The 54956-nt window shown below is 67.2% G+C and carries 57 protein-coding genes and 1 riboswitch (2 of these 58 running past the window's edge); of the genes, 23 read left to right on the forward strand and 34 right to left on the reverse strand.

Translation table 11 applies throughout. The features are described from left to right. The 3 genes from BMX96_RS01680 to BMX96_RS01690 form a co-directional block, all read left to right on the forward strand. Nucleotides 1–1304, forward strand: the 3' portion of a protein-coding gene (locus BMX96_RS01680) for a sugar ABC transporter permease (protein ID WP_091843570.1). The gene continues 4 nt to the left of window position 1, outside the view; 1304 of the gene's 1308 nt are visible here — the last part of the coding sequence; its start codon lies off the left edge, out of view; it ends in the stop codon at nt 1302–1304. A gap of 4 nt (nt 1305–1308) precedes the next feature. Further along, complete coding sequence (locus BMX96_RS01685; protein ID WP_091843573.1) at nt 1309–2091, forward strand: ATP-binding cassette domain-containing protein; 783 nt, start codon at nt 1309–1311, stop codon at nt 2089–2091. 392 nt (nt 2092–2483) lie between these two features. Then, the gene (locus BMX96_RS01690) at nt 2484–3431 is read left to right on the forward strand and encodes a metallophosphoesterase (protein ID WP_236736920.1); all 948 of its coding nucleotides are present in this window, start codon (nt 2484–2486) and stop codon (nt 3429–3431) included. A gap of 139 nt (nt 3432–3570) precedes the next feature. Here BMX96_RS01690 and BMX96_RS01695 read toward each other — a convergent pair whose 3' ends face one another. From BMX96_RS01695 to BMX96_RS01705, 4 genes are all read right to left on the reverse strand, one after another. Further along, on the reverse strand, nt 3571–4584 hold the full coding sequence (locus BMX96_RS01695; protein ID WP_091843578.1) for a TRAP transporter substrate-binding protein: 1014 nt from the start codon (nt 4582–4584) through the stop codon (nt 3571–3573). A gap of 169 nt (nt 4585–4753) precedes the next feature. Then, nucleotides 4754–4924 (reverse strand): hypothetical protein, encoded by a 171-nt coding sequence (locus BMX96_RS19510; RefSeq protein WP_175481628.1) that lies wholly within the window; start codon nt 4922–4924, stop codon nt 4754–4756. Continuing rightward, nucleotides 4921–6054, reverse strand: coding sequence for a YeeE/YedE family protein (locus tag BMX96_RS01700; protein WP_091843581.1), 1134 nt, complete (start codon nt 6052–6054; stop codon nt 4921–4923). Before BMX96_RS01700 ends, BMX96_RS19510 begins: the two co-directional genes overlap by 4 nt. A gap of 12 nt (nt 6055–6066) precedes the next feature. After that, entirely contained in the window at nt 6067–7005 is a 939-nt protein-coding gene (locus BMX96_RS01705) for a sulfurtransferase (protein WP_091843583.1), read from the reverse strand. A gap of 352 nt (nt 7006–7357) precedes the next feature. Between BMX96_RS01705 and BMX96_RS19515 the strand changes: the two genes are divergently transcribed. From BMX96_RS19515 to thiD, 5 genes are all read left to right on the forward strand, one after another. Then, a complete protein-coding gene (locus BMX96_RS19515; RefSeq protein WP_175481629.1) occupies nt 7358–7534 on the forward strand; it encodes a hypothetical protein in 177 nt (58 codons plus the stop codon). Then, nucleotides 7531–8172: an NAD(P)-dependent oxidoreductase gene (locus BMX96_RS01710; RefSeq protein ID WP_236736921.1), complete on the forward strand. Its 642-nt coding sequence runs from the start codon at nt 7531–7533 to the stop codon at nt 8170–8172. The genes BMX96_RS19515 and BMX96_RS01710 overlap by 4 nt, the downstream gene beginning before the upstream one ends. A gap of 44 nt (nt 8173–8216) precedes the next feature. Further along, nucleotides 8217–8305, forward strand: a riboswitch (TPP riboswitch). A gap of 11 nt (nt 8306–8316) precedes the next feature. After that, complete coding sequence (thiM, locus tag BMX96_RS01715) at nt 8317–9144, forward strand: hydroxyethylthiazole kinase (RefSeq protein ID WP_407944644.1); 828 nt, start codon at nt 8317–8319, stop codon at nt 9142–9144. Next, a complete protein-coding gene (thiE, locus tag BMX96_RS01720; protein ID WP_091843589.1) occupies nt 9135–9782 on the forward strand; it encodes a thiamine phosphate synthase in 648 nt (215 codons plus the stop codon). Before thiM ends, thiE begins: the two co-directional genes overlap by 10 nt. Then, nucleotides 9779–10600 carry a bifunctional hydroxymethylpyrimidine kinase/phosphomethylpyrimidine kinase gene (gene thiD, locus BMX96_RS01725; protein WP_091843592.1) on the forward strand — a complete coding sequence of 274 codons (822 nt, stop codon included), beginning with the start codon at nt 9779–9781 and terminating at the stop codon, nt 10598–10600. The genes thiE and thiD overlap by 4 nt, the downstream gene beginning before the upstream one ends. A 109-nt stretch (nt 10601–10709) precedes the next feature. Here the strand turns inward: thiD and BMX96_RS01730 are convergent, their stop codons facing one another. From BMX96_RS01730 to BMX96_RS01740, 3 genes are read right to left on the reverse strand one after another with little or no spacing between them, the layout of a single operon-like run. Further along, nucleotides 10710–11750, reverse strand: a complete 1041-nt coding sequence (locus tag BMX96_RS01730; protein ID WP_091843594.1) for a substrate-binding domain-containing protein — start codon at nt 11748–11750, stop codon at nt 10710–10712. Between the two features lie 25 nt (nt 11751–11775). Continuing rightward, nucleotides 11776–12786 (reverse strand): ABC transporter permease, encoded by a 1011-nt coding sequence (locus tag BMX96_RS01735; RefSeq protein ID WP_091843597.1) that lies wholly within the window; start codon nt 12784–12786, stop codon nt 11776–11778. Next, a complete protein-coding gene (locus BMX96_RS01740; protein WP_236736922.1) occupies nt 12783–14282 on the reverse strand; it encodes a sugar ABC transporter ATP-binding protein in 1500 nt (499 codons plus the stop codon). Before BMX96_RS01740 ends, BMX96_RS01735 begins: the two co-directional genes overlap by 4 nt. A gap of 135 nt (nt 14283–14417) precedes the next feature. On the opposite strand from BMX96_RS01740, the gene mtnK reads away from it, so the two are divergent. Genes mtnK through BMX96_RS01760 form a run of 4 tightly spaced genes read left to right on the forward strand, consistent with a single transcriptional unit; the run spans nt 14418 to nt 18447 of the window. Further along, nucleotides 14418–15677 carry an S-methyl-5-thioribose kinase gene (gene mtnK, locus BMX96_RS01745; RefSeq protein WP_091843602.1) on the forward strand — a complete coding sequence of 420 codons (1260 nt, stop codon included), beginning with the start codon at nt 14418–14420 and terminating at the stop codon, nt 15675–15677. Continuing rightward, nucleotides 15674–16777: an S-methyl-5-thioribose-1-phosphate isomerase gene (gene mtnA, locus BMX96_RS01750; protein ID WP_091843605.1), complete on the forward strand. Its 1104-nt coding sequence runs from the start codon at nt 15674–15676 to the stop codon at nt 16775–16777. Before mtnK ends, mtnA begins: the two co-directional genes overlap by 4 nt. A 36-nt stretch (nt 16778–16813) precedes the next feature. Beyond that, nucleotides 16814–17773: a sugar-binding transcriptional regulator gene (locus BMX96_RS01755; protein ID WP_091843608.1), complete on the forward strand. Its 960-nt coding sequence runs from the start codon at nt 16814–16816 to the stop codon at nt 17771–17773. After that, nucleotides 17770–18447 carry a class II aldolase/adducin family protein gene (locus BMX96_RS01760; RefSeq protein ID WP_091843611.1) on the forward strand — a complete coding sequence of 226 codons (678 nt, stop codon included), beginning with the start codon at nt 17770–17772 and terminating at the stop codon, nt 18445–18447. Before BMX96_RS01755 ends, BMX96_RS01760 begins: the two co-directional genes overlap by 4 nt. 233 nt (nt 18448–18680) lie before the next feature. Here the strand turns inward: BMX96_RS01760 and BMX96_RS01765 are convergent, their stop codons facing one another. From BMX96_RS01765 to BMX96_RS01810, 10 genes are all read right to left on the reverse strand, one after another. Then, the gene (locus BMX96_RS01765; RefSeq protein ID WP_091843613.1) at nt 18681–19028 is read right to left on the reverse strand and encodes a hypothetical protein; all 348 of its coding nucleotides are present in this window, start codon (nt 19026–19028) and stop codon (nt 18681–18683) included. Continuing rightward, a complete protein-coding gene (locus BMX96_RS01770) occupies nt 19025–19411 on the reverse strand; it encodes a response regulator (RefSeq protein WP_091843616.1) in 387 nt (128 codons plus the stop codon). Before BMX96_RS01770 ends, BMX96_RS01765 begins: the two co-directional genes overlap by 4 nt. Nucleotides 19412–19442: 31 nt before the next feature. After that, the gene (locus BMX96_RS01775; protein WP_091843618.1) at nt 19443–20303 is read right to left on the reverse strand and encodes a CheR family methyltransferase; all 861 of its coding nucleotides are present in this window, start codon (nt 20301–20303) and stop codon (nt 19443–19445) included. Further along, a complete protein-coding gene (locus BMX96_RS01780) occupies nt 20300–20773 on the reverse strand; it encodes a chemotaxis protein CheW (RefSeq protein WP_091843621.1) in 474 nt (157 codons plus the stop codon). Before BMX96_RS01780 ends, BMX96_RS01775 begins: the two co-directional genes overlap by 4 nt. Beyond that, nucleotides 20770–22947, reverse strand: a complete 2178-nt coding sequence (locus tag BMX96_RS01785; RefSeq protein ID WP_091843624.1) for a chemotaxis protein CheA — start codon at nt 22945–22947, stop codon at nt 20770–20772. The genes BMX96_RS01780 and BMX96_RS01785 overlap by 4 nt, the downstream gene beginning before the upstream one ends. A 3-nt stretch (nt 22948–22950) precedes the next feature. Continuing rightward, complete coding sequence (locus tag BMX96_RS01790; RefSeq protein WP_091843627.1) at nt 22951–23319, reverse strand: response regulator; 369 nt, start codon at nt 23317–23319, stop codon at nt 22951–22953. A 1-nt stretch (nt 23320) separates the two neighbouring features. Next, nucleotides 23321–23605 (reverse strand): hypothetical protein, encoded by a 285-nt coding sequence (locus tag BMX96_RS01795; protein ID WP_091843630.1) that lies wholly within the window; start codon nt 23603–23605, stop codon nt 23321–23323. A gap of 7 nt (nt 23606–23612) precedes the next feature. Next, entirely contained in the window at nt 23613–23999 is a 387-nt protein-coding gene (locus BMX96_RS01800) for a chemotaxis protein CheD (RefSeq protein ID WP_236736923.1), read from the reverse strand. Nucleotides 24000–24213: 214 nt separating this feature from the next. Continuing rightward, complete coding sequence (locus tag BMX96_RS01805; protein WP_091843639.1) at nt 24214–26730, reverse strand: methyl-accepting chemotaxis protein; 2517 nt, start codon at nt 26728–26730, stop codon at nt 24214–24216. Nucleotides 26731–26758: 28 nt separating this feature from the next. Next, nucleotides 26759–27334: a hypothetical protein gene (locus tag BMX96_RS01810; protein WP_091843642.1), complete on the reverse strand. Its 576-nt coding sequence runs from the start codon at nt 27332–27334 to the stop codon at nt 26759–26761. Nucleotides 27335–27534: 200 nt separating this feature from the next. Between BMX96_RS01810 and BMX96_RS01815 the strand changes: the two genes are divergently transcribed. Both BMX96_RS01815 and BMX96_RS01820 read left to right on the forward strand, forming a co-directional pair. Next, nucleotides 27535–28434 (forward strand): MBL fold metallo-hydrolase, encoded by a 900-nt coding sequence (locus tag BMX96_RS01815; RefSeq protein ID WP_091843645.1) that lies wholly within the window; start codon nt 27535–27537, stop codon nt 28432–28434. Between the two features lie 116 nt (nt 28435–28550). Beyond that, nucleotides 28551–29387, forward strand: coding sequence for a sulfite exporter TauE/SafE family protein (locus BMX96_RS01820; protein ID WP_091843648.1), 837 nt, complete (start codon nt 28551–28553; stop codon nt 29385–29387). Nucleotides 29388–29456: 69 nt separating this feature from the next. On the opposite strand, the gene BMX96_RS01825 is transcribed toward BMX96_RS01820, so the two are convergent. Together BMX96_RS01825 and mazG are read right to left on the reverse strand one after the other, a co-directional pair. After that, nucleotides 29457–30458, reverse strand: a complete 1002-nt coding sequence (locus BMX96_RS01825) for a Fe(3+) ABC transporter substrate-binding protein (RefSeq protein WP_073128779.1) — start codon at nt 30456–30458, stop codon at nt 29457–29459. Between the two features lie 92 nt (nt 30459–30550). Next, entirely contained in the window at nt 30551–31354 is an 804-nt protein-coding gene (mazG, locus tag BMX96_RS01830) for a nucleoside triphosphate pyrophosphohydrolase (protein ID WP_091843652.1), read from the reverse strand. Between the two features lie 66 nt (nt 31355–31420). Between mazG and BMX96_RS01835 the strand changes: the two genes are divergently transcribed. Both BMX96_RS01835 and BMX96_RS01840 read left to right on the forward strand, forming a co-directional pair. Continuing rightward, nucleotides 31421–32608, forward strand: a complete 1188-nt coding sequence (locus tag BMX96_RS01835; RefSeq protein ID WP_073128781.1) for a M20 aminoacylase family protein — start codon at nt 31421–31423, stop codon at nt 32606–32608. Beyond that, complete coding sequence (locus BMX96_RS01840) at nt 32605–33024, forward strand: DUF1499 domain-containing protein (RefSeq protein WP_091843655.1); 420 nt, start codon at nt 32605–32607, stop codon at nt 33022–33024. The genes BMX96_RS01835 and BMX96_RS01840 overlap by 4 nt, the downstream gene beginning before the upstream one ends. Here the strand turns inward: BMX96_RS01840 and BMX96_RS01845 are convergent. Continuing rightward, complete coding sequence (locus tag BMX96_RS01845) at nt 33021–33239, reverse strand: hypothetical protein (protein WP_073128783.1); 219 nt, start codon at nt 33237–33239, stop codon at nt 33021–33023. The two genes, BMX96_RS01840 and BMX96_RS01845, sit on opposite strands and share 4 nt — an antisense overlap. Before the next feature lie 66 nt (nt 33240–33305). On the opposite strand from BMX96_RS01845, the gene prfA reads away from it, so the two are divergent. The 3 genes from prfA to BMX96_RS01860 all read left to right on the forward strand — a co-directional run bounded on the left by prfA (nt 33306) and on the right by BMX96_RS01860 (nt 36036). Beyond that, the gene (gene prfA, locus BMX96_RS01850; RefSeq protein WP_091843659.1) at nt 33306–34355 is read left to right on the forward strand and encodes a peptide chain release factor 1; all 1050 of its coding nucleotides are present in this window, start codon (nt 33306–33308) and stop codon (nt 34353–34355) included. Further along, nucleotides 34352–35146, forward strand: coding sequence for a peptide chain release factor N(5)-glutamine methyltransferase (prmC, locus tag BMX96_RS01855; protein ID WP_091843662.1), 795 nt, complete (start codon nt 34352–34354; stop codon nt 35144–35146). Before prfA ends, prmC begins: the two co-directional genes overlap by 4 nt. Nucleotides 35147–35358: 212 nt before the next feature. Beyond that, nucleotides 35359–36036, forward strand: coding sequence for a DUF4167 domain-containing protein (locus BMX96_RS01860; RefSeq protein ID WP_091843665.1), 678 nt, complete (start codon nt 35359–35361; stop codon nt 36034–36036). Between the two features lie 3 nt (nt 36037–36039). Here the strand turns inward: BMX96_RS01860 and rsmA are convergent, their stop codons facing one another. From rsmA to lptF, 6 genes are all read right to left on the reverse strand, one after another. Beyond that, nucleotides 36040–36891 carry a 16S rRNA (adenine(1518)-N(6)/adenine(1519)-N(6))-dimethyltransferase RsmA gene (gene rsmA / locus BMX96_RS01865; protein WP_091843667.1) on the reverse strand — a complete coding sequence of 284 codons (852 nt, stop codon included), beginning with the start codon at nt 36889–36891 and terminating at the stop codon, nt 36040–36042. 76 nt (nt 36892–36967) lie between these two features. Next, nucleotides 36968–37957 carry a 4-hydroxythreonine-4-phosphate dehydrogenase PdxA gene (gene pdxA, locus BMX96_RS01870; protein ID WP_091843670.1) on the reverse strand — a complete coding sequence of 330 codons (990 nt, stop codon included), beginning with the start codon at nt 37955–37957 and terminating at the stop codon, nt 36968–36970. Then, complete coding sequence (locus tag BMX96_RS01875; protein ID WP_175481630.1) at nt 37954–39171, reverse strand: peptidylprolyl isomerase; 1218 nt, start codon at nt 39169–39171, stop codon at nt 37954–37956. Before BMX96_RS01875 ends, pdxA begins: the two co-directional genes overlap by 4 nt. Nucleotides 39172–39215: 44 nt before the next feature. Continuing rightward, entirely contained in the window at nt 39216–41372 is a 2157-nt protein-coding gene (locus tag BMX96_RS01880) for an LPS-assembly protein LptD (protein WP_091843675.1), read from the reverse strand. After that, entirely contained in the window at nt 41372–42466 is a 1095-nt protein-coding gene (gene lptG, locus BMX96_RS01885) for an LPS export ABC transporter permease LptG (RefSeq protein WP_091844376.1), read from the reverse strand. The genes BMX96_RS01880 and lptG overlap by 1 nt, the downstream gene beginning before the upstream one ends. Continuing rightward, entirely contained in the window at nt 42463–43581 is a 1119-nt protein-coding gene (lptF, locus tag BMX96_RS01890; protein WP_091843678.1) for an LPS export ABC transporter permease LptF, read from the reverse strand. Before lptF ends, lptG begins: the two co-directional genes overlap by 4 nt. Nucleotides 43582–43712: 131 nt before the next feature. Between lptF and BMX96_RS01895 the strand changes: the two genes are divergently transcribed. Both BMX96_RS01895 and BMX96_RS01900 read left to right on the forward strand, forming a co-directional pair. Then, nucleotides 43713–45182, forward strand: coding sequence for a leucyl aminopeptidase (locus tag BMX96_RS01895; protein ID WP_091843680.1), 1470 nt, complete (start codon nt 43713–43715; stop codon nt 45180–45182). A gap of 8 nt (nt 45183–45190) precedes the next feature. After that, complete coding sequence (locus BMX96_RS01900) at nt 45191–45649, forward strand: DNA polymerase III subunit chi (RefSeq protein ID WP_073128793.1); 459 nt, start codon at nt 45191–45193, stop codon at nt 45647–45649. 6 nt (nt 45650–45655) lie between these two features. Here the strand turns inward: BMX96_RS01900 and BMX96_RS01905 are convergent, their stop codons facing one another. From BMX96_RS01905 to BMX96_RS01915, 3 genes are read right to left on the reverse strand one after another with little or no spacing between them, the layout of a single operon-like run. Further along, the gene (locus BMX96_RS01905) at nt 45656–46234 is read right to left on the reverse strand and encodes a retropepsin-like aspartic protease family protein (RefSeq protein WP_091843683.1); all 579 of its coding nucleotides are present in this window, start codon (nt 46232–46234) and stop codon (nt 45656–45658) included. A gap of 36 nt (nt 46235–46270) precedes the next feature. Beyond that, nucleotides 46271–46903, reverse strand: a complete 633-nt coding sequence (locus BMX96_RS01910) for a MarC family protein (protein ID WP_073128795.1) — start codon at nt 46901–46903, stop codon at nt 46271–46273. Nucleotides 46904–46958: 55 nt separating this feature from the next. Next, nucleotides 46959–48809 (reverse strand): ABC-F family ATP-binding cassette domain-containing protein, encoded by a 1851-nt coding sequence (locus tag BMX96_RS01915; protein WP_091843687.1) that lies wholly within the window; start codon nt 48807–48809, stop codon nt 46959–46961. A gap of 96 nt (nt 48810–48905) precedes the next feature. Here BMX96_RS01915 and BMX96_RS01920 point away from each other — a divergent pair, with 96 nt between their 5' ends. Beyond that, nucleotides 48906–49520, forward strand: coding sequence for a glutathione S-transferase family protein (locus BMX96_RS01920; RefSeq protein WP_175481631.1), 615 nt, complete (start codon nt 48906–48908; stop codon nt 49518–49520). Between the two features lie 61 nt (nt 49521–49581). Here the strand turns inward: BMX96_RS01920 and BMX96_RS01925 are convergent, their stop codons facing one another. Continuing rightward, the gene (locus BMX96_RS01925) at nt 49582–51036 is read right to left on the reverse strand and encodes an alanine/glycine:cation symporter family protein (RefSeq protein ID WP_091843692.1); all 1455 of its coding nucleotides are present in this window, start codon (nt 51034–51036) and stop codon (nt 49582–49584) included. A 174-nt stretch (nt 51037–51210) separates the two neighbouring features. On the opposite strand from BMX96_RS01925, the gene ndk reads away from it, so the two are divergent. Beyond that, complete coding sequence (ndk, locus tag BMX96_RS01930) at nt 51211–51633, forward strand: nucleoside-diphosphate kinase (protein ID WP_091843695.1); 423 nt, start codon at nt 51211–51213, stop codon at nt 51631–51633. Here the strand turns inward: ndk and BMX96_RS01935 are convergent. The 4 genes from BMX96_RS01935 to BMX96_RS01950 form a co-directional block, all read right to left on the reverse strand. Continuing rightward, nucleotides 51630–52064 carry a DUF4112 domain-containing protein gene (locus BMX96_RS01935; RefSeq protein WP_091843698.1) on the reverse strand — a complete coding sequence of 145 codons (435 nt, stop codon included), beginning with the start codon at nt 52062–52064 and terminating at the stop codon, nt 51630–51632. The two genes, ndk and BMX96_RS01935, sit on opposite strands and share 4 nt — an antisense overlap. A 21-nt stretch (nt 52065–52085) precedes the next feature. After that, entirely contained in the window at nt 52086–52424 is a 339-nt protein-coding gene (locus BMX96_RS01940; RefSeq protein ID WP_091844377.1) for a TfoX/Sxy family protein, read from the reverse strand. Nucleotides 52425–52680: 256 nt separating this feature from the next. Then, the gene (locus tag BMX96_RS01945) at nt 52681–54900 is read right to left on the reverse strand and encodes a hybrid sensor histidine kinase/response regulator (RefSeq protein ID WP_091843701.1); all 2220 of its coding nucleotides are present in this window, start codon (nt 54898–54900) and stop codon (nt 52681–52683) included. After that, nucleotides 54897–54956: the final stretch of an FIST N-terminal domain-containing protein gene (locus BMX96_RS01950; RefSeq protein ID WP_236736924.1), read on the reverse strand. It continues 1023 nt past the right edge of the window; the window shows 60 of its 1083 coding nt (coding positions 1024–1083); its start codon lies beyond the right edge, outside the window; the stop codon is at nt 54897–54899. Before BMX96_RS01950 ends, BMX96_RS01945 begins: the two co-directional genes overlap by 4 nt.

Genomic DNA, 54956 nt, shown 5'->3' on the forward strand with positions numbered 1-54956 from the left:
GCGATTCCACCTCGGGGCAGGCGTCCTCCGCCGGACGCAGCGGCCCCAATCGAAGCTTCTTTTCACAGCTCGAGCTCGATCTGCGCCTTCTGGGCATGATCGGTGCCTTCCTGCTGATCTGCATCCTGTTCAACATCATGACCGGCGGGCAATTCCTGACGCCGCGCAACCTGTTCAACCTGACGATCCAGACCGTGTCGGTCGCGATCATGGCCACCGGGATGGTGTTCATCATCGTCACCCGCCATATCGATCTGGCCGTGGGCTCGCTCCTCGCGACCTGCTCGGCCGTGATGGCGATGATGCAGACGGCCTGGCTACCCGACATTCTGGGCATCCCGCTGGGCAGCCCGTGGCTGGCCATCCTCGCCATTATTTTCGGCATCCTTGTCGGCGGCATCATCGGCGGCTTTCAGGGCTACCTGGTGGGCTTTCTCGGCATCCCGGCCTTCATCGTGACCCTGGGCGGCCTGCTGGTGTGGCGCAACGTGGCCTGGTACCTGACCAACGGCCAGACCATCGGCCCGCTCAACGAGACCTTTCAGCTGTTTGGCGGGATCAACGGCACGCTGGGCGCGTCGTCGTCCTGGATCGTGGGCCTGATCGCGGCGGCCGCGGCGGTCCTGGCGCTGGTTTCAGGGCGCCGGTCCAAGCTGCGCCATGATTTCCCGGTGAAGCCGATCTGGGCCGAATTCGTGGTGGGCGGCATCTTCGTCGCCGCCATCCTGGGCTTCATCGCCATCCTGAACGCCTACGAGGTGCCGTCGCGCGTGCTGGAGCGTCAGTTCGAGGCGCGGGGCGAAACCGTGCCCGAGGGCTTCACCGCCTCCTACGGCCTGCCGATCTCGGTCCTGCTGCTGATCGCCGTCGCCATCGTGATGACGGTCGTCGCGCGCAAGACGCGGTTCGGACGCTACATTTTCGCCACCGGGGGCAACCCCGACGCGGCCGAGCTGTCTGGCATCAACACCCGTATGCTCACCGTGAAGGTCTTCGCGCTGATGGGCGTGCTGGTCGCCATCGCGGGCCTCGTCGCCTCGTCGCGCCTGACCTTTCATTCCAACGATATCGGCACGCTGGACGAGCTACGCGTGATCGCCGCCGCCGTCATCGGGGGCACCGCGCTCGCCGGCGGGGTCGGCACGATCTACGGCGCCATCCTCGGCGCGCTGATCATGCAGTCGCTGCAATCGGGCATGGCGATGGTGGGCGTGGACGCGCCCCTGCAGAACATCGTCGTCGGCAGCGTTCTGGTCGCCGCCGTCCTGATCGACATCATCTATCGCCGCCGCGTGGAGGGCTGAGACCATGGCCGAGACCAAGCAAAAGATCGATCGCAGCGGCACGCCGCTGGTCGCGATGAAGAACATCTCGATCGCCTTCGGCGGCGTGCAGGCCGTGGATGACGTCAGCATCGACGTCTACCCGGGCGAGGTGGTGGGCCTGCTGGGGCACAACGGCGCGGGCAAGTCCACGCTGATCAAGATCCTTGCCGGCGCCTACCGGATGGATTCGGGCGAGATCTGGATCAACGGCGAAAAGGCCGACATCCGCAGCCCGGCCGGCGCGCGCGACTACAACATCGAGACGATCTACCAGACGCTGGCCCTGGCCGATAACCTGGACGCCTCGGCCAACCTGTTCCTGGGGCGCGAGATCACCACGTCGCTGGGCCTTGTCGACGACAGCGCGATGGAGGCCGAGACGCGCAAGATCATGCACCGGCTGAACCCCAACTTCAAAAAGTTCAGCGTCCCGGTGTCGGCCCTGTCGGGCGGGCAGCGGCAGTCGGTGGCCATTGCCCGGGCGGTCTATTTCGACGCGAAGATCGTCATCATGGACGAGCCGACCGCCGCCTTGGGTGTGCACGAGACCGAGATGGTGGCCGAGATCATCAAGGAGCTGAAGGCCCAGGGCCTGGGCATCGTCCTGATCAGTCACGACACGCGCGAGATGATGGCCCTGTGCGACCGGGTGTCGGTGATGAAGAACGGCGCGCTGGTGGGCACCGAGCATGTCGAGGACGTCACCGAGGACGACATCCTGTCGATGATCATCCTGGGCAAGAACCCCAAGCGCGAAGCGGCGTAAGGGGGGCGGGTCGATCCCGGAGAGTCTCCGGCGAGCTACTTAGGCTGGTCGGCTGATACAGGATCGCACCCCTTGCCAGCGGGGTCGCACAGGCAGGCGCGCCAAGCCGGCGCAGACGGTTTTGATCGGCGGACGCCCCCGCAAAAGAGTGCGGGGGCAGCTTCCGGGTCCGGGATGGCGGCTTCTTCAGCAAGGCCCCCATCTATCGAATTCGACCTAAAGGCTTGTAATTTAGACCGCATTCGCCAAGCTCAGCGAGCTTCAGGGACCTAATAAACCCCCGCTGTCACACCATGGCGATGACACTTCGATCCGGGCGTCGATCGTCTGCGTGACTCGTGATAGGCGGTCACCTGGTCCGCCCATCCCCGAGCGAGAAGAGTCGCCGAACCATGCCCGAGCGTCGAATGTTCAGCCGCCGCCGCTTTCTCCAGGCCATCGGTCTCGGGGCGATATCCTCTGCCGCTTTGGGGTCATACGCGTTCGCCATCGAGCCGCTCTTGCGCCTGCAGACGACACGCCATGCCTTCACGCCCGCCGGCTGGACGCCCGGATTGAAGCTCAAGGTGGCGCTGGTTGCGGATATCCATGCCTGCAATCCGTGGATGAGCACCGATCGCATCGCGCGCATCGTCGAGCGGACCAATGCGCTCAAGCCCGACGTCATCCTTCTTCTCGGGGACTACTCGGCGGGCATCTCCTCGCGGTTCGTGACCTCCTACGTCCATTCGAGCGAATGGGCCCCGATCCTGGCGGGTCTCCAGGCGCCCCTCGGCAGGTATGCGATCCTAGGCAATCACGACTGGTGGGAGGACAAGACGGCCCAGCGGCGTGGGCATGGACCGACCTTCGGACAGCTCGCCCTCGAAAAGGCGGGACTGCCGGTCCTGCAGAACGAGGCGATCCGCCTGACACAGGGCAACCATCCGTTCTGGATCGCCGGGCTCGGCGACCAGCTCGCTCTCTTGCCGGGGCGCAAATACGGGCGGACGACATGGCGCGGCGTGCATGATGTCGGGGCGACCCTGCGCGCGGTCACCGATGACGCGCCCGTCATTCTCATGGCCCACGAACCCGACATCTTTCCGGACATCAAATCGGCCGAGCGTCCCGTCGCCCTGACGGTATCGGGACATACCCATGGCGGACAATTCCGGGTTTTCGGACATTCGCCGGTCGTGCCGTCCCGTTACGGCAATCGATACGCCTATGGACACGTCGTCGAGCCGCGCCCCGACGGAACACCGGCGGACCTTGTCGTCTCGGGGGGGCTGGGATGCTCCATCGCACCCGTCCGCTTCGGTGTCCCGCCCGAGATCGTGCTGCTCGAGCTGGGGTGAAGGGGCGGGGCCGGTGCGTGTCGAGCTTTCCCGCAAGATGCTTGCGGCAGGCGAAGATCGGGCCGTTCGAGATCATAGCGGATGAAAAAAGGGGCGCCCTCGGGGCGCCCCTTCGTTTTTCTCTCAGGTCAGGTGCGGATCACTCGGAGGTGCCGAGGCCGATCCGCTCCTGGAAGGCCTTGTGGCTTTCGACCAGGGCCTGGGTTTCGGGCGTCTTCTCGGCCCAGCTGTCCCACTGCTTCACGGCCGCCGCGCGGAAGGTGGCGCGGTCCTCGTCCGACCAGTCGTAGAGCGTCACGCCCTGCTTGGGCAGCTCGGTCGCGGCCTCGCCGTTGGCCACCAGCGTGTTCAGCATCAGCTTGAGCGAGATCTGGTCCATCGCGGTTTCCAAAATCGCCTTGTGCTGGTCGCTGAGCGTCTCCCACACGGCGGTCGAGCAGGCCAGGTGGTCCGCCGACATCGAGTGGAAGCCCGGATAGGTCGCGTGGCTGACCACGTCGTAGATCCCCAGGCCCACGTTGTTGGCCAGGGTCGAGGCGTCGGCCCCGTCGATGATGCCCGTCTCGAGCGCGGTGAAGATCTCGGTGAAGTCCATCACGATGGGCGAGGCGCCGAGCTCGGCGAAGATCTCGGTCTCCATGCCCGGGGGCGAACGGAACTTCCAGCCTTCCAGGTCGTACGGGCCTGCGATCGGGGTCGACGAGTTCATGGATTCCTGGCCGCCGGTATAGGCGCCGATGAAGTGCATCCCGTTCGCCTCGTACAGTTCCTGGATGGCGTCTTCGCCGCCGCCGTACTGGACCCATGCGAGGAATTGCAGCGGCGTGTCGTAGCCGCCCATGGGGTCGGACACGAACTGAAACGCCGGGTTCAGGCCGGTCTGGTAGCTGCCGTTCGTCATGTCGCAATCCAGGATGCCCTGGGCCGCGGCGGTGAAGGTCTCGGTCGTGGCGACCACGGGCGAGCTGTAGAACATCTCGATGGTCAGGTCGCCGCCCGACATCCGCTCCACGTTCTCGACGAATTCGCCGATGAGCTCACCCCAGACGGACTCGGCCGACTGGTGGGTCTGGATGCGCAGGTTGGTCTGGGCGCTGGCGGCACCGGCGGTCAAAAGCGCGGCGGCACAGGCCGTGACAAGCGTCTTTTTCATCTCTCTCTCCCTGTTGGCAATTTGGTATACCATTCTAGAAAATAGAGAGAGACGCTGCGACAGCAACCCCGCCCCGGCGGATTTAGCGATCACAAGCGGGCAATTTTTCGTCCACTTTGTTTAGGAAAGGCGGCTATCGCGGGCCCGGCCCGGCCCGCGAGGTGCGGTCTCAGTCCGAGGGCAGGGCCGCGCAATGGGCGCCTGACGCGGCCGCGCCGGACCCCAGCGCGATCAGCGGGGGCGCGCGATATATGTTGGGCGGCTCGCTTGCGGCGAGATCCCACGCCATGAAGGCGGTGAGCCCCAGAAGGGCGATCCCGGCGGTGACCCAGCGGCTCATTTCCGGCCCTCCAGACCCAGGACGGGCCGCAGCTTGATCCCGTAATACGTCCCGGCGAAGGCGCTTGCAAACCAGACCCAGCCATGCAGCGACCCGGTCGAGATCCCCGAGAAGAACGCGCCCACGTTGCAGCCGAAGGCCAGCCGCGAACTGTAGCCCAGCAGGAAGCCCGCCACGATGGTGGCGACCCAGGCGCGCGCGGGCAGGTCGGGCATGCCCGCCGACAGCCCGCCGCGCCACGCCGCCACAAGGAAGGCGCCCGCGATGATGCCGAGATTGGTCAGCGAGGTCACATCGGTGAGCGCCGAATTGTTGAGCCGGTCGATATTGCCGGGCGTGCCCCAGAAGGGCGATGCCGTCACGTCCGCGCCCAGTGCGGCGGCGCCCTTCGCGGCCCAGAGGCCCAGGCCGTAGACCACGCCCCAGGGCTGCCCCGCCACGGCGAAATTGGCCAGCGCCAGGGCGGCCAGCAGCACGGCGGCCACGATGTAGCGGCGCGGGATCGCCCGCTTGCCCGGCGCGCCGATGGCCAGCAGGAACACCGCGACCACGGCCAGCGCCACCAGCGTCAGGAGCGTGCCGGTCGTGCCTTCCAGCGCGATCACGGGGAGCGCGCCGAGATTCGTCCACCACAGCAGGTGGTAGGCGCCCGCGAAGCTGCCGATGGCGAAGAAGGGCAGCGCAACAAGGCTGACCGGGTTGCCGCTGCCCGCGTTGACCAGCGTGCCCGAGCCGCAGCCCATGACCAGCTGCATGCACAGCCCGAAGACGAAGGCGCCGGCGATCATGGCGAAACCCACCGGCGCGCGCGCGCCAAGCAGTTCGCCCCCGTTCGAGGCCAGGAGCGGGATGGCGAAGATCGCCACGATCCCGATGGACAGCAGGTGCGCCAGGACGCCGCCGGGATCGCGGTCGGTGATCATGCGGCGCCACGGGCCGGCAAAGCCGAAGCGATAGCCCTCCAGCACGATGCCGAAGCCCAGCCCGATCAGCAGCAGCAGGCCATAGCGCGCGCCAACGAACAGGGCGACGGCCAGCGAAACAGCCAAGGCCGCCCCGATCAGGGCGGCCTTTCCGAAGGTCGAGGCACCGGCGGGGGCCGCCGATGCGTTTGCGGTGGTGGTGGCCATGCTGACCCCTTCTTAGAAGACGTTCTTGATCTGGTTCCAAAGCGTCCGGATCGGGCCGGGCACGTTGGCCATGTCATAGCCCGCGTTGGACCAGCCGACCATGCTTTCGGGGAACAGCTTCACGTTGTCGATGCCCGCCAGCTCGCTCAGCGCGAACCAGTTGGTCGCCGCCCAGTGGCCGGTGTTGCAGAACGAGATCAGCTGGTCGGCCTCGCTGAAGCCCTGCTCGGCGGCCAGGCTCTGGGCCGCGCTCGCGTCGATGATGGCGGGGCCGTCCGAGAACCAGCCGGCATGTTCGAAATACTCGGACTGGGGCAGGGTGCCGGGGCGCGCCGCGGCCGGGTGCGACTGCTCGCCCGACCAGAAGCTTTCGGGGCGCGCGTCCAGAAGCAGCGCGTCGTCGTTGCCGTCCAGCACCGCCTGGACGTCCTCGGCGGTGGCGAGCCATTCGTCCGAGAAGGTCACTTCGATCTGGCTGGGCGAGACCTCGGGCGTGCCGGTGCCCAGCGACTTGCCGGTCTCGGTCCACGCGTTGATGCCGCCGTTGAGGATGGCGAGCTCGCTCACGCCGCTGGATTTCAGCGTCCAGTAGACCCGGGCCGCGGCGCCGAAATCGGTGATGCTGCCGCCCTGGTAGGTGATGACCGTGGGCCGGTCGGTGGTGGCGCCGATGTCGCGCAGGATCTCGGTCAGGCGATCCTCGGTGGGCAACTGGCCGGGGTTGTCGGACGGGCCGCGGAACAGGCCGTAGGGCGCGTTCACCGCGCCGTCCACGTGGCCGGCCTCGAAGGCGTCGCTGTCGCGGATGTCGACGATCAGCAGGTCGTCGACGTTCGACTGCGCTTGCTCCAGTCCGCCCGGGGTCAGCAGCGGGCCGAAGTCCTCCTGCGCCAGCGCGGGCGCGGCGGTGAGCGTGACGGCGAATGCCGCCGAGACGATCGCGTGTTTCATGGCAGGGCCTTTCGTGACGTGGCGTTCAATTCTGACCCTCATTTGGGCCATGGGACGGGGAAAACAACTGCATTAAGCGGCAAAATGCGGCCTGTGGGCGGAACGCTGTTTCGCGGCCTGCCTGGCTGCCGGAACAGATGTTTTCCGTCGTCGGTGATGGGCGGATAGGCTTGGACGGGCATCCGCCTGTCCGGCGCCCCTGGTTCTTATTTCACGCGGGCCGGCCCTGTCGCCAGGCGGGGACCGGATGCGACATTTCGCGCGCGGGCCGTCCGGACCCACGCGGCGCGACGGGATTTGAGACTGTGTGTTCACCCGGTCCGACAGGGCCGACCAGACGAGGAGCTTTGCCATGCCCAGCACGGATCGCGACACGGCCCGGCTCGACCGGCCCAGCGAAAGCATCGACAACAACCGCCTGCAACAGACACCCTGGAGCGTGACCGACCAACGCGGCGCGCTGTACCTGGGTCGGGACGGCGCGCAGCATCGCCGCTTTCACGGCCTGTTCGAGGACATGTTGAATTGAGTGTTCACCTGACAATCTTCGGCGCCACCTCGGGCATCGGCAAGATCGCCATGGAAACGGCGTTGGCCAAGGGGCACCGCGTGCGGGCCTTCGCCCGAAGTGCGGATGATCTGGCGGCCCGCGAAGGATTGGAGACCATGGACGGCGACGCGCTTGATTCCGGTGACGTGGGCGCGGCGCTCGAAGGGACGGACGCGGTGATCTATGCGCTGGGGATCAAGGAAAGCGTGTCGATGCTCTGGACCCCGGTGACGCTGTTCTCGGACAGCACGCGCCTCCTGCTGGACTGCATGGCCGAGCGGGGGCCGCGCCGCCTGGTCGCCGTCACCGGCTTCGGGGCCGGGCGGTCGCGCAAGGCCATGAGCGCGGTGGAACGGGCGGGTCACTGGGCGTTGCTGGGCCGACCGTACGCCGACAAGGACCGGCAGGAAGAGCTGATCCGTAACACCGCGATCGACTGGACCATCGTGCTGCCCGTCATCCTGACCAATGGCGGGGCCAGCGGCCGCTACCGCGTGCTGCGCGAACCGTCCGAGTGGCGCAACGGCCTGATCTCGCGGACCGACGTGGCCGACTACCTGGTCGAGGCGGCGACCTCGGATCTCGACATCCGCCGCGACGTGGTGCTGGCGCGCTGACACCGGCCGGGGTTGACGCCCGCACAACGCGGCACACAATACCAACCACACGCCAGGGGCGCCTTCGGGCTGAGATGTACCCTTCGAACCTGAACCGGGTCATGCCGGCGGAGGAAGGCGAGCGCCACTGGCGCCCCATCCCGCATGGCCCGACCCCAAGACGAGGACGCCATGCCGGACGACTTCACCCCACCCGATACCGCCCTGACACGCCTGCGCGAAAGCGTGCCTCTGGTCCATTGCATCACGAACTACGTGGCCATGGACCTGGCCGCCAACGTGCTGCTGGCCGCCGGCGGCTCGCCCGCCATGGTCCACGCCGAGGAGGAGGTCGCCGATTTCGCGCCCATCGCCGGGGCGTTGACGATCAATACCGGCACATTGTCCCCCCCATGGCTGCGCGCGATGGAGGCGGCGGCGGATGCCGCCAACGGCGCGGGCGTGCCCTGGGTGCTGGATCCGGTAGCGAATTTCGCGACGCCCTACCGCCGGGATGCGTCCCAGCGGTTGCTTCAGCGCAAGCCCGCAATCCTGCGCGGCAACGCGTCCGAGATCCTTGCGCTGGCCGGGCAGTCCGGGGCGGGCAAGGGCGCCGATAGCGGCGACACCGTCGAGGCGGCCGAGGACGCGGCGCGCGCGCTGGCGCGGCAGACCGGCGCCGTCGTCGCGGTGACCGGGCCGGTGGATTTCGTGACCGATGACACCCGCGCCGCGCGCGTGGCGGGCGGATCGGACCGGATGCCAAAGGTGACGGCCATGGGCTGTTCGCAGGCCGGGCTGATGGGCGGGTTCGCCGCCGTGGTGCCGCCGCTCGACGCGGCGGTCGCGGCGCTCGTGCTGTTCGCCGAGGCGGGCACGCAGGGCGAACGCGCCTCCCAGGGGCCCGGCAGCTTCCGCGTGGCTTTTCTCGATGCGCTGGCGGGGATCACGCCCGAGGAATTGAGCAACGCCGCGCATCTCACATGGCTGTAAGGGCCGATCAACTGCGGCGATGCCTGCGGCTCTACCTCGTCACCGATCCGGGGTTGTGCCCGGCGTCCGAACTGCCCGCCCGGGTGCGTGCGGCGGTGGATGGCGGCGTGACGATGGTGCAGTTGCGCGACAAGGACGCCGACACCGCCAGCCGCGTGCGGACGGCCAGCGCCATACGCGCCGCGCTCAAGGGGACCGGCGTTCCGCTGATCGTCAACGACGATCCTGCGGCGGCGATCGCCGCCGGGGCGGACGGCGTGCATATCGGGCAGGGGGACGGCGACCCGGTCGCGGTGCGGCGCCGGATCGGCCCGGACCGGCTGCTGGGCCTGTCCTGCGAAACGCCCGCACACGTGGCGTCCGTGGCCGATAGCGGTGCCGATCACCTCGGGCTCGGGCCCGTCATGGCAACGTCAACCAAGCCGAAACACGCCGCGCCGCTGGGCTTCGACGGCCTTGCCGCCATGGCCCGCGCCACGGGCTTGCCCAAGGTCGCCATCGGCGGGTTGAAGGCACCCCATGCGGGCCTTGTGCGCGACGCGGGATGCGACGGCATGGCGGTTGTGTCCGCCATCCTTGGCGCGCCCGATCCCCGCGCCGCCGCACGCGACATCATCCGAAACTGGAGAGAAGCATGACCCGAAAGATCCCCAACGTCCTGTCCATCGCCGGATCGGACCCGTCCGGGGGGGCCGGGATACAGGCGGACCTGAAGGCGATTTCGGCCAATGGCGCCTATGCCATGGCCGCGCTGACAGCGCTGACGGCCCAGAACACCCAAGGGGTCAGCGGCATCCATCCGGTGCCGCCGGAGTTCGTGGCGGCACAGATCGACGCGGTGTTCGACGATATCGCCGTCGACGCGGTGAAGGTGGGCATGATCTGCAACGCCGGCATCGCCGCGCGGGTGGCCGACCGGCTGCGCGCGCGGGCGGCGGAGCGGATCGTGCTCGACCCCGTCATGATCGCCAAGGGAGGCGCCCCGCTGCTCGAACCCGACGCGGTGCGCGTGGTGCGTGACGACCTGTTGCCGCTGGCACTGATGCTGACGCCGAACCTGCCCGAGGCGGCGCATCTGCTGGACCGGGGCGTGGCGCGAACCGAGTCCGAGGTCGAGGCGCAGGGTCGCGCGCTGCTGGCGCTGGGGCCACGATACGTACTGATGAAGGGCGGTCACGGTCAGGGGGCGGACAGCGCCGACTGCCTGGTCTCGGCCGACGGGGCCGTCTGGTCCCGCGCGCCGCGCATCGACACCGCCAATACCCACGGCACGGGGTGTTCGTTGTCCTCTGCGTTGGCCGCGCAGCTCGCGCGGGGCCTGTCACCCGCCGAGGCCTTTCGCGCGGCGAAGGATTTCGTGACGGCAGCGATCCGCGCCGCGGACCGGCTGGACGTGGGGCAGGGGCACGGGCCAACCCACCACTTCGCAACGCTCTGGGATGCGGCGGGAGCTTGAATGCATTTGCACGCCGCACGGGATGCCGGACGGCGCGCAATTCACTGAAACCGCTAACGAAAGCTTCGCGCAGCGCAACCGGTGTCTGTGGCGCCCGAGGGCTGGCGCCTCAGCGTTGCGGCAGCGGGATCCAGTCCGCCGTGGCCACGTCCGCATGTTGGAACTGGGGCATTTTCGCGCCCAGGTCCTCCATGTTGCGGATGTCCTCGTCGTTGAGAAAGCTCTGGGTGATCAGGGTCGGCGGCACGATGACCGATGCGCCTGGATCCTCGCCCGCCAGCATCAGGGCGAGCGCCCGTACCGAAACTTCGCCGACCACGGCCGGGTTGGTCGCCACCGTGGCTTTCCAGGCGCTGCCGGACTCGCGCATGAGCGCGATGTCGGCAGTCGAGATGTCGGCGGAATAGATGCTCATGTCGCCGCTCAGGCCCAGCTCGTCCGTGGCGATCTTCACGCCCTTCGCGAACTCGTTATAGGGTGCGAAAAAGACCGTGATGCCGGGATTGGCCTGCAACGCCGCGCGGGCCTGGTTCGCGTTCGAGTTGGCAATGGGGTTGTCCAGCGTGCCGATGCGCGCAGCTTCGGTGATGCCGCTATTGGCTTCTTTCACCTCTTCCCACGCGACATGGCGGCGGTCGAGCGGCGCGATCCCCGGAACGTAGACATAGCCGGCGGTGAAGCTGTCGCCGTTGTCCTCGATGGCCTGTTCCAAGGCCAGCTTGCCCAAAAGGTAATCCGACTGCTCGATCTGCGGGATGGCATCGTTTTCCACGTCCACGTCGAAGGCCACGACCTTGATGCCGGCGTCGACCGCGCGCTGGGCGGCCTCGCGCATGGATTCGGTGAGGCCGTGCTGGATGATGATACCGTCCACGCCCAGCGCGATGGCCTGGTCCACCATGTCGGCCTGCAACGCCGCATCCTGGCGGCTGTCCAGCACCCGCAGGTTCACGCCAAGTGCCTCGGCCTGTGTCTCGACGCCCGAAAGGTATGCCTGGAAGAAATCGCCGGTCGACAGGTATCGCACCAGCGCGATGGTCACGTCCTCCGGGGTGTCGAAGGGTGCGGGCGCGTCCTGTGCCAGGGCGGTGCCCCCGCCCAGCCCCAGGCTGGCGGCCCCGGCAAGGGCCAGAAGATGACGTCTCAGCATGTTGGTTCCTCCCTGTCGCTGATGGTCACTGCCCGGCACGCCCCCGGCGCGCGGACAGGTAGAAGGTGAAGACGAGGGCCGCGACCAGCACGGCGCCCTTGACGAAATCCTGCGTATAGTAGGGGGCGTTCATCATCGTCATGCCCTGCAAGAGGATTCCGACGAAGAGCGCGCCCATGGCCGTCCCGAACGCGTTGGGGCGCGCCGCACCCAGCACGGCAAATCCGATGAGCGCGGCGGCCACGCTGTCGAGCAGAAGGTTGTTGCCGCTGGCGATGTCGCCTCGTCCCAGCCGCGCGGCAAGAAGAATGCCTCCCACCGATGCGGTGACGCCCGAGATCATGTAGGCGGCGATCCTGTAGCGCTCGACCGGCGTCCCCACCAGCGCCGCGGCCCGCGCGTTCGACCCGATTGCGTACATGAGCCGACCGTGCCGGGTGAAACCGAGAAACAGCCAGATCAGCACCGCGATGACCACGAAGACCACCACCGGCATCGGCAGCAGCCGGTCGATGAACAGATCGAAGCGGTGCCGGCCCAACCACAAGAAAGCGGGCGAGAAGGTGCCTTCGGCTACCCGCCCGTCCGAGAGGGTCATACCCGTGGCGATGGAGTTGCCCTGCGTCGGGATCCGCTGCAGCCCGATCAACAGGAACATCATGCCCAGCGTGGCGAGCAGGTCCGGGACGCGGCATTTCACGATCAGGATCCCGTTTATGAAGCCCACGCCCGCACCCATGAGCAGGCACAGGGCCACGGCGACGATGGCGGGATGTTCGAGGATTACCATCGAATAGGCCGACAGCATCAGCGCCGAGGTTGCGACCGCCCCGATGGAGAGGTCGAACCCGCCCACTACCAGCGTGCAGGTGACCCCCAGCGCGAGGATGCCGGTTATCGCCACCGATTGCAGCACGAAGGCGGCTGAGAGCGGTCCGAAGAAGCCGGGGGCCGCCACGCTGAAATAGACGAGCAGCCCGGCCAGCAACGCGAGAAAGCCGTAGCGGATTGCGAGGTCCAGCAGCCGGTCGGTCATGCGCGCACCTCGGCACCCGAGATGTCTGAAACCAGCGCCGATAGGTCGATTTGCCCGGCACGATGCTCGGACACCATTCTGCCCTCGTGCAGCACGACGACGCGGTCGGCGATTTCCAGCGCCTCGTCGATCTCGGCCAGAAAGACGAGCGTCGCGCGCCCCTTGGCCGTATCGCGGATATGACGGCCGATATCGCGGCGCGCGCCGATATCGACGCCCTGGAAAGGCTCGTCCAGCAGCAAAACCCTCGCGTCGCGTAGCAGCCAGCGCGCGATCATCACCTTCTGCTGGTTGCCGCCTGACAGGGTATCGATCCCATCGCGCGCGGATTGGCAGACGATGCCCAGCCGGTCGATCATGTCGTCGGCACTGGCGACTTGGGCGCGGCCGCTCAGGAGCGGCCCGGCTCCGAAAGCGCCAAGGAACGGCAGGGTCATGTTGTCGGCGATGTCGAAGGCCGGGATGACGGCGTTCGATCCGCGATCCTTGGGGGACAGGTGCACGCCACGGGCCTTCGCCTCGCCGGCACCGTCCGGGCGGTATGCCGCGCCGTCTATGCGCATGCGACCGGCCACGGGGGTGCGCAGGCCGAACAGAATCTCGGCCAGACGGCTTTTCCCGCTGCCCAGCAGTCCGACCATCGCCACGACTTCGCCGTCATGTGCGACCAGGTCGAACGCGGGCGCATGGTGCCATAATCGCAGGCCATTCAGTTCCAGGACCGGCGCACCCGGCGCCGCGGGGGCGATATCCACATCCGTCATGCGGTGACCCAGCATCGCCGTCACGGCCGCCTCGTAATCCAGCGGTGTGGTGTCGAACCGGCCCGAGATTGCCCCGTCGCGCATGACCACGATGCGGTCGGCAATGCGGCGGATATCGGACATTCGGTGCGAGATATACAGGATCGCGACGCCTTGGTCGCGCAGCCGGTCGATCAGGGCGAACAGGCGGTCGGCCTCGGTCGCCGACAATGAAGATGTGGGTTCATCGAGGATCAAGACTTCGGGCGCCCGGGCCATGGCGCGGGCGATCGCGATCATCTGGCGATCGGCCACCGACAGTTCGGAGACGCGCGCGCGCAGGTCGATCTCCAACCCCATGCGTGCCGCGACCTCGGCCGCGGCGGCACGAAGACGCCTCTCGCGCACGAACAGGGCGCCCCCACCCACGAGGCGGTCCAGCATCAGGTTATTCGCCACATCCAGGTCAGAGATCACACCGTCATCGATGGACTGGTGCACCGTGACAACGCCGCGCTTGATCGCGTCGGCCGCGTCCGCCGGGGCAAAGGGCCGACCGTCCAGCCGCATTGTGCCGCCGTCCGAACCGTGGTGGCCGCAGATCACTTTGACCAGCGTCGACTTGCCTGCGCCATTGGCGCCCATCAGCACCGTGACGGTGCCGGGCGCCAGCGCGATGTCGATGCCCCTGAGCACGTGGTTCCTTCCGAACGATTTCTGCAAACCGTTCACGTCCAGTACGTTGGCCTCCAAACCGGTCCTCCCAACCGAAGCAAGGGCGACGGTAGGCGCAGCCTGATACATCTGTCAAATGATTTGACATAAGTATATTTCGGCGGCTACTCCGAAGATGGTGACATTGGTCCGCGCGCATCTTGGGAGGATACGATGACCGCTGACACGGCCTACAAGGCATTGGATGCGAGTAGCCTGCCGTCCCGGCTGGGCACGCTGCCTGAGCTGTCGGAACGGGTTGGCCCGGACCCCGATGAGTGGGAGGTTGTCGAGGTCGGGGATGGAAACCTGAACCTAGTTTTCATCGTGTCCGGCCCGGCGGGACGCGTGATCGTCAAGCAGGCGCTTCCCTATGTCCGGCTGGTGGGCGACAGCTGGCCGCTGCCTCTCTATCGCGCGTATTTCGAGCATCATGCCCTCACGCGGCAGGCCGGGCGCGATGCCGGCGCGGTGCCGGAGATCTTCCATTTCGACCGCGAACAGGCGCTGATCGTCATGGAGTTCCTGTCGCCCCACGTGATCCTGCGACACAAGCTGATCGCGGGCGAACGGGTGACGGGGCTCGCGCAGACACTGGGCCGATTCTGCTCGCGCACCGCGTTTCGCGGATCGGAGCTGTCCATGGCCAGCAGTGACAAGAAGGCGGACGTGGCGCTCTTCGCGGGCAACGTGGCAATCCCCGCCATCACCGAGGCTCTGGTGTTCACCGATCCCTATTTCGACGCGGAGATGAACAATCACACGCCGGGGCTTGAGCCGGTGATCGCCGGCCTGCGGGACGATGTGGCGCTGAAGGTGAGGGTACAACAGGCGCTTCAGCGTTTCGTGTCAAACACCGAGACGATGCTGCACGGCGATCTGCATTCGGGCTCGATCATGGCAACCGGGGACGAGGCGCGGATCATCGACCCGGAATTCGCGCAATACGGCCCCATGGGCTTCGATATCGGCATGCTGTTCGCCAACTTCCTCATGGCCTATTTCAGTCAGCCTGCCCACCGGGGCGAAGATCTCGAGGAATATCAGGACTGGATCCTTGACGTGATCGAGACCACGGCGGCGGTTTTCGAGGAAGAGTTCCGCAACCTCTGGAAGACCGAGCGCACCGGAATCCTCTATCCCGCTTCGCTTTTCGAAGATCAGGGTCAGGACAGCACGCCCGCCTGTGACGCGGTGCTGACCGGGCTTTGGCGAGACGCCTGGGCCGTGTGCGGGATCGAGATGCACCGCCGGTGCCTGTCCTTGGCGCATAACGCCGATTTCGAAGGCATCGAGGATCCCGCCCGGCGCGCGCCGCTTGAGGCGCGCAACCTGGCCATGGGCGCGCGGTTGATCCATACGGCAGAAGATATCGGATCGGTGGCCGAGGTGACGGCCATGGCGCGCGGGTTCAACGGAAAGGATGTCATATGAAGATCGACGGCACGCATTACCGATCGCTGTGGTGGGACGCTGACGCCCGGACCCTCAAGATAATCGACCAGCGTTGGCTGCCCCATGATTTCCGCGTCGCCGATGTGACGACGATGCAGGATTTCGCCGATGCCATTTACCAGATGCGGGTCCGCGGCGCGCCGTTGATCGGGGCGACGGCGGCCTATGGCATGGCCCGTGCCATGGACGAGGATCCCGGCGACGCGAACATGGACGCGGCCTGGACGTTCCTGGAAAAGACCCGGCCGACGGCGATCAATCTGCGCTGGGCGCTGGATCGCTGCCGCGCGGCGCTGCGCCCGCTGGCGCCCGCCGATCGGGCCGCGGCCGCCCTGAGGCTGGCGCACGAGATCGCCGACGAGGATGTGGAGATCAATCGCCGCATCGGTGCCCACGGGCTCGAAATCATCCGCGAGATCGCGGCGCGCAAGCCTGCGGGCGAGCCGGTGCGCCTGCTGACCCATTGCAACGCCGGCTGGATAGCCACGGTGGATTGGGGCACGGCCACCAGCCCGATGTATCAGGCCCATGACGCCGGCATCCCGCTGCATGTCTGGGTGGACGAGACCCGGCCCCGCAACCAGGGTGCGCTGACGGCGTGGGAGCTGGGCAGCCACGGCGTGGCCCACAACTACATCACCGATAACGCCGGTGGTCACCTGATGCAGCACGGAATGGTGGACATGGTCATCACCGGCACCGACCGCACCACGCGGCGCGGCGACGTGTGCAACAAGATCGGAACCTACCTCAAGGCGCTCGCGGCCCATGACAACGGGGTGCCGTTCTACGTTGCGCTGCCGTCGCCGACCATCGACTGGACGGTCAGCGACGGTGTCGCCGAGATCCCTATCGAGGAGCGCGATGGCGCGGAGGTCAGCGATATCCAGGGGCGGACCGAGGATGGCGGTATCGGCACGGTCCGTGTCACCCCCGACGGTACCGGGGCGGGCAACCCGGCGTTTGATGTGACGCCCAGCCGGTTGGTGACCGGTCTGATCACCGAGCGCGGCGTCTGCGCGGCCACCGAGGAGGGCTTGGCCGAGTTGTTCCCCGATCTCGCGCGGAAAGCGGGCTAGGTGGCGCCGGGGACGACGGCTCGGCCGCGACAGGCGATGTCGGATACCGCCCGCCCCATGCCCCGCGACGATGCCGCGCTGATCGAGGCAGCCTGGCTGTATTACCACGACGGACTGAACCAGAACGAAATTGCCGCGCGGCTGGGGATCAGTCGGGCGTCGGTCGTGAACTACCTGGCCGAGGCCCGGTCCCGGGGATGGGTACGTCTGCACCTGGACAGCGACGTGTTTCGCGGCCACCGGCTGGCGCGGGCGTTGTGCACCGCGTACGGGCTGGCGGACGCGCTGGTGGTTCCGGATGCCGAGAGCTCCAAGGGTGACACGGCGCGCGTGACGCAGGCGGCGGCCGATTGGTTGCCTCGCCTCCTGGCGCCCGGCGACCGGCTGGGCGTCTCGTGGGGGGCGACGGTCTACCAGATGGCAAACCGTGTTCCGCAGACCCCGATCCCCGACTTGACGGTGGTTCAACTCCTGGGATCGCGCCCCGCGGCCTTCGGGTTCGCCGCCGAGGCTTGCACCGCGGTGCTGGCGCAAAGGCTGAGCGGCGACTGCATCAACTTGCACGTGCCCTTGATCCTGTCGAGCAAGGGCCTGCGCGATGCGCTCTGCGCCGAGCCGGCCGTGAAACGCCAGCTCGACGCGTTGGCCACTTGCAACAAGACGGTTCTCGCTTGCGGGACCTGCGATGCGGACGCCCATGTGGTCCAGAGCGGCATCCTGGACCCGGCCGGGATGGAGGCGCAGCGCGCCCGAGGCGCCGTGGGCGTGATCTGCGGCCGGCTTATCGACGCGCGAGGGCAGGCCGTCGAATGCGAGGTCGAGGAGCGGATGATCGGTGTTTCACTGGAGCAGATGAAAGGGAAGGACATGGCCCTTTTGGTGGCAGCGGGTCCGCGCCGCGCGGCGCCGGCCGCCGCCGCGCTGAAAGGTGGTTTCGCGACGCACCTTGTCACCGGCACCGCTCTTGCCGAAACCCTTCTTGAGTCCGCCGAATGAGCAATGCACCTTTGCCCGATACCACGGCCACCCGGCAGGCCCTGATCGACGCCTGCCGCGCCATGAACGCGCGTCGCCTGAACCAGGGAACGTCGGGCAACATATCGGCCCGGGTCGCGGAGGGCGTGCTCATAACGCCATCGGGCGTGGCCTATGACGCCCTGGCGCCCGACATGATGGTGACGATTCCCTTGGCGGGACCACCGGATGAAACCGGGCCGAAGCCCTCCTCGGAATGGCCATTCCACCAGGCGCTGCACAACGCACGTCCCGACATGCCAGTGGTTTTGCACGCCCATCCGCCCTATTGCAGTGTCCTGGCGGCGCAACGGCGGTCGATCCCGGCCTGTCACTACATGGTCGCGGCCTTCGGAGGCGATGACGTGCCCTTGGTCGACTACGCGCTCTTTGGAAGCCAAGCCTTGTGCGACAACATGGCGGCGGTCATGACCGATCGACATGGCTGCCTCATGGCCAATCACGGCGCGACCGTCTTGGGCGAAACCGTCGATAAGGCCCTGTGGCGGCTGGAAGAGCTCGAGGCTTTGGCGCGGACCTTCCTGTTCACCAGCATTGGTGGTGCGCCGCAAATCCTGACCGCCGACGAGATGGCCGAGGTGCATGTCGCCTTCCGAAGCTACGGGCCGCGCACGGACCCTCCTACCGAGGCGTAGGCAAAAGGCCTCTCGGCCATGGGCAGTTCGGCTCGCCGGGTCTTTTTCAACCGCCTTTGTCAGTGTTCAACGCGAACCGCGGCAATGACCGCGATTCATCATGATCCATTGTCCTGCGGCCATTGTAGCCAACACGACCGTCTCACCGTCTCACCGTCTCACCGTGCCGCTGCTCTCGGCAATGCTCAGGGCCACCGGCGAAAGACTGGAGCAGTGCGCCGCGGGATCGGCCGTTAGAAGAAGCTGGGCTCCGATGACGGGGTGGGCGCCGTCGAGCTGCCGGTCAGCGCAGCGCGCACCTGCTCGAGCCGCAGGTCACGGGTGACCGGGTTGAGCGCGACCGGAGGCGCCGCGCCGCACTGCGTGGCCAACCCGGCAACCGCGCGGCGCAGATCGGCCGCGGTCTGGGTCAGGCGATCCAGCTCCTGCCATGATGCTCGGTCGCCTGTCGTGGCGATTGCATGGCCGAGGATTGCTGCCGCGGCCACGTCTTCCAACCCCCGCGACATGGTTTCCACGCGCGACAATTCGGTTTCGAGCCGCGACAGGATCTCGACCAGCGGCACGGTGGCATCGCTCATAGCTTGCCCGTCACGGTTTCCAGGCAGGCGCGCATCTTGGCTGTGTCGAAGGGCTTGGGCAGAAAGTTGTTGAGCCCCAGTTTCTTCGCCTGGGCCAGGATCGACGGCTTCATCGACCCGCTGATCAGGATGAAACCGATGCGCGCGGTGGCCTTCTGCAGCCGCAGCTTCTCCAGCAGTTGCAGACCGTCCATTCCGGGCATGTTGTAGTCCGATATGACGATGTGAAACCCTTGACGTGTCGCGCGCTCCAGCGCCACGTTGCCGGCGTTGCAGCTGTCGACATTCTTGATGCCGATTTCGTCCAGGGCATTGCAGATCAGCCCGCGGCTGACGCTGGTGTCGTCCACGACCAGAACCTTGAGCTGTTCGCGTAGGGACATTTGGGGCGCTCCTTGAGTGTGGGATGGCGGCTTACGAGGAAATGGCGGCACCCGGCCGCCGGAACGACGTCGGGCCGAACAGCTCCAGCCGGTCGGACAGTGGCGGCCCGATCCGTTCGGAATGGCCGATGAACAGGACCCCGTCGCGGTCGAGCACCTGTTCAAGGCCGCTCCAGATCCGCATCTGCGTGTCCGGTTCCATGTAGATCGCCACATTGCGACAGAAGATCACGTCGAACGGCCCCGATACGGGCCACGGGTCCATGAAGTTGAGATACCGGACAGTTACCAGATTGCGCAGGGCGGCGCGAACCCGCAGCGTATCGTCCGCGCCCGTTGCCTTTTCGAAAAGCCGCGCGGCGAAATCAGGTCCCGCGTCGCGCCGTGCGGCAGAGGCGTAACGACCCTCCTCAGCCGCCTTCAGCACCTTGCTGTCGATATCGGTGGCAAGAATTCGAAAGTTGAACTGGGAGACATCGGGCATGCACTTCTCGACCACGGCGGCGATGCTGTAGGGTTCCTCGCCGCTGGAACAGGCCGCCGACCAGATGCGCACACGTCCGCCCGCGCGGGCCTTCTCGGCCAGACGCGGCATGATCTGATCTTCGAGGATGCGAAAATGGCCGGATTCGCGGAAAAATCGCGTGGTATTCGTGGTCAGCGCGTCGATCATGGCCGCCAGGTCGTCGGTGCCGTTCGGTCCGAGCACATGGTCGAGAAAAGCCTCGAAATTGTTCAGGCCGAGCCGGCGCAGATGCCGCGACAGGCGCGACACGACCAGCCGCTGGGTCCCGGGCTCCAATCGGATGCCGGTCCGTTCGGCAAGGATCGCGGCAATCTTTTCGAACGCGTCTTCGCTAAGATCGAGCCGAAGGAGGTCGGTACCGGTCATGCGTCCACCGGTGATGCGATCATCGAGGCCGAAAGTGTCGCGATGTCGAGCACGCGCAGCGTGCGCTCCTGGGACGCAATGATCCCCTTCACGAAGCTGTCGCTGTCCAGTCCGTCCATGCGCGGCATGGGCTGCACCTCATCCGGGGCGATGCTGACGATGTCTGACACGGCAGACACCAGGAAACCCACGGTCTGCTCGCCGATGTTTGCCACGATGATCACCGTGCGCCCCGCGTCGCGGCACCGTTCCAGCCCCAGGCGCGCGGCCAAGTCGACGATGGGCACAACCGCTCCGCGCAGGTTCATCACGCCCATGACGTCGGGCGGCGAATGGGGCAGCATGGTGACGCCGGTCCAGCCGCGAATTTCTCGCACGGCCATGATGTCCATGCAGAAATCCTGCTCGCCGATCGAGAAGGTGATCAGCTCGGACTTCACGTGCTGGTGATCGGATCTGTCGTCTGTCATGCGGGCACCCTGGCGTTTGACGGGGTTGCGGAACGGGCTGCGGCGCCCTGATGGGTGATTTCGTCCAAATCGACGATCAACGCGATCTGGCCGTCGCCCAGGATGGTCGCAGCGGCCACGAAGGGAATGGTCCCGTAATTGGCTTCGAGGCTTTTGATCACCAGCTGCCGTTGATCGCGTATCCGGTCCACGGTCAGCGCGTACTGGTCGCCTCGGTCATCCTCGACCAGCAGCAGAACCGCGTCGCTGGCTGCACTGCGCTGCGCGTTGAATCCGAATATGTCGGCGATGTCGATGACGGGCACCATGCTTTCGCGCACGGCAACCATGCGGGTGCGGGGGCCGATGCTGTGGAGCTGCTCGGGGCGGGGGCGGATTGTCTCGACGATGGCCGAGATTGGCACGACCATGGTTTCGCCAGCGACATCCACCACCATGCCGTCAAGCACCGCGAGCGTCAGCGGGAGACTGATCGAGATCGTTGTGCCGCGGTCCCGGGTCGAGTGGATCGAAACCCGTCCGCCAAGGCGCCTGATCTCGCTGTTGACGACGTCCATCCCGACACCGCGGCCCGACAGGTTCGTCACCGCGCTTGCGGTCGAAAACCCGGGTGTGAACAGCAGCCGGTCAATCTCGGCGTCGGTCAGGTTCGCGTTCTCCGGGACAAGCCCTTTCCGCATGGCCGAGGAGAGCACCTTTTCACGATCGACCCCACCGCCATCGTCGCGCACCTCGATCACTACGCGGCCCGAGCGATGCGCCGCCGAGAGGGTGACTGTGCCAGTGGGATCTTTGCCTGCGTCCCTCCGTGCCGTGCCGGGTTCAAGACCGTGATCGATTGAATTGCGCAGGATATGGGTCAAGGGATCGACAAGACGTTCAATGACGGTCCTGTCGACCTCGGTTTCCTCGCCCTCGACGACGAAGCGCACGTCCTTTTCGGCGATCTGGGCGGTCTCGCGCACAATGCGACCCATGCGCTGGAAGAGCGGCTTCACCGACTGGGCCCGGATCGCCATGATCCCTTCCTGTATCTTCCGGGTCAGCGTTTTGAAGTCTTCGAGAGTCGCCGCCATCTCGCGCCCCTCGGCGCCACCTGCGTCGGTCAGGGATTGGGTCATCACCGATTGGGTAATCACCAGCTCGCCCACCATGTTGATGAGTTCATCCACCACGTCCAGGTCTACCCGCACAGTGGCTTTCGATGCTTTTGGTCCGCGGGTCTTCTGGGGATCGGCCAGCGCGGATCCGCCGGCCGGGACAGCCGGTTCGGCTCCCTCGGTCAAGGAAGGATCGTCGGACGTGGGCGGAGAGGCTTCTTCACCCTTACCCGGCGCTCCGGCCTTCGAATCGCGGATATCGGGCGCGGAACCCGTGGCCGAAGGCGGAACGCCGGGATCGGCCCGTTCGATGTCGATCCGGGCGAAGCCCTTCGCGAACTCGAAAATCTCGTTGATGGCAGTTTCGCTTTGATCGGTGCGCAGGGCCAACCGCCACGTGATCGCGGGCATCGGGTCATCCCAGGCGAGGGCCTCGTCCACGGTTGCGGTGACAGATAGTGTCCCGAGCGTTTCGAGCTCGCGAAACAGCTGCACGGGTTCGTGGCCGTTGGCATAAAGGCCGGCTTCGGGCGAGAAGATGATTACGTAATCATCCGGCGCGATATTCGGCGCTCCGTCCGCTCCGATCCCGAAATCCAGCGCAATCGGCACGAATTCGGAGCTGCAGTCCGGTTCGGTTTCACCTGCTTGCGGTGTCGTCACATCGGGCGCCGGCGGAGTGGCCGACAGCGTCATGACCTCGTCGATATGGGTTTGCAGGTCTGTCGTGCTGACAGGCGCATCCTCGGCGCCCGACGCGACCAGGTCGGCCAGGAAATCCGCGGCACGATAGAAGACATTCACGAGATTACGGGTCACCGTGATCCGACCGTCGCGGAGTTCATCGAGAACAGTTTCGAACGCATGGGCAAATCGCGTGATCGCGTCCAGCGAGAAGGACGCCGCACCGCCCTTGATCGAATGAACGGCCCGGAACATCCGGTTTATGGTCTCGGGGTCAGGGGAATCGCCAGACCCGAGATCCTCGATCTCGGCCAACCCGTCCGTCAGCTCTTCGAGCTGATCCTCGCATTCCTGGAAGAAGACCTGCCGTAGTTCGCTAAGGCTCGCCATCGATCAGACCCGCGCCACGCGACGGATCGCCGAGATCAGCCGCTGGTCATCAAAGGGCTTCACGATCCAGCCGGTTGCGCCGAGCACACGCGCTCGGTCCTTCAGGTCCTCGCCCGACTCGGTGCTCAGGACCAGGATGGGAATGGACCCTGCACCGTTTGACCTGCGCACGGCCTCGATGACCCCGAAGCCGTCCATCACCGGCATGTTGATGTCGGTGATGATCACGTCCGGTGCGGCGCTGTCGAGCTTGCCGACACCATCGGCTCCATTTTCCGCGGTGGTGACGCTGAAGCCGACCTCTTCCAGGGCGCTGCGCAGCAGATCGCGCATGGTGCGAGAATCGTCGATTGCGAGGATGCTCAAGCTCATGTCAAAGATCCTTTCCAAGCAGCTGGAGATCGAGTCCAAGAATTCGGAGGTCGTCGCACAGATCGGCTGATGCGGCACAGGTGACCGTGCCCCCCTGTGCCTCGTGACTGAGCTTGAAGCGGCAAAGAAACTCGGCGGCCCGGGCGCCCATGGTTCTGACCTGCAGCCCGTCGATGTGCACGGTGCCGGGTTTGGTCTGCTTAAGCCGGTCGAGCAGCTGATCGACGGAATGCGACGCCATCCGGGCGTCCAGGGTCACGGTATCTGTATTTGTCTCGACGTCCATGTGGCGCTCAATCCTCAAAAAACTGAATGTCGCTGGCTTTGGGTCGGGGGGCTGGCGTTCCGATCAGGGCTTCGGCGTCTTCAACCAGTTTCTGGCTCGCGCGACCCGTGGTCGGCAGGAAGCGTAATCGGCGCGCCTGCTGACCGCCCAGGCTGGTGGCCCGAATCGGGATTCCCTCTCGGGTCAGGAAATCGATGGCGAAGCGGCCGTTTTCCGCGCCGATATGTCCCATGACGCCCGACATCGTGGCACCGCCGAAAAGCTTCGCCTCGAGCCGTGACTTGCTGGCCCCGAGCTTCAGCAAACCGTTGATCAGGACCTCCATGGCATAGAGGCCATAGCGCTCTGACGCGTCTGGTCGGCCGGGGCGGCTTGCCAACAGGAAGTGGTTCATCCCACCCACCTGCGCGACAGGGTCGAAGAGACAGGTCGCGACACAGGATCCCAACAGCGTGGACAGAACCGCGGCTGGATCATTGCTGACTCGATATTCTCCCTGGACCACCACCTGTTCGGGCGGCGCTGTCTCGAGCCCGTTGGGCTGTATCCGTGAGTCTCTCATTGGGGATCCCCCGGTTTCGCTTCGGGCATCACGCGTTGCAACTGGATCAGAAATCCGTCCAAGCGCCATTCGCGGCCTTGGCGGGGGCCTCCGGGTCGACAGGTCGATCAATTTCTCGCTGCGGGGATTGTGCAGGATCGGAAGGCCCGGTGCCCTTGGTGCGCGAGGTCAGGGGAATGACCCGGTTGGACAACTGGAAATGACCGATCGTGTCCACCAGTGCGATGGCCTCGCTTTTCAGGGCGTCGGAAGCGGCGGTCGTTTCTTCCAGCCGGGCGGCGTTCTGCTGCGTCGACTGGTCAAGCTGGGTCACGGAAACGTTGATCTCTTCGAGGGTCGAGGATTGGCTCTGCGCCGAGCCAGCAATTTCCGAGACCTGCCCAGAGATATCGTTGACCGAGCTGGCGATGCGGCGCAGCGACTCGCCGGTTTCGCCCACAAGGTCCACGCCCAGCTTCACCTGATTGACCGATTGCGCGATCAGGTCGTTGATCTCGCGCGCTGCGTCCGAGGATCGCTGGGCCAGCGCGCGCACTTCCGAGGCAACGACGGCGAACCCCCTGCCGGCCTCGCCTGCGCGGGCGGCCTCGACCCCGGCGTTCAGCGCCAGGAGGTTGGTCTGGAAGGCGATATCGTCGATGACCTTGATGATGGACGCGACTTTTTCCGACGAGGCCGAAATCTCGTCCATGGCGGTTACGGTCCGCAGCACCACCTGGCCGCTATCCTCGGCGTTCGACTTGGCGACACGCACGATGTCGTTGGCGTCCTTGGCCCGTTCGGCGGTCAGCCGTACGCCTCCGGTCAGATCGTCCAGCGCCGCGGCCGCCTGTTCCAGCGTGGCAGCGGTGGATTCCGTCCGACGCGACAGAACCTCGGCGGTGCCGCTGATGTCCTGGCTTTCGTTGCGAATGGTCTCGGCCCGCTCGGAGATGGCGGCCATGGCCTCGCACAGCTGTGCGACCGTGGCGTTGAAATCCTTGCGCAGTTCCTCGTAGCGGCTGGCGAAGGGCTCGGACAGCGTGGCGCGGAGGTCGCCGGCGCTGAGCCGTTTCAGCCCGACGCGGAGCGCCTCGACCACGGCCGCCTGCTCGGCCTCGATCTCGCGCCGCTCGGCGCGCTGGGTTTCGCTGGTGCGCTCATGCTCGGTGATGTCGCGACCCAGCAGGAACACGCGATACGGCTTACCGTCGCTGTCACTGACGGGGATCAGGCTGCCATCGAGCATGACGGCGCCATCGTTGAGGCCGCGCAGGGCGATCTTCCCGGCGAAGCCGTCACCCGTCGCGATGCCTTCCATCACCGTCTCCTGGCCGGCAGCCAGGATCTTGTTCAGGGACGGCTGGGCGCGATCCTTGTTGGACAAGCCCACGATGCTGCGGAACAGGTCGTTTTCGGCCACCAGTCGACCGTCGGGTGCAAACTCGGCCCGGAGCTGGCTGGTGTTGATTTCCGACAGAAGGGCCTTGTTCTTGCGGGTCTCCGTCACATCGGCCCAATTCAGGACGTATCCCGTCAGGACGCCGTCGCCGTTGCGGATCGCGACGATGTCGACAGCGATGCGCAGGTCGTCGAGCGCGAGTGTCAGGGACTGCCTCTCGCGATCATCGGTGAGCGAGGCCCCGGGCAGATACTTCGTGAAATTCTGCCCTTCCAGGGCGGCCGGATCGAAACCGGGATAGGCCGTCCGGAACTGATCGAGCCGATCCGCGCACAGATCGCGGAATGCCGCGTTCACCGCGAAGACGTCGCCTCCCGCATCGGCGAGCATCATGGAGGACGACGAGGTGTTGAATGCCGCGCTCTTGAAGAAGGCGTCCTTCGAGGCCTGGAACCCCTTCGAGAGATGGCCGCGCAAGTCATCGACGGCGCGGGCGAGCAAGCCGAATTCGTCCTGGCGGTTGGTGATCTCCAGTTCAGCGTCGAACTTGCCAGTGCGCAAATCCTCGACCACGGTGGTCAGGCGACGCAGGGGCTTCAGGACAAGCCAACGGAAGGTCATGTAGGACAGGGCTACCGCCACGATGCCGGCAAGGGATGCGACCAGTAATTCACGCAGGGCCATCTCCGACATCGCGGCATCCATGGCGTGGGTCGACCAGCGCGTGGCCATTGCACCGACCATGCGGTCGGTGCCGTGGTACAGGGGAAAGGCCACCAGCTCTGCGTCGGCAACATGCGCATCGGCTGGTTGATCAAGGGACGCGCGTGCAAATTCAAGCAGCCGTTCATCCACGTCGGCGCCTTCGCGCGCCACTTCGCTGCCATCCGCGTCGACGACCACCACCCCGGTGAACTTGCCCGCACCACCCTCGACGAAATCGGCCAACAGCGCGGCCACCATGTCGGGTTTGCCGAAAGCCACGTGCGGCGGCAGGAGGTCGGAGAGCAGGCTGCCTTGTGCCGTCGTTTGGTCCGCCACCGCGTTATCGGCGAAGCGATCCAGGCTGGCGTTTTGCAAGATGACGAGACAGGTCATCACCATGGTGATGGACAGGACCACGGCCAAGGCGAACTTGACCGCGATCGAACGAAGCAGCGACGGGGCGGCAGGGGAGGTCACTGGGCGGACTCCTTGGCTTGGACGAGGATCAGTTGAAGGCGCTGGCGTCGAGGCCGAAGGTCACGGCGCCGATAGGCATGCCCGTCGAAGGGTCGGTCAGGGTGCCCGATACCTGCTGCAGGTAGAGATTCGACGATTCATCGAATTCGACCGTATCTACGAAGACGGCCCCGGCGCCCTTCGGGTAGGTTTCGAGGTATTTCGCCTCGTCGCCCTGCCAGTAGTCCGAGGTGATCGCGCTGATCGCGGCGTTCATGCCCATCTTGTCCATGACGATGATCTCGACGATCCGGCCGTTCGCCGCCTCGACGATTTTGCGCAGCACATCGCTGGCGTCCGATTCGAGAACCGGGGTGATGACGGTGTCGGAAGTGCTGCCGATCTCGGCCCGCCAGGCAGCGTCGAGTTCGAGGATCTGCGCCTCGTCCAGGGCGCCGTGGCGCAGGTTGCCGGCCTTGACCACGGATGTGATGCCGGGTGTTTCGCCCAGCGTGGCCAGCTGCGCGCGGGCGTAGGCCAGCGCCTCGGCCTCGGCGGCGTGAAGCATGGGCGCCGTAAACCCGGCGCAGGCGATCGCGAGAACGGTTGGGATCAGGCGCGGCATCGGTCGGTTCCTTCCGGAAAAATGGGTGCTGTGGGCCGCACCATCGGGCGCAAAGCTTGAAAAATGGTGAACCTGGGCGGCGCGATAGGAATTCGTTTGTCGCCCGGGCGGACCCATCCGGGGTCGACGTCCGTTAATATTCGTGTTTTCGATTGTGTTGGATGGGGCGGTAGGGCCCCGACATGAAAAGGAGCCGAACCATGAGCATTCTCTGGAAAGACAGCCCGTCGCGCGGGCCGGGCAGCCCGCGGGTGGTCGGCTTCTACGAGCCCGACACTGGGAGTTGCCAATACATCTGCATCGACCCCGCCACGCGGAAGGCGGCCTTGATCGACGTGGTTCTGAACTTCGACCCCAAGGCTGCGCGCACGTCGACCACCCATGCGCAATGGGCGCTGGATTTCATCGCGCGCGAGGGTCTGGAGCTTGAATGGATCCTCGACACCCATCCCCACGCGGACCACTTCATGGCCGGGGCCTGGCTGAAGTCGCAGACCGGCGTTCGGCAGGCCATCGGCGTGAAGGTCAAGGAGATCGCCGAGCTTTGGCGCGACCTTTACAACATGCCGCAAGCGTTTGATCCTGATAACGATTTCGACCACCTGTTCGCCGATGGCGACAGCTTCACCATCGGAGGGATCGACGTCCGCGTGATGCTGTCACCGGGTCACACGCTGGGCTCGATCACCTATGTGGCGGGCGACACGATCTTCGCCCATGACACCTTCATGCAGCCCGATGCCGGCACCTCGCGCTGCGATTTCCCGGGCGGCTCGGCGCGGGAGCTCTATGGCTCGATGCAGGCGATCCTCGATCATCCCGACGACTACCGCATCTTCATCGGCCACGATTACGGCACCGACGATCGCGAAGAGCCCGCGTGGGAAAGCACGGTCGCGGAGCAGCGCGAGACCAACATTCACCTGGGCGGCGGCACGTCGCTGGACGCGTACGTGGCGCTGCGCGAAGAGCGCGATGCCACCCTGAGCCTGCCCACCCAGATGCTGCACGCGTTGCAGGTGAACCTGCGGGGCGGACGCCTGCCGCCGGCCGAGGATGACGGGCACAGCTACTTCAAGATTCCGGCCAACCGGTTCTGACCTGCGGCCCCGGGCGGCCCGGGCGCCATTGACCGGACGGCACCGGGCGGTATGTCACGGTGCCGGGGCAGGCGGGTCACGTCGCCCCGGCACGGGGACAGTGGAAAGGGTGCAGCATGGACGGTGCGGTGGCGGAACTCCTGTGGTCGGTCGCGGGGCCGGCCGTGGCGGCGGGGATCTTCGGCGGGATCCTCGCGGGGCTTCTGGGCGTGGGCGGTGGCATCGTGATCGTGCCCGCGCTGTATTTCGCGCTCTCCTTGACGCCGATGGACCCCGGCCAGGTGATGCAGCTGTCGGTGGGCACGTCGCTGGCCACCATCGTGTTCACCTCGGTCAGTTCAAGCTGGGGCCACTACAAGAAGGGCGCCATCGATTTCGACCTGCTGAAGCTCTGGGGGCCGTCGATCCTGGTCGGCGTGGTGCTGGGCGGAATTCTCGGAGGCGTCGTTTCGGGCCTGGCGCTGATCGCGGTTTTCGCCACGGTGGCGGCGCTGGTCGCGGCCGACATGGTGCTGCGCAAGGGCCAGGACAGTGACAATCCGCGCAGCTTTCCCAAGACCGTCTGGGCCGCGCTGGGCGTGGTCGCGGGGGCGATCTCGGCCATGATGGGCATCGGTGGCGGAACCGTCTGCGTGCCGCTGCTGAACTTCCTAGGCTACGACATCCGCCGGGCGGTAGGCACCTCGGCGGCGATCGGGTTCATCATCGGGGTGCCGGGCGCGATCACCTACGTGCTGACCGGGCTTGGGACGCCGGATCTGCCGCCCCTGTCGCTGGGTTACGTGAACCTGGTCGCGGCGGCCATCATCATTCCGCTGACCATGACCTTCGCGCGGGTGGGCGTGGCGCTTGCACACCGGATCCCGCGCCGGGCGCTGCGGCTGGCCTTCGGCCTGTTCCTGGCAGTGACCTCGGCCCGGATGTTCTGGGACCTGTTCCAGGCGCTGGGCTGAGGCTGGCGCCAAACGTGAAAGAGCCCCCGAAGCGGGGGCCCTTTCGTTTGCTTCTGGCCGTCCCGGCGATCAGCCGTCGAAATCCACCCGCTCGACCATTTGCAGGGCCTGGGTGCGGTTTTCGGCGATGGCGTCCAGCGCGGTCAGGTCGGGGTTCAGGTCGCCCCATTCCTGCACCTGCTCGGTGGCCGGGGTGTCGGGATCGACCGGGTACTCGTAGTTGTCGCGGGCGTAGACCGCCTGCGCCTCGGGCGAGGACAGGAACTCGATGAAGGCGCGCGCATCCTCGGGGTTGGGCGCGGATTTCGCCATGGCGACGCCCGAGATGTTCACGTGGGTGCCCGAGCCGTCCTCGAATTCAGGCATCTCGATCCGGACCGCGTTGGCCCATTCCTGCTGCTCTTCGTCCTCGAGCATCTTGCCCATGTAGTAGGTATTGCCCAGCGAGATGTCGCATTCGCCGGCCCAGATCGCGCGGACCTGCGCACGGTCGTTGCCCTGCGGCGCGCGCGCCAGGTTAGACTTCACGCCTTCCAGCCATTCCTCGGTCGCCTCGGCGCCGTTATGCTCGATCAGGGCCGAGATCAGGCCCAACGTGTAGACATGCGTGCCCGAGCGGGTGCAGATGCGACCTTCCCATTTCGGGTCGGCCAGGTCCTCGTAAGTGGTGACCTCGTCCTCGCCCACGCGCTCCTTGCTGGCATAGACGATGCGCGCGCGGGTGGTCAGGCCGAACCAGTGGCCTTCGGAATCGCGCAGGCTTTCGGGAATGTTCTCGTTCAGCACCTCCGACTCGACCGGCTGGGTCACGCCGGCGTCCTTTGCGTCGGCCAGGCGGCTGATGTCCACGGTCATGATCACGTCGGCGGGCGAGCGGTCGCCCTCGGCCTGCAGACGCTCGGTCAGGCCCTTGTCGATGAACGCGACGTTCGTTTCGATGCCGGTTTCCTCGGTGAAGGCGTCCAGCAGCGGCTGGATCAGCTCGGGCTGGCGGTAGGAATAGATGTTCACCTCGGCCATGGCGGGCAGGGCGGTCGCGGTCATGAGCGCGGCGAGGGTCAGGGAACGCATGGAGTCCTCCGGGTTTGCGTTGGTCTCGATACGCCCGATAAATCCGACCTTTTCTATCGGGTCAATAGCCGATCAAACTTGTCAGAATATTTTCATCCCCGCGACTCGGCCCGCTTGGCCGCGACCCAGAGCGTTTCCATCTCGTCCAGGTCGGCGGCGGCGGGGCTGCTGCCGCGCGCGGCCAGCTCGGATTCGATATGGGCGAAGCGGCGGGTGAACTTGTCGTTGGTGCCGCGCAAGGCGGACTCGGGGTCGACGCCCAGGTGACGGGCCAGGTTGGCCAGCGCGAACAGCAGGTCGCCCATCTCGTCCGCGATCTTGTCGGGCGACAGCGTATCGCGCGCCTCGGCCAACTCGGCGGCCTCCTCGGCGATCTTGGCGGCGACCTGGTCCGTCTCGGGCCAGTCGAACCCCACGCGGGCGGCGCGCTTCTGCAACTTCTCGGCGCGGGTCAGCGCGGGCAGGCCCAGCGCCACGCCCTCCAGCACGCCGGCGGACCCGCGCTCGCGCGCCTTGGCGGCTTCCCAGTCGGCGGTCTGCTGGGTCGCGGACTTGTCGCGGCTCTCGTCCCCGAAGACATGGGGATGGCGGTCGATCATCTTGGCGGTGATGCCCGCGATCACGTCGTCCAGGTCGAAATGCCCGGCCTCCTCGGCCATCTGCGCGTGGTAGACCGACTGGAACAGCAGATCGCCCAGTTCACCCCTGAGGTCGTCCATGGCACCGCGCTGGATGGCGTCCGCCACCTCGTAGGCTTCCTCGATCGTGTATGGCGCGATGGAGGCGAAATCCTGCTCGAGATCCCAGGGGCATCCACGCTCGGGATCGCGCAGCCGTGCCATCACCGCGCGCAGGCGGGGCAGGCCGTCGGGCATGTCGTGGATCGGATCGGCCATTGCGAAGCGCCTTCCTTTGGGGGCATTACGGGCCCGACCGAACCCCATACCCGAAGAAGTGTCCAGATGCCCGTCCTGAACCGGATCGCCGCCTTTGCCGATGACATGGCCAAGTGGCGCCAGCACCTCCACCGCAACCCCGAGCTGGGGTTCGAGTGCCACCGCACTGGCCATTTCGTGGCCGAGCGGCTGCGAGAGATCGGGGTGGACGAGCTGCACGAAGGCATCGCCCAGACCGGGGTGGTCGCGATCATCAACGGCCGCGCGCCGGGCCCGACCATCGGCCTGCGGGCGGATATGGACGCGTTGCCCATGCCCGAGGAGTCGGGCGCCGACTATGCCTCGGTCATCCCGGGCCGCGCCCATGCCTGCGGCCATGACGGCCACACCACCATGCTTCTGGGCGCCGCGCGCTACCTGGCCGAGACGCGCAATTTCGCGGGCCGGGTCGCGCTGCTGTTCCAACCCGCAGAAGAGGGCGGCGGCGGCGGCCGGGTCATGGTCGAGGAAGGCGTGATGGAGCGGTTCGAGATCGCCGAGGTCTATGCCCTGCACAACGCACCGCAGCACGAATTCGGCCATTTCCACACCTCGCCCGGTCCGATCATGGCCGCGGTGGACGAATTCGCCATCACGGTGCGCGGCAACGGCGGTCACGCCGCCTGGCCGCAGACCTGCATCGACCCGATCCCGGCGGCGGTGGCGCTGGCCCAGGGGTTCGACACGATCGTGTCGCGCAACGCCGACCCGCTGGACCGGCTGGTGGTGTCGGTCACCCAGATCCATGCGGGCACCGCGTTCAACGTCATCCCCGGCACCGCCACCGTCGGCGGCACCGTGCGCACCTTCACCGACGCCATGCGCGAGCTGGCCGAGCGGCGCATCCGCGAGATCGGCAAGGGGATCGAGGCGATGTTCGGTGTCGGGGTCGAGGTCGAGTATATCCGCGACTATCCCGCCACGGTGAACCACGCCGACCAGGCGATGCTGGCCGCGGACGTGGCCGCCGACGTGGTGGGCGCCGCGCGGGTCGAGCGGGACACGCGCCCCTCCATGGGCGCCGAGGACTTCGCCTACATGCTCGAAGCGCGGCCGGGCGCCTACCTGAACCTCGGGATGGGCGGCGGGCCGCTCTGTCACAACCCCGCCTTCGATTTCAAGGACGAGCTGTCGCCCATCGGCGCCAGTTTCTTCGCCCGGCTGGTCGAGATGCGCCAGCCGCTGGCCGGGACAGCGAAAGGAGAAGCCGCATGAAATGGGTATTGATCGTCCTTGTCCTGATCGTGCTCGCGGTGCTGACCGCCGCGATCTTCATCCGGTCGCGCCCGGTGCCGCAATCCGCGCTGGACTTTCCGCAGGTCACGCAAGGGGCGGGTGACGACACCCGGCAATCGGGCTTCACCGCCGTGCGCACGCCCGATGATCCGGAGGCCGCCGTGCTGCGCCTGCTGGACGCCGCCCGCGACACCCCGCGCACCGATATCGTGCTGAACGAGCCCTACCGGTTCGTCGCCGTCACCCGGTCGCTGGTCATGGGATTTCCCGACGTGGCCCATGTCTGGGCCGATGGTGACCGCGTCATCGCCACGTCGTCGCTGGTCATGGGGAAGTACGATTTCGGCAAGAACCAGGAGCGTATGCGCGGCTGGCTGGAGGCGGCGCAGCTCTAGCTGCTGAGGCAGCCGGCGGAAACCTCGCGCCACATGGGCACGTTCAGCGACATCTCGCAGCGGGCCATGAACTCGCGCCCGCCCACGCTGAGGCAGACGGACTGGCCCATTTCCACCCGCGCGCCGTCCGCATCCGTGCAGTAACAGTCGACGCCTTTCGCGTCCTGCGCCACGGCCGCCGTCGTCATCGCAAGGGTGAGCCAGATCCATCGCATGGGCGGCAGGATACCACGCGTGGGTGGCCTTGACCAAGCGCGGGCTTTGCGGGATTGATCGCCGCCATGGTGCCCCTCGACCGCCTTGCCCAGATCACCGACAGGTTCGAATATCTCGAAGCCGCCATGTCCGATGGCAGCGGCGATATCGCCGCCCTGGGCCGGGAATACGCCGAGCTGCGTCCCGTGGTGTCCGAGATCCGCGAGTATCGCGCAACGCTCGACGCCATCGCCGAGGCCGAGGCGATGCTGGACGACCCCGAAATGCGCGAACTGGCCGAGGACGAGCTCCCGCTGCTGCGCGAACGGTTGCCGGAGCTCGAGGAGAACCTGCGCATCGCGCTGTTGCCGAAGGACGCCGCCGATGCGCGCCCGGCGATCCTGGAAATCCGGCCCGGCACCGGCGGGGAGGAGGCGGCCCTGTTCGCCGCCGATCTCATGCGGATGTACCAGCGTTTCGCCGAGGCACAGGGCTGGCGGTTCGAGATCGCCGAGATGGCCGAGACCGAGCTGGGCGGACTGAAGGAACTGGTCGCCAACGTGCAGGGCGACGGCGTCTTCGCGCGGCTGAAGTTCGAATCGGGCGTGCACCGGGTGCAGCGCGTTCCCGCGACCGAGTCGGGCGGGCGCATCCACACCTCGGCCGCGACGGTCGCCGTCCTGCCCGAAGCGCAGGAGGTCGACATCCAGATCGACCCGGCCGACCTGCGCATCGACACCATGCGCGCCTCGGGTGCGGGCGGGCAGCACGTCAACACCACCGACAGCGCGGTCCGCATCACCCACCTTCCCACGGGAACCGTGGTGACCAGCAGCGAGAAATCCCAGCACCGCAACCGCGAGATCGCCCTGCAGGTGCTGCGCGCGCGGCTTTACGATGCCGAACGCCAGCGCGCGGATTCGGAACGGGCGGGCGCGCGCAAGGCGCAGGTGGGCAGCGGCGACCGGTCCGAGCGGATCCGCACCTACAACTTCCCGCAGGGCAGGCTGACGGATCACCGGATCAACCTGACGCTCTACAAGCTCGACCAGGTGATGCAGGGCGACCTGGGCGAGGTCGTCGACGCGCTGGTGGCCGAGGATCAGGCCGCGCGGCTGGCCGAACTGGACGCATGAGCCGCCACGAGGCGTTCCTGGACAGGCTGCGCGCTGCCGGCGTTCCGGACCCGGCGGGCGATCTGCGGCGGCTGACCGCCTGGGCTTTCGCGGGCCTCGACGACACCGCGCCTGAGGGGCTGGCGCGGCTGGAAGAGGCCGTGACCCGCCGCGCCGCGCGTGAACCCGTGTCGAAGATCAAGGGCCTGCGCGCCTTCTGGAAGCACGAGTTCGAGGTGACGCGCGACACGCTGGACCCGCGCCCGGATACAGAATCGCTGGTGGAACAGGCGCTTGCAGCGCCGTTCTCGCGGGTGCTGGACCTGGGCACCGGGACGGGCTGCATCGCGATTTCGCTTCTGTCCGAGCGGCCGGACGCTGTCGGCGTTGCTACGGATACCAGCGACGCGGCATTGGCTGTGGCCGCCCGCAACGCGGCGCGCATCGGCGTGGGCGATCGGCTGAAGCTGGTCCGGGCCGACTGGTTCGAGGGCGTGGACGACCGCTTCGACCTCGTCGTGTCGAATCCGCCCTATATCACGCAGGCCGAGATGGCGGAGCTGGACCCCGAGGTGGCGCAGTTCGACCCGGCCGAGGCCCTGACCCCGGGCGGCGACGGCCTGCACGCCTACCGCGCCATCGCGGCGGGCGCGCCCGGACATCTGGCTGCCGGCGGGCGGCTGTTGTTGGAGATCGGGTGGAAACAATCCGACGCGGTGCGCGAGATCGTTGCCGGCGCGGGGTTCTTGGATATCGTCTGTCACCGGGATCTCGGCGGGCGTGACCGTGTCATATCGGCCGTTAGACGCTGAAATCCTGTCGATTTCGACCCAAATCCCGACTTTCGGCTTGTCAACGCGGACGTGGCATGGTCTGTCCAAGGTAACAGGCAAGGGATCGGTCGATCGATCCCGCCTGACATTGCCAATACATGAGACGCCCCCCTGCGTTCGCATCATCCAAGCGAGCGGATCAGCTTGAAGCCGGGGCCGGGCGCGTCACACAAGGCCGGATACATCACTTTATGCGCTCTTCGAACAAACGCTCGCGGTCCAAGAACAACCGCAACCGTCAGCCCTCGGGCGGCAATATCGTCAACCGGGTCTTCGACAGCTCGGGCCCCGAGGGCAAGGTGCGCGGCACGCCGCAGCAGATCATCGACAAGTACAACCAGCTGACCCGCGACGCGCAGCTGTCGGGTGACCGCGTGGCGGCCGAGAACTTCGCCCAGCACGCCGAGCACTATACCCGGATGCTGGCCGAGGCGCAGCGCGAGATCGAGGCCAAGCGCGAGCAGCACGAGCAGCGTCAGCAGAACAACAACAACCAGAACAACAACCAGAATCAGTCGTCGAACAACCAGAACCAGCAGGGCGGTCAGCCCCAGCAGGGCGGCCAGGACGACGGCGGCAAGGGCGACCAGTCCGGCCAGGACAACGGCCAGCAAGCCGACCAGTCGGGCGGTCAGCAGGCAGGTGACGGCCAGGACGATGGCCAGCAGCGCAAGCCGCGCAACCGCCGCAAGCCGGTGCAGCGCGACACGGACGTGATCGATACCAAGGACGGCGACGACGAGGATAACCTGGTCGAAACCCCCGAGAACGCCCCCAAGCCCAAGCGGACCCGCAAGCCGCGCCAGAAAGCGGCGGACACCGCCGCCGAGGGTGGCCAGGGCGACGGCGCCGACACGGCCGCCGAATAGACCTCAGCCGTCGCGCGCCGTGTCGAGCGCGCGGGCCAGGGCGCAGAATTCTTCCAGCGAAAGCTCCTCGGCCCGGCGGGTCGGGGCGATGCCCACGCCGGTCAGCACGTCCTCGATCGCCGGGTGCATCGGCTTCAGCGACGCGCGCAGCATCTTGCGCCGTTGCCCGAACGCGCGGGCCGTCAGGGCAAACAGCGTTGCCGCCCGCGCCGGGCAGCGGGGCGTCTCGCGCGCCGTCAGGTGCACCACGGCGGACCGGATCTTGGGCGGGGGCGTGAAGGCCTCTGGCGGAAGCTCCATCACGATCCGCGCGTCGCTGCGCCACTGGGCCAGCACCGCGAGACGGCCATAGGCCTTGCTACCAGGCTGGGCGACGATGCGCTGCGCGACCTCTTTCTGGAACATGAGCGTGAGCGACGTCCAGAAGGGCGGCCAGTCCGGCGGGTCGAGCCAGCGGGTCAGAAGCTCGGTTCCGACGTTGTAGGGCAGGTTCGCCACGATCCGCACCGGCGGCGCCAGGTGCGTGAGCGGATCGATCTCGAGTGCGTCGGCATTCAGCACCTCGAGCCGCCCGGGATAGGCCGTGGCGATCTCGGCCAGCGCGGGCAGGCAGCGCGCGTCCTTTTCCACCGCCAGGACCCGGCGCGCGCCCTCGGCTAGCAGGCCCCGGGTCAGCCCGCCGGGGCCGGGACCGATCTCCAGGACGTCCGATTGGCGCAGGTCGCCCGCCTGCCGCGCGATCTTGGCGGTCAGGTTCAGGTCCAGCAGGAAGTTCTGGCCAAGCGCCTTCCGGGCCGACAGGCCGTGCGTGGCGATCACCTGCCGCAGTGGGGGAAGGTCGTCGATGCCGCTCATGCCGTCACCCGTCGAGGGGCGCTGCCCCGCGCGGGCAAGCCGCGCCCCCGAGGTATTTTAAGAAAGATGAAGCTCATCATGTGGCTGACGCGCGGCGGGCGGCCATCTGGCCGGCCATGCGCAGCGCCGCGATCAGCGACGTTGGATCGGCGCGTCCCGTTCCGGCGATGTCGAAGGCCGTGCCGTGATCGGGCGAGGTCCGGATGAAGGGCAGGCCCAGTGTCACGTTCACGCCGCCCGAGAAATCGATGGTCTTGATCGGGATCAGCGCCTGGTCGTGATACATGGCGATGGCTGCGTCGTAGGTGGCCCGCGCCGCGGCATGGAACATGGTGTCGGCCGAGGCGGGGCCGCGCACGCGCAGACCCTCGCCCGCAAGCTTTTCGATCACCGGGGCGATCAGCGCCGCATCCTCGTGCCCCATGGCGCCGCCTTCGCCGGCATGGGGGTTCAGCCCGGTGACGGCAATGCGGGGATCTTCGAAGCCGAAATCCCGCATCAGTGCGGCATGGGTGATGCGGATCGTCGCCTCCAGCCCCTCGGCCGTCAGCGCGCGTGGCACCTGCGACAGCGGGATATGGATGGTCGCGGGCACCACGCGCAGCGCGTCGCAGGCCAGCATCATCACCACCCGGTCCACGCCTGCCAGCGCCGCCAGGTACTCCGTGTGGCCGGGATAGGCGAAATTCGCCCCGTCGATCAGGGCCTTCTTGTGGATGGGGGCAGTGCAGAGCGCGCCGGCCGCGCCCGATTGCACCAGGTCCACACCCCGGGCGATGGCGGCGATGACGCCGGCGGCGTTGGCGGGATCCGGCGCCCCCGGCGTCGCCCGGCCCGCGAAGGGGTGGGCCAGCACCGGCAGGCCCGTCGCGGCGGCGGCGGCGGCCTGGTCCGGCGTGTCGATCAGCGAGACGGGCGTGTCCCGGGGCAGGTGCGCAAGATCGCCGATCCAGAAGAAGGGCAGGGCGGTCCCCAGCGCGCGCCACGCGGCCACCGCGATCTCGGGGCCGACGCCGGCGGGTTCGCCGCAGCTGAGCGCGATGGGCGCCGGGGCGGCCGGGATCATGGATAGGTGATGGTGGCGTTGGCGCGCAGCTCGGCCAGGTAGGCATCGGCCTGCCGGCCCACGCGGCGGTTGACCAGCGCGTCACGCAGGGCGTTCCGGTCGATCTCGGCCAGCTCTTCCTCGGTCTTGTAAAGCCGTTCGCACAGCATGAGGTAGACGCGCGTCTGCCCGCCCGCACGGCTCAGCGCCACCGACCGTTCCCCAGGGTCAAGCTGCGCGAGCTCGACCGCCACGTCGCCGGGGATCTGCGCGGGGGGCAGCGTGTCGCGCTGCAGCCGCTCGGCCGGCAGGCCCTGCGCCACGCTGTAGAGATCGTCGCAGGTCTGCACCTCGGCATCCAGCCGCGCGATGGTCTGGGCCGCCGCGCCGGAGCCGCCGCCGGGGATGTAGAAGGCGGCGTAATCGATGCCGATCACCGGCTGCGCGGGGTCGGTTTCCTCGATTGCGCGGAGCTGGAACAGCGCGATGGCGTTCGGCACCTCGATCGGCGGGGTGACCTCGCCGGGTTGCAGGCCCTGCACTACGTTGCGGATCTGCGGCGGCAGTTCGTCCAGGGCCAGCCAGTCAAGCCGCCCGCCCCGGTCGCGCGAGGGCGAGGCCGAGTATTCACGCGCGGCCGAGGCGAAGGCCGGCAGGGTCGAGATCGACCGCAGCCGGGGCAGCAGCGCCTGCGACCGCTGGGCGTTCTGGGGGGTATTGGCGGGCAGGATGATCTCGCTGAGCAGGACGCGCAGGCCGGGCTGAGGGGGCGCCTTCGCGGCCTCCTCGACATCCTCGGGCGTAACCGGCTGCGCGGCCTGCGAGCCGAATTGCTGGCGGACGATCGTGCGCCACGCCTGGCCCGCGCGCACGAAGTCGTCGAAGGTCGTTTCGTCGATCCCCTCGGCCGCGAGCACCTGGATGAACTCCGCGGTTTCGAGCCCGGCGCGGCCCGCGAACTCGGCCTTGCCCTCGGCAAGCTGCTCGTCGGTGACCGTCACGCCCTGGCGCCGCGCTTCGGCCAGTTGCAGCCGTTCGTCGATCAGCGCGTCGAGCGCCGCCTCGCGCGGATCACCCGGCGCCTGGAACAGGCGCATCATGCGCGCGCGCTGATCCAGTTCGAAGGCGGTGACAACGCCGCCGTCCACGTCGACCACCGGGGCGAACATGTTCTGCGCGTGGGCCAGCGGCGCGGCGAGAAGGGCAAGGCAGATGGCGAGGGAACGAAGGATCATCGTGTCACGGGCTTTCCGGGCTGGTCGTGGTCGCGCAAGCCTTATCATCCATTGCAGGTCTTGCGATAGGTGCTGTCGGCCCGCCCGTTGCCCACACCGGCCAGCGACACGCCGAACCCGAACTGGGTCGAGGCACTGACGGCCTGTGTTTCGGTGAACCGGCGCGATACCGACAGGTCGACGGTGATGCATTCGGTGCGGTATTGCAGCCCGACGCCGGAGCGCTGCGCGCGGTCCTGGTCGAAATCGTACCGGGTGTTGAAGCTGCCGGTCCAGTGGCGCGACAGGCGGTAGGCGGTCTCGAGCGTCAGCTCGTGGGTGTCGCGGGGGCGGTTCTCGGACGCGTCGCCGTTCAGGAAGACGTAGGATGTCTCGAGGCTCAGCCGGTCGTCGTTATAACCCAGCCGCGCCTCGTTCTTCGTCATTTCCAGGTCGTCGTCGAACACCGCGCGGGCGGTGAGGGCGAAGCGTGGGCCAATTCGCAGCTGCGCCGCCGCCAGCCAATCGGACTCGGTCCCGAAAAGACCGCTGGCTGGCGAGAAACCGCCACCCGGACCCTGGGTCGTCAGGGCGCCCAGGTCGTTCACCGCGTCCTCGCGCCAGACGCGGCCCACCACGGCGCCCAGCGTCCAGCCCGATGGGGCGGTGCGTGTATAGCGGACGCCAAGATTGGCACGGACACCGGTTTCGACCCGGTCCTGGCCGGGAAAGCGGCTGAGCGCGAACAGGTTGCCCTCGTCGAATTCCACCAGGATGCTGTCCTCGTTCGGCACGGCGTCGCCGCGGGTGTCGGACCAGGCCAGCTGGACCACCGGCTCGATCAGGTGGCGCACGCCGCCCGCGCCGTTGCGCTGCAACGGCAGGCGCAGGGTCGCCGCGGCATGGGGCACGAGGCGCGCGTTGTAGTCGGGGAAGTTGGGATCGTCGAAGGTGCGATAGACATCGGTATCGGCGCCGATGTTCAGATCGGCCAGCAGCCCGACCGGCGCCAGCCAGCTGCGCCGGTATTCCGCCGCGAATCCGAGCCGCGCCGTGTCGCGCCCGTCCGTCGGCAGGGACGAGCGCCGCGACAGGACCTCGAGATCGCCGCCCAGCACCAACTGTCCGCCCCCCGCGCGGATGGCCCGTTCGTAGGACACCGTGCCGTAGACGCCGGGCAGCTGGTCGCGGATGGGGATTTCCGAACTGCGCAGCGTCTCGAACCCCGCCAGCGATGCGTCGAAAAGCGAGTCGCGCCGCGCCCGGAACAGCCGCGCGCCGGTTTCCAGGCGGTCGCGGTCCGAATATCCGTAATCGATCAGGTAGGCCTCGTCCGAGACCTCCTCGATATCGAGCTCGAGCCGGAAGTCGCGTGGCAGGTCGAAGCGCCCGCGCCCGAACACGTAGTAGCGCGTGTCGTCCGGGAACAGGTCATCCCGGGTCAGCGCCGCGTCGAACTGAAGCGTGCCGAAGCGGAACGCCTGGCGGTAGCGCGCTTCGAGCGTGGTGGTCGATGTCGACAGGTAGGGCGTCAGCGTCAGGTCCGCGTGATCGCCCAGCCGAAAGAAATACGGCACTTTCACCCCGGTCCCGAGCTGCGACGTTGTTCGGATCGACGGGATCAGCAGGCCCGAGGTCCGCGTCAACGTGGGGTCGGGCAGCCGCAGGTAGGGGAAGAACGCGATGGGCAGGCCGAGCACCCGGAACTGTGCGTTCTCGAAATAAAGCTGCCGTTCCTGCTGGTCGTGAACCACGCGGCGGGCCCGGATCTCCCATGTCGGGATCGGGTTCTCGGCGCAGACCTCGCAGGACGAGGCGACGGTGTTCGACAGCTCGGTATAGCGGCCCGAGACCCGCGCCAGCTGGGTCGCGGCCAGTTGCAGTTGCTGGTCCAGCACCATCCGGGCCGACCGCAGCACACCGTTCTGAAGATCCGCGTCCAGCTCGGCCATGTCGGCCAGGACCACGGTATCCTCGCCGTCGCGCAGGGTGATCGGGCCCGTGATGATCAGCCGGTCGGCGGGCTGGTCATAGGTGATCCGCGTGGCCTGTAGCCGCACGCCGTCATACAGAACCTCGACCCGGCCCTCGGCCACGAGCTGGTTGCCGGTCTCGACCTCGACCCGGTCGGCCACCAGCGTCGCCACGGGCGGGGCCGCCGCCTGCGCCAGCGCGGCCAGCGGCAGAAGCGCCGCGATCAGGGCAAGGCACAGCAAACGCATCAGCCGTCTTCCCAGTGCAACAGCAGGCCCAGCGGCAGCAGGATGGCGGCCACGGGCGGTCCCCAGGCGGCCAGGAGGATCGGGATCTGGCCGGTCTCTCCCAGGATTTGCGCGAAATTTCGGATGAAGAAAAGTGCGAAGCCCAATCCGAGTGCCAGGAGAACCATCAGCCCGGTGCGTCCGAACCGCGTGTGGCGCATGGTGAACCCCGCGCCCACCAGCACCATCGCGGCCAGCAGCAGCGGCATGGACAGCTCCATCTGCAGCCAGACCCTGTGCTTGCGGGCCGAGAAACCGGCGGATTCCAGCTGGTCGATGAAGCGCGGCAGATCCCAGACCGGCACGCCCGACGGGTTCGCGAAGCTGTCGAGGATCTGCGTCGCCGTCAGTGTCGCGTCCACCACCAGATCCTCGTGGGTCCGCGCTCCCTGCTCGGGGTTGGGGCTGTCGAACCGCCATTCCTTGGCATCCGTCAGTCGCCACTCGGCGCCGTCGAGCCGTGCCTCCTCCGCCTCGATCCTGTAGGACGGCGCCCCGAAGCTGGTGAAGCCGAGGAAGCTTACCCCGTAAAGGATCGTGCCGTCGGGATTGGCCCGCACGGCGCGGATCACGGTCTGCTGTCCGTTGCCGCCCTGGCGCAGCCACAGGCCGTCCTCGCTGATCGTCAGCGCGGCCCGGTCGCCGCCCTGGATCAGCGTGACCTGCCGGTCGTATTGCTGGCTGGTGGCCGCGACGATGGGGTTCAGCACCGCCACGCCCAGCCCGCCCACGACCAGCGCGACCGCCACCGGTGCCGTCAGGCTGCGCAGGGCCGAGCGCCCCGAGGCCCGGGTGACCACCAGCTCGGACGTGCGGGCCAGGTTCAGGAACAGCGCCAGCGTCGCCATGATGACCAGCAGCGGCAGGATGCGGTAGAGCGTTTCGGGCACGCTCAGGGCCGTCAGTCCCAGAAGCCGCGCGAAGCTGACCCCGTCACCATCGAAGCGGCGCACCTGCTCCACCAGGTCCAGCAGCATCAGGATGCCGAAGAAGATCGCGGCCACCATGAGGAAGGTGGTCAGGAACCGCCGCGCGAAATACCGATGCAGGATCATGCCGCCGCCCGTGCCTGTCTTCGACGCGCGGGCCGGGCCGCCTGCCACAAGAGGATCGCGGTCAGCACCAGCCCGAACGCGGTCGCAGAATAGGCCATGACCATGGGTGCCCCGGACATCACCATGTCGGCGGCCAGGTTGTCGATCAGCTCGACCGCGATCAGGCAACAGACCGCGCCCACGATCTGCGGCGTTGCGCCGAAGCGCGAGAACCGGCCCAGAAGCATCACGGCGAAGCCCACCAGGGGCGTGACCATGGCGGCCAGCGCCTGGGTGAAGCGCTCGTGACCTTGGAAGACGAGGGCGCGCCGGTCGTCTCCCGTTTCGGCCTGCAATTCAGGCGTGGCGCGGAACAGCTCGGCCGTGCTCAGCGCGTCGGCGTCCCGCGCGCGGCTCTGCATCGGGTCCACGAGGTCCGAGATGTCGAAGGCGAAACTGTCGAACCGGGTGGTCGCCAGCCGCTGGGTGGCAAGGTCGAGCGTCTGGACCGTGCCGTCGTACATCACCAGCCGGGGCCCGAGATCGGAGCGCACCAGCAGCCCCCGGCGGGCCGAGTAGGTCACGCGCCGCGTGTCGTCGCGGGCGTCGGACAGGAACAGGCCCATCAGCTCGGTCTCGGGCGTGATCTCGGCGATGAACACGGTGATGCCGTCGGAAGGATACAGGAACTCGCCGTCGGTCAGCAGGCCCGCGGTCACGTCCTCGGCGATCTCGGCGCTGCGCTGGTCCAGCCGGTCGGTCGAGATCGGCACCAGCACGTGGGTCAGCACCATCGCCAGCGTCGCGCAGATCAGCCCGAACACCGCCACCGGCCGCACCAGACGCGCGGGCGAGAAGCCTGCCGCCTGGATGACCACCAGCTCGCTGTCGCCGCGCAGGCGGTTCGCCACGTAGACCGATGCCGCGAAGGCCGAGACCGGCAGCACGACGCGGATCACGTTCGGCAGCGACAGGGCCGTGAACTCGAGAAAGACCAGCGCCGACTGCCCGTTCGAGATCAGCCGGTCGAACAGGACGACGGCGCGGTTCACCCAATAGACCAGCACCAGGACAAGGCTGAAAAAGCCGAACAGCATCAAGAGCTGCGACAGCACGTAGCGATCGAACCGCGGCACGCTTCCCCCTCGATGGCCTGTCCCCTGGCGCGACCCTAGCGCAGGTCAGCGGGCGCGGAAACTGCCTTCTGGTCAACACGGCGGCGCGCGACTAGGTGTGCCGGGACCCTACAATGATCCAGGAGCCGCCGATGACCCGCCCCGCCACGTTGACCTTCCGCAAGACCGACACCGACGCCCTGGCCGAGCTCACCGGCCACGTGGTGGTGTTTCTCGGCGAGGATGGTGCGCTCGGGTCCGGTGCACAGGCCGTCGACAGCGCGGCGGGCGGCGCGGTGGCGCGGTTTGCGGCCAGCAAGAGCGGCACGAAGATGAAGACCGGCGCCGCGCAGACCATCGCCTGGCCCGGCGGCATGAAGGCCGACAGCGTCATCGCGGTGAAACTGCCCGCCGATGCCTCCGCCGAAGATGCGCGGCGCGCGGGCACGGCCGCCATGCGCGCGGCCGGCGACGGCCCGCTCACCATCCTGGCCGAGGATCGCCCTGATGCCGAGCTGATCGCGCTGGGCGCGCTGCTGCGCGACTACGACTACACGGACCAGAAAACGCCCGGAAGCGACGGGCACCCGGGGCCGCGCGACGTCGTGGTCATGGCCGACCGCCCCGAAGGACTCGACGCCGCGGCGGTGCAGGCCGTGGCCGAGGGCGTGTTCTTCACCCGTGACCTCGTGAACGCGCCCGCGAACGTCCTGACCACGACCGAGTTCGCCGACCGGCTTTCGGCCCTGGGCGACCTGGGCCTTGAGGTCGAGGTGCTGGACGAGGACAAGCTCGGCGCGCTCGGCATGGGCGCGCTTCTGGCCGTGGGGCAGGGCAGCGACAGCCCGTCGAAGGTCGTGGTCATGCGCTGGAACGGGGGCGGGGACGAGGCGCCGCTGGCCCTGGTCGGCAAGGGCGTGGTCTTCGACACGGGCGGCATCTCGCTCAAGCCCGGTGCGGGCATGGAAGACATGACCATGGACATGGGCGGCGCGGGCGTCGTCTCGGGCGTGATGAAGACGCTGGCGCTGCGCAAGGCGCGCGCCAACGTGGTGGGGCTGGTGGGCCTGGTCGAGAACATGCCGGGGCCGAACGCCACGCGCCCCGGTGACGTGGTCAAGTCCATGAAGGGCGACACGATCGAGGTTATCAACACCGACGCCGAGGGCCGGCTCGTCCTGGCGGACGTGATGTGGTACGCGCAGGACCGGTTCAAACCGGCGGCGATGATCGACCTGGCGACGCTGACGGGTGCCATGATCGTGGCGCTGGGTCACGACACGGCCGGCTTTTTCAGCAATGACGACGCGTTGTCCGAGGCGTTGAGCGCGGCGGCGAAATCCGAGGACGAGGCCGCCTGGCGTCTGCCGCTGGGCAAGCCCTATGCCGATCTGCTCAAGTCGCGCATCGCGGACGTGAAGAACGTGGGTGGCCGGCCCGCCGGCGCGATCACGGCGGCCGAGTTCCTGCAGCGCTTCGTCACCGAGGGCACCGCCTGGTGCCATATCGACATCGCCGGTGTCGCGCTGACCAAGTCCGACAGCCCCTACGCCCCCAAGGGGGCCTCGGGCTGGGGCGTCCGCGCGCTCGACCGGCTGGTGCGCGACCGGTACGAGGGCTGAGCCCCGCCATGGGCGTCGCGATGTTCTACCACCTGACGCGCCGCCCGCTCGAGGCGGTGTTGCCCACGCTGCTGGAGAAGTCGCTGGCGCAGGGGTGGCGGGTCTGCGTGCGCGGCGGCAACGCCGTCCGGCTCGACCAGCTGGACCAGGCGTTGTGGACCTATTCGGACGACAGTTTCCTGCCCCACGGGCGGGCGGGCGGCCCCCATGATGCGCTGCAACCCGTTCTGCTGGCCGATGGTCCGGACCTGCCGCCCCGGACCGCCTGCCTGATGAGCGTGGACGGGGCCAACGTGTCGCTGGATGAGGTCAATTCACTGGAACGGGTCTGTATCCTGTTCGACGGCAACGATAACGGTGCGCTGGAAAAGGCGCGGTCCCAGTGGCGGGACCTGACGCGGGCCGGCGCGTCGGCGCAATACTGGTCCGAGGAATCGGGCCAGTGGCAGAAGAAAGCCGAGTCCTGACGCCCCCTACGGGCTGAGCGTCAGCCGGTCGTTCTCGATCGAGATGCGGCCGAAGCGCTGGAGATAGCTCATCCCCAGAAGCGAACTGCTCATCTCGCCGCCATTGACCGAGGCGCGCACGTCCTCGGCCACGAACTCCCCCACCGACACTTCCGAGAGCATCACGAACGCCATGGGCACCGTGCCGTTCGCCGTGCGCGCGCGCCCGGTATAGGCCAGCTGTTCGGGGTCGAGCCCCACGCGCCGCGCATCGCGCTGGCTCAGCACCATGTCCGACGCGCCGGTGTCGACGATGAAGTCGACGGAGATGTCCTGGATGTTCAGCGTGACGCGGTAGTGTCCGTCGAAGCTGCGCGGAACCACCAGTTCGCCCCGGCTGCTCAGAACCTGGGCGGGCGCGACGTCGTCGCGCAGATCGCTCCATAATCCCGCGACGGCGATGGCGCCGACGAAGATGAGGCCCCAGATGGCGGCCTGCTGCATGGTCTTGCCCAGGCTGTTTCGGTTCGAGACGAAGAAATACCCTGCAATCACCGAACCAAGCAGGACCAGATACACAAGCGAAGCAATCGAATCACCATTCATGCGCCTGATTTAAGGCCCGGAAAACGGTGTGCCAAGCTAGGCTTGCAGGCCAAATCCGCGCAGCCCGTCCAGCACGAACTGAACCGACAGCGCCGACAACAGCATCCCCAGCAGCCGCGTGACCACAAGGACGCCGGTGTCGCCAAGCGCGCGTTCGATCCAGCCCGCGCTGAGAAAAAGGATGAAGCATATCCCGTAAACCACCGTGGCGACGCCGAAAATACCGGCCTGCAACAGCGGCTCGCCGCTGGCCTGATCGGTCAGCAGGATGATGGACGTGATCGATCCCGGCCCCGCCAGCAGCGGGATGGCTAGCGGGAAGACCGACGGGTCGTCGCCGGGATCGTGGTCGTCGGCCTCGGACTGGTCCTGCCGCCGCTGGGTGCGCCGGCCGAACAACATCTCGAGCGCGGTGAGGAACAGCAGGATGCCCCCCGCGATCCGGAAGGCGGGCATCGAGATGCCGACGAATCCCAGCACCGCCTCGCCGAACAGGCCGAACAGCAGCAGGATCCCCATGCCGATGATGCAGGCGCGGATGGCGATGGCACGGCGGCGCGCCCGCGCCATGCCCTGGGTCAGCGCCAGGTAGATCGGCGTGGTGCCCACCGGGTCGATGATGACGAACAGCGTCACGAAGGCGGTGACGTAGAAGTCGAGCTCGGTCACGCTGCGGACCCCGAAGCTGCGGACGGTCGCGACCCGTTATCCGGGCGTCCGACCGTCATGCCTCGGCCCGTTCCAGCCGTTCCAGCGCCGCCATCCACAGTGTTTCGGCCCGGTCGAGCCCTTCCATCACCTCGGCATACTTGCGGTTCCACGTCTCCAGCTCGCCGACGCGGCTGTCCTCGTAAAGCGTCGGGTCGGCCAGCTTCTTGGCCAGCTTCTCGCGCATCTCGGTCAGCTTCTCGACCCGCGCCTCGCCCTTGCGCACCTCGGATTTCAGCGCCAGCAGGTCCTCGCGGCTGGCCCGCTTGACCGGGGCCTTGGGCTTCTCGGCCTTCTTCTTCGGCTCGTCCGTCTGCAACAGCATCCGCCGATAGGCTTCGAGGTCGTCCTCGAACGGCGCGACGCGGCCATCCTTCACCAGCCACAGGCGGTCGGCCACCAGGCTCAGCAGGTGCATGTCGTGGCTGACGAGGATCACGGCGCCGGAATAGGCGGTCAGAGCGTCGACCAGCGCCTCGCGGCTTTCCATGTCCAGGTGGTTGGTCGGCTCGTCGAGGATCAGCATGTGGGGCGCGTCGATGGTGGCCAGCAGCAGGCTCAGCCGTGCCTTCTGCCCGCCCGACAGGCTGCCCACCAGCGTTTCGGCCTGGTCGGCGCCCAGCCCGAAGCCCGCAAGCCGCGCGCGGTGCCTGGCCGGCGTCTCGTCCGGGCGCAGGCGGCGGACATGGTCGATGGGCGTCTCGTCCACGTACAGCTCGTCCACCTGGTGCTGCGCGAAATAGCCCACGCGCAGCTTGGCGGCCTTGGTGATCCGCCCGCCCATGGGCGCGAGCTTGTCGGCCAGCAGTTTGGACAGGGTCGACTTGCCCTCGCCGTTCCGGCCCAGCAGGGCGATCCGGTCGTCCTGGTCGATGCGCAGGGTCATCTTGCCCAGCACCACGCGCTCGCCGTAGCCCACGCTGGCCGATTCCAGGTTCACGATGGGCGGCGACAGCTCTTCGGGTTCGGGGAAGCTGAAGGCACGCAGGGCGGCTTCCTGCGGGGACTGGATGGTTTCCAGCCGCTCGATCATCTTGATGCGGCTTTGCGCCTGCTTGGCCTTTGTGGCCTGCGCGCGGAAGCGGTCGACGAATTTCTGCAGGTGGGCGCGGCGGGCCTCGACCTTCTTGGCCTCGCTTTCCGCCGCGGCGCGCTGCGCGGCCTTGGTGCGGGCGAAGGTGTCGTAGTTGCCGGTGAACAGCGTCAGCTTCTTGGCCTCGAGATGGAGGATCGAGTTCACCGCCCGGTTCAGCAGCCCGCGGTCGTGGCTGATGATGATGACCGTGTGCGGATAGCGCGACAGGTAGTTTTCCAGCCACAGCGCGCCCTCGAGGTCGAGGTAGTTGGTGGGCTCGTCCAGCAGCAGCACGTCGGGCTGCGAGAACAGCACGCCGGCCAGCGCCACGCGCATGCGCCAGCCGCCCGAGAAGGCGCTGCAGGGCATGGCGATCTCGGCCTGGGTGAAGCCGAGGCCGCGCAACAGCTGGGTGGCGCGCGCCTCGCCCGACCAGGCGTCGATATCGGCCAGGCGGGTCTGGATCTCGGCGATGCGGCCGGCATCCGTCGCCGTCTCGGCCTCGGCCATGAGGCCCGCACGCTCGGTATCGGCGGCCAGCACCGTGTCCAGCAGCGACACGTCGGACGACGGCACCTCCTGCCGCACGCCGCCGATGCGTGCGCGCGACGGCAGGCCGATGCTGCCGCTTTCCAGAACCAGCTCGCCCCGGATCAGCTTGAACAGGGTGGTCTTGCCGGTGCCGTTGCGGCCCACCACGCCGACCTTGTGGCCTTCGGGAATGGTGGCCGACGCGCCCTCGAACAGGGTGCGGCCCGCGACCGCGTAGGTGATGTCATGGATCCTGAGCATGGCCCGCGCATTAGCAGAGCGTGCGGCCGCGCGAAAGCCACACTGGCCGGACAGGGCCAGGGTCTTTACGCTCGGCCCGACCAAGCGGAGGAATACATGACCATCACCCTGCATTCGCTGCAATATTCGCGGGCCGTCCGCATAGCCTGGCTGATGGAGGAACTGTCGGTCCCCTACAAGATCGTGCGCTACGAGCGGACCGACGCCTACCAGGCGCCGCCGGGCCTGCGGCAAATCCACCCGTTGGGCAAGGCGCCGGTGATCGTGGACGGCGACCTCGTGCTGGGCGAGTCGGCCGCGATCCTGCGCCATGTCCAGCGACGCCACGGCGACGGCCGTTTCGTGCCCGAAGGTGACCGGGATGCCTGGGCGCGCCACGACGAGTGGCTGGACTACGTCGAAGGGACCCTCATGCGCCCGATCAGCGCCGCCTTTTGGGCGCGGCGCAACGACAGCGAGATCGACGCCAAGTCGCAAGGCCAGCTCGACCTGCATATGGGGCATTTGAACCGCCATCTTGGACAACGCACGTACCTGATGGGCGACGCTCTGACGCTGGCGGATATGCAGATGCTCTATGCGCTGGCCATGGCACGGTATGCCGGCGTCTTGGGGGACGGGGCCGCGGCCGGGTATCTCGACCGGTTACTTGTGCTTCCGGCCGTCGAACGTGCCATCGCGGCCACGGGACCGATCATGCCGGGCGGTTAATCGAGGGAGAGCGGGCGAAGCTGTCATGCCAGCTCCGCCCGTTCCGGGAGGCGCCTTAGCCTTAGCTGCTCGAGCCGCCTTTAAGCTCCGCCTCGACATCGCGGTTCCAGATCGTCGCGTCGACGGTGTCGCCCAGTTCGGGGTATTCCTTGATCTGGAAAATCGGCTCCTTGCCCGCGCGACGCTGGGCGAAATAGTCCTTGGTCAGCTTTGCCACCGTCTTCGACAGGATCAGGATCGCGACCAGGTTCACCGTCGCCATCAGCGCCATGGAGGCGTCGGCGAAGTTGAACACGGTCGTCACCGCCTGCATCGATCCCCAGACCACCATGGCGATGGCCAGGCATTTCAGGATCAGAAGGGGCACGCGGGTGCCGAGGCCGAGGAATTCCATCGCGTTCTCGGCGTAGGAATAATTGCCGATGATCGAGGTGAACGCGAAGAAGAGGATCGCGATCGAGATGAAGATCGGCCCCAGCGCGCCGATATGTTCTTCCAGCGCGATCTGCGTCAGCGCCATGCCGGTGGCCGCGCCTTCCGAGTAGTCGACGACGCCCGACAGCAGGATCATCAGCGCGGTGGCTGTGCAGATCACCAGCGTGTCGATGAAGACGCCCAGGCCCTGGACCAGCCCCTGGCTCGACGGGTGGTGCGGTTGCGGCACGGCCACGGCTGCGATGTTCGGGGCCGAGCCCATGCCGGCCTCGTTCGAGAACAGGCCCCGCTTCACCCCGTTCAGCAGCGCCGCCATGAACCCGCCGGTGAAGCCGCCCGCCGCGGCTTCGAACCCGAATGCGGATTTCACGATCAGCGCCAGCATGGCGGGCACTTCGGCGATGTTGATGAACACGATGATGAGCGCGACCACGATGTAGATGCCGGCCATGGCGGGAATGATCCGTTCGGCCACGCGGGCGATGGTGCGGATGCCGCCGAAGATGACCACCCCCGCCAGCGCCGCGATCACCAGTCCGGTGATCAGTTTCGGGATGGCGAAGGCCTCTTCCATCGCGACCGAGATCGAGTTGGCCTGCACCGCCGAAAAGATCAGCCCGAAGCTGACGATCAGGCAGATGGAGAACACGTATCCCATGGCGTTCGACCCGATGCCCTTGGCCATGTAGAAAGCGGGGCCGCCGCGATATTGCTCGTCCGCGTTGCGGACCTTGTAGAGCTGGGCAAGCGTCGACTCGGCATAGGCTGTCGCCATGCCCACGAGGGCCACCATCCACATCCAGAAGATCGCGCCCGGTCCGCCCAGGTAGATGGCGACCGCGACACCGGCCAGGTTGCCGGTTCCCACGCGCGAGGCCAGCGAGACCGTCAGCGCTTGGAAGGGCGAAATGCCGTCATCCGAGGTTTCGCGCGACTTGGTGATGACCCGGAAGAACTCGGCGAAGTGACGGAACTGCAGAAATCCCGTGCGCCACGTGAAATACAGCCCCACGGCCAACAAGCCGTAGACCAGCACGTAGCCCCACAGCACGGTGTTCAGGAAATCAACGATTGCCGTCATGTCTCACCATTCCAATTCAATTTTAATCAACTCGAAGTGGAAGCGGACCGCAGCATGCTCCCCCAGTCAAGGCTAGTCCGGTGAATGGGTTTTCAACGCTTGGGGTGCATGGTATCGGAACGCGCAATATTCGGGCGGGCATTGGGCCTGCCCACGCTGAAAAATGAGGCACCCATGGCCACCGAACGCACGCTGTCGATCATCAAGCCCGACGCGACCCGCCGCAACCTGACCGGCAAGATTAACGCGAAATTCGAGGATGCGGGCCTGCGCATCATCGCGCAGAAGCGGATCCAGCTGACCAAGGCCCAGGCGGGCGAATTCTACAAGGTTCACGCCGAACGGCCCTTCTTCGACGAACTGACCACGTTCATGGCGTCCGAGCCGGTCGTCGTGCAGGTGCTGGAAGGCGAAAGCGCCATCGCGAAGAACCGCGAAGTGATGGGCGCCACCAACCCCGCCGAGGCCGATGCCGGCACCATCCGCGCCGAGTTCGCCGAGTCGGTCGGCGAGAACTCGGTTCACGGGTCGGACGCGCCCGAGACCGCCAAGGAAGAAATCTCGTTCTTCTTCTCCGGCCTCGAGCTGGTGGGCTAAGCCCCGCCGCCCAATCCCGGGTGATGCGAAGACAGATGGCCCTCGCCCTTGGCGGGGGCCTTTTGCGTCGGGGTGGCGGTCGCCGCGCGACGTTCGAGATCCTCGCGCAGGATCGCGACGTTACGACGGTTCGCCTTGAAGCCGGCATCGAACAGGTCACCGAGGATCGGGACCGACCCGACGGCGAAGTCCACTGCGCAGTTGACGCCTTGGCGGACCAGCTTGTGGCGCGGCAGACCCATCCGGTGACTTTCCAGCACGATGTAAGCTGCGGGGGTCAGCGCCAGCGCATCGCCCACGCCGGGGACGAGGCCCAGCAGCGTATCCCAGCCGATGCGATACCGCGTGCCGGGGATGCCGAAGGCCGTGTCCATGCGCGCGGCAAGGCGTTCGAGGCGGGCGAGACGGTCGAAATCGGGCAGTGTGTTCATGCGATCCCAACCCGCGCCGGGTCAGCCGGTTCCGCGTGGGTCGCGCACACCGATTCTGTCCAGGAACGCCTCGAGCTCGGAGCGCGGCGGCGGTGCGGCAGACGCCTTGATCCGGTCGAACCGCAGTCTCAGCGTGGCCTTCTCTTCTTTCGTGCAATCGTTCCAGGGACGGCCCTGCAGCGCCATCTCGATCACGTAGAAGGGGATGAAATGCGGGCGTTCGCCGCTGGCCAGCAGCCGGGCATAGGCCGCGTCGGTGCCCAGGTCGCGCAGAGCCTCGGCGCTGTCGATGCCCGCGCGGGCAAAGGCCGTCTCCATGGCGGGGCCCATGTTGCGCAAGGTCGAGATCGGCGTGCCCATGACCGATGCTGACCCCGTGCCGCCCATCGGGTCAAGCGGGACCGCGTGCGGCCTAGATCTGTGCCCAGTCCTTGAAAGTGCCGGGCTTCGGCTTCTGGCCGTTGTCGGGTTTCTTCACCGGCTGCGGGGCCGGTTTTTCGTCTGCGTGACGGATCATCGGATCGCTCCTTCTTCTGGATGCGATCCGAACGCTGCGGGCGGATTGCGGCGATTCGCGGGCCATTCGGCGCCTCCGAACGCTATTGTGCTGACGATGTCACCGATCTGCCGCAGGGCCCTCGTCGTCGATCAGCGCGATTAGGCTTGCGGCCTCCAGCGGCTTTGGCACCAGGTCCACGCCCGCGCGGCGGCATTTCTCGGCCAGCGCCCGGTCGCGGTTGGCCGTGATGATGCGCGCGGGGAGGGCGCCGAACTGGGCGCGCAGCCGCTCGTAGAGGTCGAGCCCCGTCATCCCGTCGCCTAGTTGGTGGTCCAGCAGCAGGCGGTCGGGGGCGATGTCGATCTCGTCCAGCAAGGCCAACGCCTGCTCGGCGGTGTGGGCGTGGACCACGTGGGATCCCCATTCCTCGATCGTGAGGCTCAGCGCGCTGGCCAGTTCCTCGTCGTTCTCGACCAGCAGCACCACCAGCCCCTCCGCGCGCGGCCGCGCCTCGCGCCCCGAACTGCGCCGCGGGGTCGGGCCGCGCTGCGCCAGACTGCTGCGGGTGACGGTGACGGCAAAGCACGATCCGCGCCCTCGCTCGGATCGCAGGGTCAGGTCGTGGCCCAGTGATGCACAGGCCAGGTCGACGATGGCGAGCCCAAGGCCCAGCCCCTTCGAGCCGGACATGTAGGGGCCCAACTGCTTGAATTCCTGGAAGATCGTCTTCTGGTCCTCGGGCGCGATGCCGGGGCCGGTGTCCCAGACCTCGACCCGCGCCGCGTCGCCCCGCCGCCGGACACCGACCACGACGCGGCCGGCGTCGGTATACCGGATCGCGTTGATCACCAGGTTCTGCAGGATCCGGCGCAGGAACACCGGGTCGGACCGCACGATGTGGTCGGTGTCCCGGATGTGCAGCGACAGCCCCTCGGCCTCGGCCATGGGGGTGAGTTCGGTCCGGAGCGACGACAGGATCTCGTTCAGCGGCACGTCCTGCACGTTCATGATCGCCTGGCCAGAATCGAGCTTCGAGATATCCAGAAGCGCCTCGATGATGTGCTCGACCGAGGCCAGGGCCGACACGGCCTTGTCGGCGGTGGCACGCGACAGGTCGTCGGTCGCCCGGTCCGACAGGAAGGACACGAACAGCTTGGCGGCCGACAGCGGTTGCAGCAGGTCGTGGCTGGCGGCGGCCACGAAGCGGGTCTTGGACGCGTTGGCGCGCCGCGCCTCGTCCAGGGCATGGCCCAGCTTCTCGGTCCGGTCGGCGACGCGGGCTTCCAGCGTCTCGTTCATCTCGCGCAGGGCGCGCGCGGCCTCGCGTTCGGTGGTGACGTCAGTGAAGCTGATGACGAAGCCCCGGTCGGGCATTTCTTGGGCGAATACGCTCAGGATCTGGGCGGGCCTGCGGGTCACCTCGAAGGTGATCGGGCGACGCGCCCGGCGCCTGTGGGCCCAGGCCAGCAGGTGGTCGCGGGTGAAGTGCTCGGAAAAGGTGATCTCGTCGTTCAGCCGCGCGATAAGCGCATCGAAGGTGATGCCCACGAGTTGCCCGTGGATCGGGCGGTCCAGCAACGCCTCCATCCCCGTGTTCCAGCCCGCCAGCCGCAAATCGTTGTCAAAGATGCAGACGCCCTGGTTCAGATGATCGAGCGTGGCGCGCACCATCTGCGCCTGCCGGTCCATCAGTCGGTCGCGTTTCTCCCGCTCGGCGCGGATGATGTCGCTCACGTCGGTCTGCAGGATCACGGTGCCGCCGGTCGCGGTCCGGTGTTCGCCCACCTGCAGCCAGCGGTCGCGCGTCAGGCGGACGTTGAAGATCACCCGGTCGTCCTTGTGGCGCTGCATCCGGCGATCGCGCCACTCGCCCTTGGTGACCCCGTCGGGCAACGCCAGGTAGATCGACTGGCTGATCAGCTCGACGTAGTGATGGAAGGACAGTCCCGGTTCGATATCGGGCACGACGTCCGCCAGGTCGCGGCAGAAGCGCGAGTTCGACATGACCAGCCGGTCGTCCTCGTCGAACAGGGCGAACCCCTCGTTGATCGATTCCACCGCCTCGGCCAGGTTGGCGCGCGCGGCCTCGGCGGCGCGGTTGGCGGCGCCCAGCCGTTCGTTGGTCTTGTGCAGAAGCTCCAGCGCGCGTTCCAGGTCCACGGTGCGCTGGCGCACCTCGCCCTCGAGGATGGCCGCGCGCTCGAACTGGGCGTAGGCGAGGCCCGATGGATCGCTGCTCTGCTCGATCTTCGCCATCAGCGCCTCGGAAATGGCGATGAGGCGGGCGTTCTGATCTTCGAGGCTGTCGGTGGGGTCGATCAGTTGGCTGGCGGTCATGGGCGGGTCCGGGGCGGCGACAGGGCGACGCCGGTCATCGTCTGGTTCACGTGCAT

Origin of the sequence: Palleronia pelagia (assembly GCF_900110115.1) — a bacterium.
Lineage (GTDB): Bacteria > Pseudomonadota > Alphaproteobacteria > Rhodobacterales > Rhodobacteraceae > Palleronia > Palleronia pelagia.

Excerpts from the sequence above, each read along its gene's own strand:
- BMX96_RS01685 (WP_091843573.1), top strand. The coding sequence starts at position 1,309 with ATGGCCGAGACCAAGCAAAAGATCGATCGCAGCGGCACGCCGCTGGTC.
- BMX96_RS01690 (WP_236736920.1), top strand. The coding sequence starts at position 2,484 with ATGCCCGAGCGTCGAATGTTCAGCCGCCGCCGCTTTCTCCAGGCCATC.
- BMX96_RS01695 (WP_091843578.1), bottom strand. The coding sequence starts at position 4,584 with ATGAAAAAGACGCTTGTCACGGCCTGTGCCGCCGCGCTTTTGACCGCC.
- BMX96_RS19510 (WP_175481628.1), bottom strand. The coding sequence starts at position 4,924 with ATGAGCCGCTGGGTCACCGCCGGGATCGCCCTTCTGGGGCTCACCGCC.
- BMX96_RS01700 (WP_091843581.1), bottom strand. The coding sequence starts at position 6,054 with ATGGCCACCACCACCGCAAACGCATCGGCGGCCCCCGCCGGTGCCTCG.
- BMX96_RS01705 (WP_091843583.1), bottom strand. The coding sequence starts at position 7,005 with ATGAAACACGCGATCGTCTCGGCGGCATTCGCCGTCACGCTCACCGCC.
- BMX96_RS19515 (WP_175481629.1), top strand. The coding sequence starts at position 7,358 with ATGCCCAGCACGGATCGCGACACGGCCCGGCTCGACCGGCCCAGCGAA.
- thiM (WP_407944644.1), top strand. The coding sequence starts at position 8,317 with ATGGCCCGACCCCAAGACGAGGACGCCATGCCGGACGACTTCACCCCA.
- thiE (WP_091843589.1), top strand. The coding sequence starts at position 9,135 with ATGGCTGTAAGGGCCGATCAACTGCGGCGATGCCTGCGGCTCTACCTC.
- thiD (WP_091843592.1), top strand. The coding sequence starts at position 9,779 with ATGACCCGAAAGATCCCCAACGTCCTGTCCATCGCCGGATCGGACCCG.
- BMX96_RS01730 (WP_091843594.1), bottom strand. The coding sequence starts at position 11,750 with ATGCTGAGACGTCATCTTCTGGCCCTTGCCGGGGCCGCCAGCCTGGGG.
- BMX96_RS01735 (WP_091843597.1), bottom strand. The coding sequence starts at position 12,786 with ATGACCGACCGGCTGCTGGACCTCGCAATCCGCTACGGCTTTCTCGCG.
- mtnK (WP_091843602.1), top strand. The coding sequence starts at position 14,418 with ATGACCGCTGACACGGCCTACAAGGCATTGGATGCGAGTAGCCTGCCG.
- mtnA (WP_091843605.1), top strand. The coding sequence starts at position 15,674 with ATGAAGATCGACGGCACGCATTACCGATCGCTGTGGTGGGACGCTGAC.
- BMX96_RS01755 (WP_091843608.1), top strand. The coding sequence starts at position 16,814 with ATGTCGGATACCGCCCGCCCCATGCCCCGCGACGATGCCGCGCTGATC.
- BMX96_RS01760 (WP_091843611.1), top strand. The coding sequence starts at position 17,770 with ATGAGCAATGCACCTTTGCCCGATACCACGGCCACCCGGCAGGCCCTG.
- BMX96_RS01765 (WP_091843613.1), bottom strand. The coding sequence starts at position 19,028 with ATGAGCGATGCCACCGTGCCGCTGGTCGAGATCCTGTCGCGGCTCGAA.
- BMX96_RS01770 (WP_091843616.1), bottom strand. The coding sequence starts at position 19,411 with ATGTCCCTACGCGAACAGCTCAAGGTTCTGGTCGTGGACGACACCAGC.
- BMX96_RS01775 (WP_091843618.1), bottom strand. The coding sequence starts at position 20,303 with ATGACCGGTACCGACCTCCTTCGGCTCGATCTTAGCGAAGACGCGTTC.
- BMX96_RS01780 (WP_091843621.1), bottom strand. The coding sequence starts at position 20,773 with ATGACAGACGACAGATCCGATCACCAGCACGTGAAGTCCGAGCTGATC.
- BMX96_RS01785 (WP_091843624.1), bottom strand. The coding sequence starts at position 22,947 with ATGGCGAGCCTTAGCGAACTACGGCAGGTCTTCTTCCAGGAATGCGAG.
- BMX96_RS01790 (WP_091843627.1), bottom strand. The coding sequence starts at position 23,319 with ATGAGCTTGAGCATCCTCGCAATCGACGATTCTCGCACCATGCGCGAT.
- BMX96_RS01795 (WP_091843630.1), bottom strand. The coding sequence starts at position 23,605 with ATGGACGTCGAGACAAATACAGATACCGTGACCCTGGACGCCCGGATG.
- BMX96_RS01800 (WP_236736923.1), bottom strand. The coding sequence starts at position 23,999 with ATGAACCACTTCCTGTTGGCAAGCCGCCCCGGCCGACCAGACGCGTCA.
- BMX96_RS01810 (WP_091843642.1), bottom strand. The coding sequence starts at position 27,334 with ATGCCGCGCCTGATCCCAACCGTTCTCGCGATCGCCTGCGCCGGGTTT.
- BMX96_RS01815 (WP_091843645.1), top strand. The coding sequence starts at position 27,535 with ATGAGCATTCTCTGGAAAGACAGCCCGTCGCGCGGGCCGGGCAGCCCG.
- BMX96_RS01820 (WP_091843648.1), top strand. The coding sequence starts at position 28,551 with ATGGACGGTGCGGTGGCGGAACTCCTGTGGTCGGTCGCGGGGCCGGCC.
- BMX96_RS01825 (WP_073128779.1), bottom strand. The coding sequence starts at position 30,458 with ATGCGTTCCCTGACCCTCGCCGCGCTCATGACCGCGACCGCCCTGCCC.
- mazG (WP_091843652.1), bottom strand. The coding sequence starts at position 31,354 with ATGGCCGATCCGATCCACGACATGCCCGACGGCCTGCCCCGCCTGCGC.
- BMX96_RS01835 (WP_073128781.1), top strand. The coding sequence starts at position 31,421 with ATGCCCGTCCTGAACCGGATCGCCGCCTTTGCCGATGACATGGCCAAG.
- BMX96_RS01840 (WP_091843655.1), top strand. The coding sequence starts at position 32,605 with ATGAAATGGGTATTGATCGTCCTTGTCCTGATCGTGCTCGCGGTGCTG.
- BMX96_RS01845 (WP_073128783.1), bottom strand. The coding sequence starts at position 33,239 with ATGCGATGGATCTGGCTCACCCTTGCGATGACGACGGCGGCCGTGGCG.
- prfA (WP_091843659.1), top strand. The coding sequence starts at position 33,306 with ATGGTGCCCCTCGACCGCCTTGCCCAGATCACCGACAGGTTCGAATAT.
- prmC (WP_091843662.1), top strand. The coding sequence starts at position 34,352 with ATGAGCCGCCACGAGGCGTTCCTGGACAGGCTGCGCGCTGCCGGCGTT.
- BMX96_RS01860 (WP_091843665.1), top strand. The coding sequence starts at position 35,359 with ATGCGCTCTTCGAACAAACGCTCGCGGTCCAAGAACAACCGCAACCGT.
- rsmA (WP_091843667.1), bottom strand. The coding sequence starts at position 36,891 with ATGAGCGGCATCGACGACCTTCCCCCACTGCGGCAGGTGATCGCCACG.
- pdxA (WP_091843670.1), bottom strand. The coding sequence starts at position 37,957 with ATGATCCCGGCCGCCCCGGCGCCCATCGCGCTCAGCTGCGGCGAACCC.
- BMX96_RS01875 (WP_175481630.1), bottom strand. The coding sequence starts at position 39,171 with ATGATCCTTCGTTCCCTCGCCATCTGCCTTGCCCTTCTCGCCGCGCCG.
- BMX96_RS01880 (WP_091843675.1), bottom strand. The coding sequence starts at position 41,372 with ATGCGTTTGCTGTGCCTTGCCCTGATCGCGGCGCTTCTGCCGCTGGCC.
- lptG (WP_091844376.1), bottom strand. The coding sequence starts at position 42,466 with ATGATCCTGCATCGGTATTTCGCGCGGCGGTTCCTGACCACCTTCCTC.
- BMX96_RS01895 (WP_091843680.1), top strand. The coding sequence starts at position 43,713 with ATGACCCGCCCCGCCACGTTGACCTTCCGCAAGACCGACACCGACGCC.
- BMX96_RS01900 (WP_073128793.1), top strand. The coding sequence starts at position 45,191 with ATGGGCGTCGCGATGTTCTACCACCTGACGCGCCGCCCGCTCGAGGCG.
- BMX96_RS01905 (WP_091843683.1), bottom strand. The coding sequence starts at position 46,234 with ATGAATGGTGATTCGATTGCTTCGCTTGTGTATCTGGTCCTGCTTGGT.
- BMX96_RS01915 (WP_091843687.1), bottom strand. The coding sequence starts at position 48,809 with ATGCTCAGGATCCATGACATCACCTACGCGGTCGCGGGCCGCACCCTG.
- BMX96_RS01920 (WP_175481631.1), top strand. The coding sequence starts at position 48,906 with ATGACCATCACCCTGCATTCGCTGCAATATTCGCGGGCCGTCCGCATA.
- BMX96_RS01925 (WP_091843692.1), bottom strand. The coding sequence starts at position 51,036 with ATGACGGCAATCGTTGATTTCCTGAACACCGTGCTGTGGGGCTACGTG.
- ndk (WP_091843695.1), top strand. The coding sequence starts at position 51,211 with ATGGCCACCGAACGCACGCTGTCGATCATCAAGCCCGACGCGACCCGC.
- BMX96_RS01935 (WP_091843698.1), bottom strand. The coding sequence starts at position 52,064 with ATGAACACACTGCCCGATTTCGACCGTCTCGCCCGCCTCGAACGCCTT.
- BMX96_RS01940 (WP_091844377.1), bottom strand. The coding sequence starts at position 52,424 with ATGGGCACGCCGATCTCGACCTTGCGCAACATGGGCCCCGCCATGGAG.
- BMX96_RS01945 (WP_091843701.1), bottom strand. The coding sequence starts at position 54,900 with ATGACCGCCAGCCAACTGATCGACCCCACCGACAGCCTCGAAGATCAG.